The sequence below is a fragment of the uncultured Ruegeria sp. genome, from assembly GCF_947497005.1.
In the GTDB taxonomy this organism is placed as follows: domain Bacteria; phylum Pseudomonadota; class Alphaproteobacteria; order Rhodobacterales; family Rhodobacteraceae; genus Ruegeria.
On sequence record NZ_CANMFF010000018.1, the window covers coordinates 1 to 57,671 of the forward strand.

The following is a 57,671-nucleotide window of genomic DNA, read 5'->3' on the forward strand; positions in this document are numbered from 1 at the left end:
AAACCAACGACGACGAATATGAAGACCAGACCCGCAGACTCTCGTTATGAATGAGGGAGCCTCGGGGGGCAGGTCACGGAAAACGCATCTTAGTGGTTTGGGATTGCGTTCGTGTAACGGATAAACACGCCAAAACAGACGTTTGCAAGTTTCGTAACAAAATCACTTTTACGTGGGCAAAATAAAAAGCAGATGTAAGGACTCGCTGTTCTAAAGCCGGCTTTGTCCGCATATCGGACGCATGCCCACGCAGAGATCAAGTAGTGTGGGAAGGCGGCTCAGGGCTCAAACTATCGTTCTATTAGAACGGCAGCGATCGCCGACATCAGACTTTTCTTGCGCATCTTCTACTAAAAACGAGTGAGCCACGACTTCAAGACCATCTGTTTCAATGGCTGAACTGGGTGCTATCTCCGACCATTCACTTTGATCGGCATCTAGTGGCTCTGAAGATACGATGATACCGTCACATCCCACCCGGTAATATAGACTTGGAGCAAATCGATCCGAGGCGTAGCGCGCTGCGAATAACTTCTTTCCGTTGGACCAGCACGCTGCGAACCTCATGAATGGGACCGCGCCGTTTTCTCTGGACAGGGCCTCCACATGCATCACAGCGCGTCCCATCGCACCTATTGGATCAGCGTCCAGACCCTCGCCATGAGCAATGAGGAATATTGCTTCGCTTTCGGTGGCACCAAAACGATGTGTGTAATGGCCAGCAGGGATCTTGCCGTCAAGTCTCTGACGGATCTGTTCGTGACCTCCCGCTTGGCCATTGTGCATGAAACACCAGTTATCCTTGCCAAATGGGTGGCAATTGTTACGAGACGTCGCCGTCCCCGTCGATGCTCGCACATGAGCCAGAAACAACCCGGATTGGGTGTGATGTGCAAGTTGCTTCAAATTCGCATCTGACCAAGCGGGATTGGTATCTTTGTAGAAGCAGGGTTCTTGCCTTTGAGGGTACCATGCCAGCCCAAATCCATCTGCGTTAATGGGCGTTTTTCCAATAAGCGCGTTTCGGCTTTGCTCGACCAGCGACTGTTCCTGGTTCAACACCAAATCGTCAAGGTATCTCGGGGTGCCTATCCAGGCTAGAAAACGGCACATATTGGCTCCCAAAATTAATCTTCAGAGAAGATACCTATTCACAAAGGTGCAATCACTACAGTTTTTTGCCAAAAGCGGGCTAACATTCTATCGAATGATAGTTAGATTCTACTTTCTGCCAATCAATTCTCCATCAAATATTTCATCGACCAATCATAGGTTCGCCTCAAATTCACCGCACCTAATAAGCATGGTTAAGAGCGTACCAACTACGTACATACAGTTACTGAGGGACTGGGGCGTATGCTTCGTCCTCCCTACTGCTTAACCTACTAGCACTGAATGTCCGGTATGTATGGGTTGCCGCCATTGGCTATGGTTAGTACGGCCCAAAGGAGACATCCATCTTCGTCGTCAGCGCCGCAGTGCAGCTTCACCAGACCGGCCATTCGCTGCAGTTGCAGAATCCAATTGTAGACGAACCTGACATTCGACGAGTTTGTGTGGTCGATTTTCAAGTATGCGTGTCAGCTAGGGAAGCATCATCCGCGACAGGCGTCCAGAAAGAGGGAAGAAGCAGGCCTGCAATGAGTGGTAAATGTCGGGCTTCCCATCAAAGATGGATGTCACGACATTCCCATTCTCATCTACCGCTGGAAACCAACCGCCATACTTATGATCCACGAACGTATCACTGGCATAGGTCCAGAGTTTCCTGTACCAAATCTCGTCTTCCGGCATTTTGTCCAGAGTAATCAGCGCGGCGACTGCTCCAATTGCTTCGGTGATCGGCCACCAAAACCGGGAGCCGTTGGCAGCCTGGCCATCAAAGTCCAGCGTGTAGGCCAATCCGCCACTGGGTAACCAGGCATCATTCAATGCCTGTTCAATCAAGCGGCGCGCTGTTTCGGGCGCATTGGATACCGGCCGACCCGACAAGTCCCAATGCTGAAGCTGAAGTCGGCCGAGTTCAAACGAATGACCAGGAGTCGTTCCGGCAGGCCTGAACATCGGGTTACCCGCATAGTCATGATCAATCTGCCATTCAGACGTGTAATGCTCAGGCAACCGCCAGTTTTCCCCAGTTGCGATCTTGTTGATGAAGAAGTCCAGAATGCGACCGGCGCGGGAGAGGTATATTTCATCTCCGAACGCCTCATAGGCAGACAGCATCGCTTCAACACCATGCATATTCGCATTCATTCCGCGATATGTGGAAAAAGGTGTCCAATCCCTATTCCACTCGTCGCAGAACAATCCCGCGTCTTCATCCCAGAAATGTTGATCCAAGACCTCGCGGGCATCGGCCATCAGGCGGTCTGCATCCGGGTGACCCGCCAACTTCGCGCTTGCAGAGGCAAGAAGAACAAAGACATGTCCGTAGGCGAGCTTGCGATCATCCTTGATCTGTTCACCCTCCAGCGCCCAGAGGTACCCGCCATGTTCCCGATCTTTGTGGTGGCTTTCGAGATATGCCATGCCGTGATCAATGATCCGTTCAGCGCCCTGAAAACCTGACAGATGGCCCAATGCATAAGAATGAATCAGACGGGTCGTCGTGTGCAATTCCTGCAGCTGGCCGGGCTGTGGAGTGCCATCGTGACCAAGGATAAAGAACCCGGGCCCGTTTCGGCAACTCGCGCTGAAGAACTCAAGCTGCCGCATCGCCTGATCCATCAACCAGTTACGGTGATTGGAGGTTTCAAGCCAAAACCCCGGTTCGGATTGCGCGCCGAGAGGCAGAGGTTGGTCTTTGATCATCTTTTTTATCCGGCGAGGGGTGTAATGTAGCGTGCGCCGCGGCCCGGCATCAACGCTCGCGCCGCATGCAGAATTGCGTTCGCGTCAATTCCATGCAGATGATAGGTGTCTTCCACTGTTGCAGCCTGTCCAAAATGCTCCACACCCAGAGATTTAGTGCGGTGCCCGTGCACGCCACCAAGCCAGCTGAGACCCGCCGGATGGCCATCGGCAACGGTCACCAACCCAGCGTCACGCGGCACATTGGCGAACAGTTTCTCGACATGTGAAAGCGCCGCGCTGTCACCACGTTGTCGGGCGCGCTCGGCAGCCTGCCATCCTGCATTCAACCGATCTGCGGATGTCACAGCCAATACGGCAACGTCCCGAACGTCATCAGATAGTAGTCCCGCGGCCTGAATTGCCTCGGGCGCAACAACACCTGTGTAGGCCAGCACCACCGCACTTGTTGCTGTTGGGGGTCTCATCCAGTACCCGCCCGCAATCACGCCTTGCACAAGGTCACCGGTCATTTCGCGCCCGATTTGTTCGTGCGGTACTGTGGATAGGCGCAGATACACAGATCCACCCTTTTCGTCGCGGAGCCAGTTTTGTTCAGCCTGTGGTACTGCGCCATCCCGTTGCATATATTCGAACCCCCAACGCATGATCACGTTCAGTTCGTCCGCAAAAGCAGGCTCGAATGTTGCAAGCCCATCCTGTGCCATACCGATCAAAGGAGTCGAAATGGATTGGTGTGCGCCACCCTCGTGGCTAAGCGATACGCCAGAGGGGGTCGCAGCCAACATGAAACGCGCATCCTGATAGCAGGCATAGTTCAGGGCATCGAGCCCGCGGCAAATAAACGGGTCATAGACTGTTCCGACTGGAAACAACCGCTCGCCAAACAATGAATGAGACAGCCCAAGTGCGCCCAGAAACGTGAACAGGTTGTTTTCAGCGATTCCAAGTTCGATGTGCCGCCCGTCCGAATGTCTGCGCCACTTTTGCGTCGAAGGGATTTCCTGATCGCGAAACAGATCGCTTTGCTCAGCTTTTGCAAACAGGCCCGTCTTGTTGATCCAAGGACCGAGGTTGGTCGAGACCGAAACATCGGGTGAGGTGGTGACAATCCGCTCGGCAAGGGCCGGAGCTTCACTGGCGATGGCCGACAAAATCTGCCCGAACGCTTCCTGAGTGGAGGCTACGTCCTTGACCCTTGGCCGGGCAACTTCATCAACCTTGATCGGGGTAGCTATATGGCGGCGACGCCCCTTGGCATTGAATGGGACATTGTTCAGAAACGCCCGAACGTCTTCTTGGTCAACACCGATGCCAGCAAAGCGTTCCCATTCATGGCCCGCATCTATCCCCAAATCATCGCGCAGACTTTCAATCTGCGCAGCCGTCATGATCCCGGCGTGATTGTCCTTGTGTCCCGCCAGTGGCAACCCATAACCTTTAACCGTGTAGCAGATGAAACAAACCGGGCGGTCGTGATCGATAGCCTTCATCGTCTCGGACATCAGCGCAGTATCATGCCCCGCCAAATTGCCCATCAATTGCGCAAGCGCGTCATCATCATGATCCGCCACCAGCGCCAACGCCTCGTTGGTGCCGGCGAAGTCCTGCTCCAGCTGTGCCCGCAATGCGGCACCACCTTTGAACGTCAAAGCCGAATAAAGAGCGTTTTCACAGCGATCGATCCAATCGCGCAAATACGCACCCCCAGGACGCTTGAAAGCGGCTTGCATGAGCGAGCCGTATTTCAGTTCAATCACCTCCCACCCGCAGGCGAGGAATATGTCCCGGAACCTTGCGTTCAGACCTTCGGTGACCACGCCATCAAGCGACTGTCGGTTATAGTCTATGACCCACCAGCAATTGCGCAGGTCGTGTTTGGCGCCTTCGAGAAGCGCCTCATAGATATTGCCTTCGTCCAGCTCAGCATCGCCAACCAACGCAATCATTCGGCCTTTGGGCTGGTTGAGCCATCCGTGACCGGCCAGGTAGTCCTGCGTCAGGCTGGCAAAAGCCGTCATCGCAACACCCATCCCAACGGACCCAGTCGAGAAATCGACATCATCCAAGTCTTTGGTGCGAGATGGATAGGGCTGTGCCCCTCCAAAGCCGCGGAAACCCTGCAACTGCTGCAGGCTCTGGTTTCCAAGAACATACTGGATCGCATGAAAGACCGGGCTCGCGTGTGGTTTGACAGCGACGCGGTCCTCGGGACGAAGAACATCAAAATAAAGCGCGTTCAGGATCGCATTCATCGAGGCCGAAGACGCCTGATGGCCACCCACCTTGATCCTGCCTTTGGCGCGGATGTTGTTGGCGTTGTGGATCATCCACGATGAAAGCCAGAGCGTCTTCTTCTCGAGCGCTGCCCGAATCTCCAATTCGTTCATCATCTCAGGCGACCCGTCGCAAAGCTGTGCCATCTTTGGCGAACAGATGCGCGTTCTCTGTCTGAATGCGCAGCCCAAGCCGTTCGCCAGGCTTTACTGGAATATTGCCATGCTTGCGCACCATCATTGATCCAATGCCCTCGACGTTGACATAGATGTTCGTGTCGGACCCCAGATGTTCAACAACATCAGCCACGGCCGAAAGATCACCGGTCCCGTTGTCCACGACATCGATATGCTCAGGCCTTACACCCAGCTCTTTCGCCTGCGCCGTACGCAGCTCATCCTGTAGTTTGATTTCAGTTCCATTCCCGGCGGTCACGCCCGTTTCAGTTCCGACGACGGGTACAACATTCATGGTGGGCGAACCAATGAACTGGGCAACAAATTTATTGGCCGGACGTTCATAGAGCTCTAAAGGGCTGCCGACCTGCTGGATATCCCCGCCGTTAAGAACAACGATCCGGTCCGCCAATGTCAGAGCCTCGACTTGATCGTGAGTCACGTAGATCATCGTTGCGCTGAGTTGTTGGTGCAGACGTGCAATCTCCAGCCGCATTTCAACACGCAGCGCAGCGTCGAGATTTGACAGAGGCTCGTCGAACAGGAAGGCCCGCGGGTCGCGGATAATGGCACGACCCATGGCGACCCGCTGGCGTTGACCACCAGATAGAGCTTTGGGCAAACGATCCGTCAGGTTGGTTAGACCCAGTGTCCGTGCCGCCTGTGCAACTTTGGACTTACGTTCTGCCACCGGGTCTTTGCGGATTTCCATCGAGAAACCCATGTTCCGCGCCACATCCATATGCGGGTAAAGCGCGTAGGATTGGAACACCATTGCAATGTCCCGATCTCTGGGGCGCACGTCGTTCATACGCTCGCCATCGATTAGAAACTCACCGCTTGATATCGGCTCAAGCCCCGCCACCATGCGCAGTAGCGTAGACTTGCCACAACCCGATGGCCCCACCAGAACAATGAACTCACCATCTTGGATTTCAAGGTCGATGTTGCGCAAGACCTCAACGGATCCATAACGTTTTGCAACGTCACGAAGTTCGATACGTGCCATGATCTGGCCTCCTATCCTTTAACTGCGCCGGACGTGAGGCCCTGCACGAGATAACGTTGAATGAAGATGAAAAAGAGACAGCTTGGGATCAGCGCCAGCACGCCGGCCGCCATCATTTGCCCCCAATCGACCGAGAATTTGGAAACAAACGTCAACAAGCCAACCGGGAAAGTCATCGCGTCGTTCTTCGAGATCAGCATCAGCGCAAACAGCAACTCTGACCAAGCTGCGGTAAAAACGAAACCAAGCGTGGCCCCGAGGCCCGGCAATGTCAGCGGGAAGACCACCTTGCACAGCGCCTGAAACCGCGAACAGCCATCCATCATCGCCGCGTCTTCCAGATCTTTGGGAATCCCATCAAAAAACGACTGCATCAGGAATGTTGCAAAAGGGATATTGAACGCGGTGTAGACAACAATCAGGCTGATCAGCGAATTCAACAGTCCCAGTTCGGCGACGATCTTGTAGATCGGTGCAATGATCATCAGCAGCGGGAACATCTGTGTGACCAGCATTATTGCGATGACGATCCGTTTGCCTTTGAACACAAATCGCGAAAAGGCATAGCCCGCCCCTGCCGCAAACAGCGTTGTAAAGAAGGCCGCCCCAAGGGATACAACCAGCGAGTTTCGAAAGTAGGCCACAAAATCAGTCTGGAAAATGACCGTCGTGAAGTTCGAGAACGTGACCTCGCTTGGAAACAGCCTTGTGCCTTCGGAATAGATCAACTCATCCGGCGTAAGCCCGATCTTGAGCAGCCAATAGAGCGGGAACAGCGCAAAGATCAGATAGAATGCGAGCGCTGCATACTTCCCTAAGACCATTGCAGGGTGGCGGTTTTGGGTGGCTGACATGGCCAACTCCTCAGATCTTGACCAGCTTCTTACGAAGCCAGAGCAGGATGACGGCATAGATCAGCAGAATGACCAACAACGCCACAGCGATGGTGGACGCGTAGCCAAAATCCAGCTTTCGGAAGGCGGTGGTGAAAATGTAGGTCGACAAGATTTGCGTTGAGTTGGCGGGGCCGCCACCAGTCATAACAAATATCAGGTCAGCGAAATTGGCGATCCAGATCGTGCGCAGCATAACCGTTATCGCAATCATCGGGGCGAGGAATGGCAACGTAATCTTGGTGAATGTCTGCCAGGGCGAAGCGCCATCGACTTCGGCAGCCTCATAGAGTTCACCGGGAATGCTCTGCAGGGCGGCCAGCAACGTTATGGCAAAGAACGGCACACCAAACCAGATATTCGCAGTGATAGGACCCCACATTGCAAGATCGGGATCGCCAAGAATGTTGTAGGGCTCTGACAGAATGCCAAGCGCGGCCAGCCAATGCGGCAACGGACCGATGACAGGGTTGAACAGCCACGCCCAAGTCAGGGCAGACAGAAATGTCGGGACGGCCCATGGTAGGAAAACGAGGGCCTGAAACAGCTTTTTGCCAAAGAACTGTGTGTTCAGAAGCATCGCAAGGCCAAGGCCGAGCAGGAACTGGAACGTAATCGACCAGAAAGTCCAGAACAGCGTGTTCTCCATTGCGATCCAAAACTTACGGTCGCTCCAGAGATCGACGTAGTTTTCGAACCCGATCCAGCCGGAGGCAAAAGGCTTCAGCAGCTCTATGGATTGGAACGAGTAGGAGATCCCGATGATCAGCGGAACCATAATCACTGCACCGATCAAGAGGATTGCCGGTGACAGATAGTAGAACGGCTCGACCATGTATTGCAGGTAAAGCGAGCGTCGTGCCCGGGTTTCCCCGGGCCTGACAGTTTTTTGAGCGCGAGCAATCACTGGTTTGCCTTCCATTTAGCGTGCTCGTCGGTGAGGAACTCTGCCCACTCATCCGCGACATCCTGCGCGCTGCGCTGCCCCAGCAAAGCTTCTTGGCTTGTTTCCAGCAGAAGCGTGCTGCCAAAGTAGCCCCACTGTTCAAGGTTGGTCGGCATTGTGGTCGGCACGTATTGTTCACCGTTCAGCTCTTCGAACCAACCTTTGAATTGCTCGGTCTGGAAATGCGGATCCTGATCGGCGCCTTTGTGGATCGGAATAACGCCAACCCGCTTGGCCCATGTCGCGTTGGCTTCTGGCGAGGACAGGGCTGCGACCAGATCAAAGGCTTCCTCTTCATGCTCGGTTGCATTGAAAATCGACCAACCCGCGAAGCCAATGGTTGGGAAGGCTTTGCCTGAAGGCCCAACCGGCATTGGAATGACCGCAAAGTCCTCTGCCGGCATCCGTTCGGCGATCGCGATCAGCGCATCGGGATCCTGGTCAAGGAATGCACAGGTGCCGGAATAAAAACCGGCCACGATTTCATTGAAGCCCCAGCTGACGCTGTCTTTAGGTGCATATCCGTTCTGATACATATCGATCATGAACTGGATGCCCTCGACCGAGCCGGGCTCGTTGATGCGGCTGACGCCGTCTTCGGTGAAGAATTCGTTGGTGCCGTTCATCGCTGCGGCGAACATGATCCAACCATTGGTGCCGCCGGGACCACCGCGCAAACAATACCCGTATTTGCCATCAAGCTCGGATACCGCAGCCGAGGCTGCCTTGAACTCTTCCATCGTGGATGGAGGAGCATCAACACCCGCTTCGGCCAGCAGTTTCTTGTTGTAGAACATTGCCCGCAGGTAGAAACCGTATGGGATCATATAAAGATCGCCCGCCTGACTGCCCATCGCGACGGTCTTGTCGGTCAGTGTTGCCCCATGGTCCCATCCGGCTACATGGTCTTTGAGGCTGACCAGTTGGTCGGATCCTGCATAGAGCGCTTGCCATGTGTCGGGCATTTCAACCACATCCGGGATGTCACCGCCCGCCACCATTGTAGCCAGTTTTTCAAATGCGCTGCCCCATGGCAGCGAGACGATCTCAACCGTGACGTCAGGATTATTGGCCTCAAACTCATTGACAATCCCCTGAAGCACCTCGGTACGCTCGGGGCTGGTGATTACCTCAACCAGTTTAAGTGTGGTTTCGGCATACGAGGCCGAGCCCATCAGCACGGCAGCAGCTGTCATTCCTGCTAATAGTTTTTTCATATTTTCCTCCAGTTGGTTTTGATTTCTGCGCAGGGGCGCATTCTAAGCGGTGCTTTTTGAGAGTGCTGATGTGAAATCGGCCCAGAGATCGTCAGCTGACTCGAGCCCAAGATTCAGGCGCACCAGATTGGGCGAGACGCCAAACTTCTGCATCGAGTTCTGTTCACCGGCCTGAGCAAGTCCGACACGCGCCGGCAGGATCAGACTTTCGAAGCCACCCCAACTCACGCCGAGGCGGAAAAAGTTCAATGCGTCGGAGAACTTTGCGATGTCGACACTGTCATCGAACTCGATCGACATAAGCCCAGACCGACCCGTCAATCCTGGAACGTCGTTTGCACCAGGTGAATTGACCTGCCGAACCTGTGAAATAGCGGACAGACGATCAACAAACATGTTGGCCGCCGCCTGATGCTGCATCATGCGCGCATGCAAAGTACGCAGGCCTCGTGTCAGCAGGAACGCTTCAAAAGGCGCCAGTTTCGCGCCGAGCAAAGGAAGGGTCAGATCACGGATGCGAGCGATATGGTCCAGGGAGGCGACCACCACGCCCGCAACCGTGTCCGAGTGCCCCGAGATGTATTTCGAGGCTGAGTGGATGACGATGTCTATGCCCAGTGTGAGGGGGCGTTGGAACACCGGACTGGCCCAGGAATTGTCGACCATCGTCAACACATTGTGACGTTTGGCGTGTTCGGCGACACGACGCAGGTCTATTGCTTCAAAGACTAACGATCCAGGGCTTTCCAGATAGGCCAGTGTCACATCAGCCAGCAACTCCGGGTCATCTACAAAACGTTCCGGCGCATGGTATTCAATATGCACGCCAAACGGGCGCAGCATACGTTCCAGAAACCGGAATGTATCCGGATAGACATGCTCGACGCAGGCGATCCGGTCTCCGGGTTTGACAAATGCCAATAGCGTTGAGGAAATGGCTGCCATCCCAGAAGCAAAACCGACCGCGGCTTCGCCTTGCTCGGCTTCAGCCACGAGCTTTTCAAACGCAGCGACAGTTGGGTTTTCCACGCGGGTGTAGATTGCAGAATCCGACCGGCCTGCCATCCTGTCTTCGAAACTTTGATAGCTATCGAAGGTAAACAGTGAGGTTTGGACGATCGGAGGTGTCACTGCCCCAGCAGAGTCGGGCAGTACCGCTGCTAGCAGGGTCGCGATGTCTCTATGATCAGACATTCTGGTTCTCCATGATCTGGAGAATTTCTGCTTCGACCATGTCCATGATTTCACCGACTATCCGCCCGGCTTCGTCGGCATTACCCGAGACAACCGCCTCAGCAAGCTTTGTGTGAATTGGGATTGTCGCCTGACCCAGATGCGGCTGACCGAACGGCGCTTCGTAAACCTCATTGAAGCCTTGCTGGATCTGACGGATCAATTGCCCGAACAGAGGATTTCCGCAAGCGTCGTGCAGTGATGAATGGAACCGGTAGTCAGCCTGACGCCAGTCTTCACCAGCGGCATGAGTGGCTATGAGCTCGGCAACACGGGCAGTAATCAACAGTCCTTGCGCCTCAGTGCAATTCAGTGCCGCCATCCTTGCCGCTTCGATTTCCAAGGGCCTGCGTACTGCGTGGGTTCGCAACAGGCTCTCTGCTTCAAGCTTCAACGTCAGAGGAAGATGAATCGCATTTGCCGACACTTCAGCCGCCAATCGAGTCCCCGCTTTTTTATTGCGCACAACGATGCCCATGTTCTGCCAACTCGTCAGGGCCTCGCGAACCTTTGCCCGACCAATTCCAAGGCGGCGTGCGATTTCTACTTCCGGCGGCAGACGGTCACCAACTTTCAAACCTTCCGCATCAATCATCTCGGAAAGCGCATCCAGAACATCCCGGCTGGTGCTGCCGTGAGGTAACTCTTTAAGCGAGTTGCCTGCCTCTTCGCTCTGTTCCTGGGGTGGCAAATTTTCTGTCACGTGTGGCCGCTCCGAATCAATGTTCTTCCAACACTACTGATAATGTCCGACAAAATATACTATAATGTCCGACATTATATGAAAGGGTCCTATCAACGGCTGCCAAAACAGTCTTGCTTGGATCAGAACTGAGGTAGAATGGCCTCAGACTGCACGCTTTTTTTGTTTTTGAAAGCTCAATCCCAAATTGGGAGAAATGGTGCGTCCAACTGTACGAAGCTCGTAGGTCGGCACCGCCAAGACCCGACATTCGCCAATTCGACGTGCGCGGCGATGCGGTTTCGCCAGTCCGAAGTTCACCGTAGCCAAAAAATCTGAGAGTGAGCGAATTCACACAAAGCGGGACAAACAAGCTGCTCGCGTTTCCAGAGGCAAAGTCGGCATGCAGCCCTATGCAGTTATCGACCATCTCGCAGCATTACGATCATGCTGCTTGTCAGAACTGCACCAAGCAACCATTGAATGCGCCGCCAACTAAAGGCGGAACAGGACAATCCTGGCCTGGGCCTGTACAGAGGAAGAAAGTGCGGATAGTTCAAGCTTTGCTCATGCTCGCAGCAAGAACAGAATGGCGACGCAGTGGAATTCGCTAATGCCGTTTGAGCCCGCGTATCGCGGCGCGCAGCAAAACACGTGAGTAGAGTTTGTGAAAACCCATCAGGGTGCGAAATACAAACCCTATTCCGCCTGCCTTTCCGGTTTGCGCGGGCTTCGGGACAATCGCAGATCCGAACCACAGCTTTGATGCCCCGCCCTGAGCCGGCTCAACCATCAGCCAGGTTCTTACCCGTCCCTTTTCCACCTTCATCAGCAACTCTTGCTGTGTACGCTGCACGGTTTTCCAGCAGGCTAGCTGGTCATTTTCCGCCAACGCCAGGGCGGCGACGTCTTTTGCGAACGATGGCTTGAAAGCAGCGAGTGCCAGCAACGCGCGCTCGATCCGGAAGACGGGTGAGTCAAACATCGCCATGATGTATTCGCTCAGCGATGGAACGAAACCCACGTGCGCCACAAATGCATCTGCGTGATAACCCGGCCTTTTTGCAAACTGATGCAATAGACTGCCTTCGGGAATGCTGTGTTCTTCAACCTGTCTCACTTGACCCACGTCCTTTTTAGATACGCTGCCACGAGACTGTCGAACGCGACACCCAGCTTTTTACCTTGCGCCGGCAGATCATTCTGCCAGAGCATCTGTGTCCCGACAAACGCTGCATACTCCAGTTCAGCCAGAACCCGCGCGCTTGCTGCCTCAATCGCGGCGGATTGCGCATGAAGGCTGGCTAGAAAGCCAATGCGCTTCTCATCTATCGCTGCAAGCTTGGTTCCGACCATCCGGTTCTGGTAGCCAAACAGGCGAATGGCGATTTCGATCCGATGATCCAGATCCATGAGCAGAATATTCAATTGCTCGGCCTGCGCCCCGGACGCGGCCATTACGTCGTCTGTGTGTGTCTTTTCCCAATAGGCGATCAGATCGGCTACAAATGCCGCGTGATCCTTGAAGTGAAAGTAGAACGCCCCTGTAGTGCGACCCTGTGCCTTGCACAGGTTTGCGAGTTTCACCCCATCCGGGCCAAGTTGGGTAAGCTGCTCCAGCCCGGCTTTCAGCCAGCCTTCTTTTGAAAACCGCACAGCCATTAGAAAAGGCTTCCCCAAAACCCAAAGATCGCAATGGGGACAAAAAGCCACCCTTGCGGCAGTTCGGTGAATGTTAGATCAGCCTTCGAAAACTGCAGCAGACCTATGCCCCAAAGGGCAAAGAGTGTGGCCATAATACTGCCCATAATGGCAAGATCATCGCTTCCGTCCCAAAGAGCGGGCCACAGGAACAGGAGGCTCATCAAACCAAGACTGATCGAGACAAGATGCCAGCAGTAATACGCCACGTATTTGGGCTGCTTTTCCAGATCGCCTGCAGCCAGCAACGGGCGCGCCACCTCAGGCCCGCCCATGAAAACGTGGATGAGGGTAATGATGGCGGACAGGCCGCCGGCTGCAAGAATGGGATATGCCATGGCAAACGCCTCTGAAATTCAACTTCGAACCTACATAACATAACTTATGTTTTGTTAGAAAGTGTAAATCTTCGTGTCAATATGGTAGGCTCAATGCGGCAGTCAGATAGCCAAACGACCAAAAAGTGTAGCATTTACAGTAAACGGCAACTCTCGCTCATCAAGTAACGGCCCATAGATGCCATTTGTCACTCTGACAATGTCGAAATGCAGCTTCTTCGAAGCAGACGCAGGAAAGCCGCATTGACTACGGAACCCGGGCGACCCACGATGCTGATATGGGTACTGCCAGAATGAGGAGTGCCAGCAACAAGAATGCGGTTGAGAGTGAGGAGGCATCCGAAATAAAGCCAATCATGGCAGGCCCCAGGAGAATTCCCGCATAACCGGTTGTTGTCACCGCAGCAATGGCGATGCCTGCTGGCATTACCTTCTGCCGACCCGCGGCGCTGAACAGTACTGGCACAAGGTTCGCTGCGCCCAGCCCGATCAGAACAAATCCAAAAAAAGCGGCTGGTACAAACGATGCGAATAAAACGGTCGTGATACCCGCCATTGTGATCAATCCGCCCAGAACGAGAGTTGCGAACCCACCGATCCTGCTGACCAGACGATCCCCGGTGAGACGGGCAGCAAGCATCGCAACTGAAAAAAGGATGTAACCGACACCGGCGTTTTCTGCGGAGGCGAGGTCTCTGTCGATGATCAGCAGCGCTCCCCAATCCAGTACCGCGCCTTCGACCAGAAAAATGATGCCTGCGAGAACCGCCAAAAGAAGAACGATGCCCCGAGGAAAGGCAGATGGTTCGGGCTCATTCCCCGCTACCCTCAGAAACCTGGGTCGGGCAGCCAACATTGCGACGAGCGCGGTTGCGGCGCCAAATGCCGCGCAGATGGTCGTCGGCACGGAAAAGGACAAGAACACCGTAATCAATCCGGCCCCAAAGAAGCCGCCGATGCTCCAGTGTGCGTGGAAGTTCGACATCAGCGGCCGTTTCTCCTGGCCTTCAACTTCTGCTCCATGGACATTCATGGCCACATCGATCGTCCCAAGGAACGCGCCAAAAACAAAGAGCCCGGCCCCCAGCGCCCAGGGTGTCCCCGCCAGTGCCAAAAGAGGCAGCATAGCGGTCAACCCAAAACCACCCAGAAGGATCAAAGGCCGCGCCCCTCGACGTGCTGCCATCACGCCGGTAGCAGGCATCGCGATAATCGAGCCGAGCCCGAAGCAGAGCAGCAATATCCCAAACTCCGCATTGTCGGCCCCGACATTCGCCTTGAAGAAGGGAAACAAAGGTGCGCAGCAGGCCATTGCAAAGCCTGCCGCAAAAAATGCAAGGCGTGTCGCCAGACGCGCTGGAGCTGTCCCTGAGAAATTCGGTGTGGTGGGAAGGGTTGCCGGATTTCCGCTGTCTGTTGTAGATGTCATGTATTCAGGACCAGTCTCGTAGTGGTGAGCCGCAAGGTGCTGGCAGCATCAGGAGCAGCATCAGAGACAATCGCGTCGATCTCTGCCAGAGCAAGCGTGTGATGGCGAGCTCGTCGCCCGATTTTCGTACTTTCTGTGACGACGATTGTACGGGCGGCCGCATTGTGCATCGCGCGTTTCATCTGCGCTTCGTCATGGTCGTCGGAACTCAGGCCAAATTCCCGATCGAGTCCGCAGGCTCCCAAAACGGCGATGTCCGCTGAGACGCCTGCAACGCGATCCAATGCGTTTTCGCCGGTTGCGATCCCGCCCTGCGGGCGCAGAGTGCCACCGAGCAAGAAGACGGCGATCCCATTGTTTTGGCAGGCAATAGCGACCCACGGCGATGGCGTGATCACCATTCGTCGGTCCTGTGCAGGCAGGTTTTCCACGAAGCCCAACACCGTGCTCCCCCCGTCCAAAAGGAGCGTTTGCGCATTACCAATTTCCCGCACAGCTGCTTTGATCATGCCCGGATTTACCGGGGCACCTTCCGCAAGCCGAGTGTGCAAGGGCGCTGCGGGTGGCGCGACCGGGATGGCTCCGCCGCGCACGCGCTGCGCCTTGCCGCTTGCCTCTAGCGCGAGAATGTCGCGACGGATCGTATCAACCGATACCCTGTATTCATGCGCTGCGTCGGCGGCCACGATTTGGTGACCATCGCTCAAACGCGCGGCAAGCTCCGCCTGTCTTGTGTCTGGTATATTCAGTTCCATGCAAATTACCGCAAAACATTGCATGAAGCTGCATAATGTGATCCTCTGATTTAGTCAACATGCTAGCTGGATAAGGTAATCGGAAATGAAACTGACGCATTTGGCAGTTTGGACTCGGGATCTGGAAGAGGCGGCTGCATTCTGGCGAGACTATTTTGATGCGGAGGTCGCTGAGCGCTACGACAGCTACAACAGGTCAGGCTTCGCCTCGCGTTTCGTACGGATCCCAGGCAACGATACGTGTATTGAGATCATGGAAGGCCCTTGGGTCACTCCACATCCCGGCGAAGCTTGCGGGTGGGCGCATATCGCGTTTTCTGTCGGCACAAATGAACGGGTCGACGCAATTGCAGATCGATTTCGCCTTGACGGGTTGCTTGTGTCCGAACCACGGCGAACGGGAGATGGCTACTACGAAGCCGTCGTTCGCTCACCTGACGGCACATTGATAGAAATCGTTGAGTAGACCGCCCTTTCGTGTGCACGGCCAAATCCTTGTGACCATTTATGAATCTGGCTCTGAGCAGCCGTGTCAGAAACGGCCCATCAGAGACATTGAATAAGTACCCCACATGCTGCGATCGCAGCCCGCTTTGCGGTCATTCGCTGCAATTGCAAAGTTACGTGCACGCCGGAGGTCGGGAGCGCAAAAAAGCTGCCCTTAGAAGAAATACTTGATGCCAAAGTAAGGCCCGTGCTGGTCGACGTCATAGGCGAACTCTCCGGAACTCAGCGTGTCGCTATAGTCGACGCTGAAGTACCGATACCCAAATGTGAGGGTGGTTTTCTTCCAGGGTTGGTAATCAAAACCAACATTCGCCCCGATTTGAAGGTCATTTCCGCCAGCGCCGAAACCGCCAAGCTCCAAAGAAACAATTCCGGTCCAGCTTTGGCTCAATCGCCACGTTCCGCGTGCGCCGATTACCGTTCGATCCAATCCTGATCGGCGCCCAATACAGGCGCATTACCGGGCCCCGGAGTCGTGATGTCTATTTCCTGACGGATGGAGTTATACCTCAGCCCGACCTGAAGATCGATGGCATAGCGTTGGTCATTGGCACCGTATGTGCCATCCGCAATGCGGTAGGCCCCCTGAACACCAAACCATTATTGACGCACGTCGACGTTGAGGTCGGAACCCAACGGGCCGGGCAGTGTGGTGTCCTGTTCGATACCCACATAGTTAGCATCGAAAATTATTCCAAAACTCCCATTCCACGCCTCATACCGACCGGCAGCAGCAAAATCGAGCACGTCCAGCACGTCGCCAAGGTCCAGATCCAGATCAGCGGATTGACCGGCCACGGTCGATGTCCCTTTGGTTCTTAGCGGAGTGAACAGATAGAACGAGACCCCATGACGCCGGCAGGCCTCGTCCTGACTTGGCGCGGGTAGTGATTGAGCGGATGCAAGACCTAGCAATATCTGGAATGTTGCCGCAAGCGTCATGGTACTGAGTGTCAGAGGATGTGGCATGGCTGTGTCCTTGAGTTATTAAAACTCATTAATTGAATCTCAGGCCGATCCCGGCGCCCTGGTCATAAGGGCGATCAGCGCCGATCCCGATCAACACATCTGCATAAAGCGCAATACCGGGACTGAGATTTTTGCCAATCTGAAGCTCTGCGGTCGCGGGCCAGGCGTCATTCTCCCAATCATAAGGCGCTTTGATATCCGCTTTGATCCAATACCCCTCACCAAATGGCTGAAGTGCAATTAGGCGCATCGCGGTTCGGCTGACATCGGTCGGTCCATTGTAAGATGCGAAATGCTGGACCAGAGGGATCAGTGTCAGCCCACTGTTTGTGTTTGCAAAGGCGAACCCTCCGAACGGAGCGATTTGATCAGACCCGGTACCGATGCCTTCATCGGGATCGCCAAAGTCAAGGATCCATTCCAGCCCGAGCGCGGATTTGACGGCCCAAGTGTCATTCAGGGTTTTTTGTGACGGGAAATAGATCAGCTTGAAGCTGGTCTTTTCAAACCCGTTGAACCTCTCCCCGGTCGCATTTGTCGAATTGTAATGGAGCTCATATTTTAATTTCAGATCAGGGCGCAGCATGTATGCGCCATCAATGAATGCATCCTGACGATCTGCCCCACCTTCCAGATCAAAATTTTGATAGCGAATGTCTGTGTTGTTGACAGCAGCCAATGGATTTGACGCGTTTTCCTCTGCTCCGGCAGCGATACCCGCCATCAGAAACGCGGACGTAAAGATTGATTGGATAATGAAGTGGCTGGCCATCATGTACCTGAAGAGTTCTCGTGCGATTGATGAGACGATGGCTTTGCCACCACCGCCCCAAGTTCGTTACTGCCAGCTAGAAAAGACTTCCCTGGTCAGTTCGCTTTCAGGACGAAGGTTCTCGATTCCTTCATAGGGAACACCCTTTCCAAGTGACAGATGCGGGTGTTTGGCAATGGTTTTCTGATGGCGCTTGACCATGTCCTGAAAAGACGCCCCGGACCATAGGGAGTACCCGATAAGGGGATGTTCCTCGCGTGGATCTCGGTAGACATTGAACACAGGAGCTGCTGCGCCCGGCTGGCCCGGGGCAGGCAGATGCATTTTGAATTCCTGTTTGACCACCGAGCGCAAGACCGGCCCTTCGTAAACGTAGACATAGTCGCGGCGCGAGTTACCTTCGCCTTCAAGCAGCAGCGCGGTCTGGTCGATCCCGTCAATTACACGGTCGCGCGGAATGCGGTCGGTTGCCCCTGCGATCCGAGCAAAGGTGGTAAACAGGTCTGAGACATGCACAATGTCACCCGCCGCGCTGCCGGGCTCGATTGCGCCGGGCCAGCGGATAAACGCATCGGTACGCACACCACCTTCAAGATGCTGCGTCTTGCCGCCGCGGTAAATCAGCTGGTTCAAGCCGGACGTCCCCTCGTAGTGATACATCAAGCCATTGTCAGCCATGATCATGACGATGGTGTTGTCTGCCTTGCCGGTTTCATCCAGCTTGGCCAGCACCTCGCCGATCCAACCGTCCAGAATCTGTAACTTGTCGGCATGGAAGCCGCCATTGCGGGAAACCGCCTCATCAGGATAGGCAAAGTTCAGCGGGTAGAGCGGCCAGTACTGCATGAAAAACGGGTCGTCCTGCGAAGCCAGCTTCTCCAACTGTTCCAATGCCTGACGCTGATAGCGCAGGTTCATTTCTTCGTATTTCGCCTGCGTCCATTCCTCGCCCGGCGCCATGTCGACTTCGCGAGCAAAGCCTCCCGCTTCACCTTCAACACCGGTTACTAGGCCGTAAGGTTTGAACCGCTCATCTAACTGGAACTGGTTAGACTGACCCGACGCATGGAAGCCAAGCATGTTGTTGGCAACCATCGCATCACGTGTCATCAAGCTGAGCTGAACTTGCTGATGCAAGGGAAAGGCCGCCCAGTCAAACCCCTGATTATGCGGGTAGGATTGTTCAATATCGCCCTGATGCCATTTCCCGACATGCACGGTGTTGTACCCTTCTTCCTTTAAGATTTCGGCAATCGTCACCTCTTCGGACGCCAAGCCTTCACCGACCAACGCAACTTTGACTTCTTCCACGCCCGCGCGCACGGGATGACGACCGGTCAACATCGCTGTACGTGTCGGTGTACAGGACGGCTCGGTATACATCCTCATCAAGGACATGCCTTCGGTGGCAAAATCGTTGATGTTGGGCGTGTCGAAACCGGTGACATAGTTCATCGTCCGGTTGCCCATCTGACCGAAGCTGACATCGTCGATCAGAATGTAAAGAATATTAGGGGACTTGCCGCCGTTGGCGTCACGGATCTCGGAAAGCTTTGCGTCGATTTCCGTATCCTGAGCATCCCATTGATCGCCAAATTGTGCGCGGAGAAACTGGAACTCTCCGTCATGAATGATGGACGCATCCTGAGCAAAGCTCGCGCCGGCCATCAGCACCATGGCTGCGGCATGTTTCAATATTAATCTCATCGATATCCCTTCCCCATTTTCGAATTACATCTTTCCTGCGCGCTTCAGCGACTGGGCGATTTCATCCCGAAGACCATCCAGGGTCTCGCGGATGTCGCATTCAAACTGGTACGATTGGCTTCCTGGCTCAGTATTCATGGAGAGATATTCATCGTTAAGAAGCTGGTAGTCCCGACAGATCTCATCGAACACGGTGTCCACGCGCCTTAAGTCCGCAATTGCGGTCTGGTGGTCGTGAAACAGGGTATCAAGATCGAGGCCTTTCAATTTCGATGACTCGTTCGATGGATCGCGGAAATACCGGAGTGTTGGACGAATTCACTTTTAACAATAGGTTTATCGGGGCATAATACGGTGTAATCATGGATGTAACTCGCTGAAATTATGAAAGTATTCAGAGAAGATACACCTCTCCTGGATGAGGGCGTTGCACCTGACGCTAAAGATGTGCGGGCCGCACTTCAGCGACTTGTCAGGTCTTCGACTTTCGCTAGTTCACGGCGATTGCAGGACTTTCTCGTCTATGTCGTCGAGGAATCTCTCAACGGCAGGGCTGGCGAAATTCGTGCCAAAACAATCGCCATGGATGTCTACGGCGGGACCATGTCCGAGATGGCGCGGCGAGAAAATGTAGTTCGGGTGGACGCCGGTCGCCTGCGTCGCAAGTTGGCCGAATACTATACCGGAGATGGTCGCGATGAAGGTACTGTATTCGATCTGCCAAAGGGCGGATATGCACCGAAGATATCGATCAGGTCGCCCGAGACGACTCAGCTCGATACACCTGCGCGTGGCACCAATGCGCACAGTTGGCCTGGCCCGTTCATTGGATTTGCGGGCGTTTTCATTTTTCTCTGTGTTGTAGCGGCATTTGCGTTGATTTCGACAAAGCGTGAGGTTCCATCCAGCTTGCCCGTCGATGGCCTGAGTCGAGATGGGCGCAGCGCCATATTTGATGCATCCCCCATGCGGCTTCAGGCTGTGAACCTGGCCAATTCAGGCCGGGATTTAATCTTTCCTGCGTTGGAGCCCGCGCGATTGAACGCGGCACTGACGATATTCAAAGGGGCAATAGACAGCGACGAAAACTATTTCGGAGGCCATGCAGGGGCCGCGCAGGTTGCAGCAACGATAGCGCTGGTGACACCTGACGCCGATCCGACTGGGGACATGCTGCGTTACGCGGACACACAGGCCAGCAGGGCGATTGAATTGGCACCCGAAACGGGGTGGAGCCAATCTGCAAAGGCCTGGGTCGAATTCACCAAGGGAAACTGGCCAGAAGCTATGGAGTTTTCGTACAGGGCACGGCGTTTGGCACCAAACGACGTACATGTGTTAGAATTTGTATCACTGATCCTTTTGTATTCAGGTGAGTTCGAAAAAGTCGTGGAGATCAGCGAAGATGCGCTGTCGAAAATCGATTTGGACAGGGGTTATGTGTTTCAGAACGCAATGGGATCTGCAAAGTTTCATTTGAAGGATTTCGAAGGAGCCGTTTCCGCCTTTGAACAGGTGACCGAAAAGGGCGGCCCCGTCGGCCCTGTGTCTGTCGCCTATCTGATGGCGGCTCATCAAATGCTGGGTAACGAAAGGGAAGCTCAGGCGCTGTCGGATAAACTCACTCAGGAGTGGCCTGACAGTCAGGTAGATATGTTATTTCAAAGACTGTTTGCCAATCCGAGGTACGGAGAAGAGCTTGGCGAAGCTATGAAAGATGCCAATTGGAGCCCAAAGGTTAACGAATGAAGTTCGTGTCTCGGCTGTCGGAGCCTTTCCAGTACGAACTGGCCACAGTGGTTATTTAACCATACATCATTCCCAGCCACGAAGTGGTATAGGCCCTTGCCCCATCGCCGCTGGATATCGAAGACGGCCCAGACTTGCCGTTCACTCACCGCGCTGGTGTCGCACTGAGGCCCGTCATTCCTGACATTCGCTGCAATTGCACAGACTGGACGAGTGTAAGTTCACACGTTGATTCCACGTGGTCGATCCGGCATTAAGAGTGGATTCCATTAACTTGAGTTCTCAGGTAATACGTAATGATGGATATCGTCGTCATTACGACCATCATCACTTCTCTTTTTGTAGTAATCGGTGTGGCGGAACCACTGGCCGCGCGAATGCGCCTGCCGTACAGCGTTATCCTCGCAGTCTTGGGAATAGTGATCGGGCTTGGCGCGACGTTCTTTCTCGACACTAACCTGACGGATGCACTAAACCCGGGGGCGCAGGCAATTATCGATCTGCCGATCCGATCAGACGTCTTCCTTTATGTTTTCCTGCCAACGTTGCTTTTTCAGGCGACACTCGGCATGAACCTGCGCAGGATGCTGGATGACTGGATGCCCATCCTGGTGATGGCCGTTGTGGCAGTGATTGTGGCGACCCTCTCCATTGGCTATGCGCTGAGTTGGGTAAGTGCGCTGCCGCTGGCCGCCTGCCTGTTGATCGGTGCGATTGTGTCGACAACGGACCCCTCGGCGGTTATCAGCATTTTTCGATCGATCTCCGCACCGCGCAGGCTGTCGCGAATAATTGAGGGCGAAAGCCTTCTTAACGATGCGGCTGCTGTTGCCCTTTTTGGGCTGTTCATGAGCTTTGTGATGCTCGGGCGCCCGGATCCTTTACTAAGTGAAGCTATAGGGCAGATTCCGCTATTGATCGCAGGCGGAGCACTCACCGGTTGGCTCATGGCGCGCCTAGCGGTTTGGATGATGGCTTTTGTAGATCGTTGGGAAATGGCGCAGATTTCCATTTCCATTGCGCTACCATATCTCGCCTATATTGTTGCAGAACAAAGCGTCGGGGCTTCTGGTGTTATCGCGGTGGTAGCCGCAGGTCTTACACTCAACCTCACAGGCCCCGGTCGTTTGTCACCGGTCGCTTGGACAAATCTGCAAGAAGTATGGGATCTCTTGGCCCACTGGGCAGGAGCGCTGATCTTTATTTTAGCAGCCTTACTGATACCGCGATTACTGGAAGAGGTGCGACCGTCTGACTTTGGCCTGCTGGCAGTGGTGGTTCTTGCTGCAACATTTGCACGCGCGGCGGTTCTGTTCGGGTTGTTGCCACTTCTCACGACAATCGGTCTGTCGCCAACCGTTGAACGCCCCTATCGCACCGCAATACTGTGGGGCGGGCTGCGTGGTGCCGTGACGCTGGCGCTGGCGCTGGCAGTTACTGAAAGTACACATGTCCCGCTCGAGACCAAGCGCCTGGTTGGAATCCTGGCCACTGGCTTTACGCTGTTTACACTGATTGTTCAGGGTACAACCTTGCGCATGGTGATCACAAAACTGGGGCTCGACAGGCTCTCTCCGCTTGATGCTGCACTTTCACGGCAGGTGGTCGCGGTCGCCTTACAATCGGTTCGCGAGGACACATCCCGCATCGCGGAAAATTACAACCTGACCCACGATACCGTCAGAAACGAAGCCAAACAGTTTAGCAAACGCCTCGACGAGGCTGTAAAGGCCGCCGAAGACAGTGCGCAGATCCTTGATCGTGACCGGGTCACACTTGGCCTGATTGCGCTGGCCGGTGCAGAGCGGGATTCCGTCTTGGCCCGGATGCGGGAACGCACCATGTCATCGGTTCTGAGTGAGAAGATTCTGTCCGATTCCGATCGACTCATTGAAGGCGCACGGACTGGCGGGCGGATCGGCTACCAGCGTGCATCAAATCGGTCCGTTGTTTACGGCAGGTCTTTTCGGATCGCCGTGTTTCTGCACAATCGGCTTCGAATTTCGTTCCCGCTCACGCGCATTACAACGGATCGGTTCGAAAGATTGCTCATGCAGCGCCTGATCTTACAGGACCTCGATGGATTCGTCCGTGGCCGCATACGCAGAATCCATGGCCGCCGGGTTGCGGAACTGCTGGATGAAGTGTTGGCTCGCCGATCCGAGGCAGTTGAGACGGCGCTTGATGGTCTGCGGCTACAATATCCAGGCTATGCCGAAAAACTGGAACGGCGGTTTATCCGGCGCACCGCGCTGCGCCTAGAAGAACGTGAATACGCGGTCATGCGAGAAGACGGTCTTGTGGGCGCAGAACTTTTTTCGGTGTTGATGCAGGAAGTAGCGGCGCGACGTGCGTTATCTGAAGGGCGTCCGGTACTGGACATTGCCCTGAAGGGACGAGATCTGATCAGGCAGTTTCCGCTATTCTCTGATCTCGACAAAGCTTCACTGCGGAAACTCAGCCGAGCGCTGCGTACCCGCTATGCCAACGCGGGTGATACCATCATTTCCAAAGACGAATTCGCCCGGAGTGTGTTCTTTATTGCTTCCGGGGCTGTGGAAGTGGAGCTCGGCAGACACACCACGCGGTTGGGTCGAGGCGAAATGTTTGGGCAATTGGCTATGCTATTGAAACGGCCCCGTCGCGTAAACGTGCGGGTATTGGCACCGTCGACGCTGCTTGTGCTCGACGAGGCAAGTTTCCGGCGCTTGTTAGGGCGAAGCAAGGCCATGCGGAATTCTGTCAAGATGAGCGCTGGCAAGCGCATGATCGACCCTGCGGTGCTGGACTTGAATGAACCCGCAGGATTCTCCAACCAACGGACCAATTCTTGAGTGATCATCAATCCGAAAAGAACCGCGACAACGGTGTTGTTTCACGGTCACCAGTCGGGTTTGGTTTTGTCGAAAGTTTTCTCCTATCAAAGGGTTGGTCACTCAAAAAAAACCGTCAATACCCTCAACATCTCGGACAATCGTCCCGGTTTCCGATCTCCCGTTTTTTAGAGCGTCAATCAAGAAGTGCAGCTGTATGAGACGGCGGGGCACGCGATCTGCGACATATCAACGGCCCATATCGGTCATTCATTGCGTCAAGCCACGCCGCATTGCAACGTCTGCACTTCGAGCATTGATGCACGGTGCAGAAATTTGAACTTAGGGCTCGAGGCTGACCTCGGTGCCGTTGCAGCAAAGCCCCTTGTCCCGCAAAAACTGACATAAGGCGGCCCAGAGCAGACCTTGAGCACTACTTTTAAATGCTGCTGATGCAACCCACATTGCGGACTTTCGCTGCAAGCGCATCGCCAAAAGGTGCCTAGGATGACTGCTGCGCGGACGAAACTGCTATTGCCAATTTCAGTCTGGCTGTAATGCCCGCAAATTTTTTTGAGGAGTTGTAGTCAGTGAACTATTCAACGTTAATATTTTTTTCCTTAGCGGCGCTTGCTTTAACGGCATCGGTGTTGTGACATTAACTGTTCCAACATTGATACGCCACACTCACTGTGGAGCAACCGAAGCTCTGAGCAATTCCTGCGAGTATTCGTGCTTGGGATTTCCCATCCGCAGAGTTTCGGAGGACATGACTTCCACAATCTCGCCGTTTCTCATGACAGCTAATTGGTCACACATATGCGCAATAACAGGAAGGTCATGGGATACCATCAGATACGTCAGCCCGTGTTTCGTGCGCAGGTCAGCGAGCAAATTCAGAACTTCGGCCTGAACGCTGACATCCAAGGCTGAAGTGGGCTCATCCAATAGCAGGATATCTGGCTCACCTGCCAAGGCCCTTGCAATGGCAACGCGCTGACGCTGACCACCAGAGAGCTGGTGCGGGTATCGAAATCGGAACCGTTGCCCAAGGCCGACATCATCCAACAGACCCGCCACACGTTTGTCGATATTGTCCAGCCCATGTAGATGCAGGGTTTCGCTGAGCACCTGATCGACTGTGTGCCGCGGATGAAGCGAAGCGTAAGGGTCCTGAAACACCATCTGCACCGTCCGGAAGAACGCGCGATAACGTTTCGCTCCGGACAGCGCCTGACCTTCGACCTCGATGGTACCGGACCATTGCGGCGCAAGCCCCGTTATTGCGCGCAGAATGGTCGACTTTCCGGATCCACTCTCTCCCACAAGACCAAAGCTCTCACCCTGCACGACACTAAGGTTGGCACCTTTGACCGCATCAACGCGGTCGTGTGCGTGGCCGAACCAGACGTCGAGGTCCCTGATTTCCAATGCCGTCATTTCAACCTCTGACACTTGGTGCGTTCGACCATGACGGGTCTCGGGCCAGGACGCTCAGATGGGTGCGCTTGTCATCAAGTCGGGGAAGTGAATTTAACAGCCCCTGGGTATAGGGATGCTGGGCCTGATGCAGCTTGTTAGCTTCGCAGACTTCGACAATCCGGCCTGAATACATGATGAGAACGCGGTCGCAGAACTCGGACACGAGGTTCAGGTCGTGACTGATGAAGATCAGCCCCATACCCCGTTCCTTGACCAGCCCGTCCATGATGTTCAAAACCTGTCTCTGGACACTGACATCCAGTGCTGAGGTCGGCTCATCCGCGATCAGTATCTTGGGATTGGGGATCAGCATCATCGCGATCATGATACGCTGTCCCATACCTCCGGAAACTTCATGAGGATAGGCGCGCATCACACGCTCGGCGTCACGGATCGATACGTTTTCCAGCATCTCGATTGCCATCTTTCGCGCATGAAACTTTTTGCCGGAATTGTGTTGAAGATAGGCCTCCATGAGTTGCTCACCAACGGTTACTACCGGGTTCAACGAAAATTTGGGGTCCTGCATCACCATAGAAATCTGCTTACCCCGGACCGCCCGCATCTCACGTTCACCTAGCTCTAGCAGATCGCGGCCTTCAAGATTGACATGACTGGCCTCTACTATGCCGGGCTTGCGGATAAGGCGCAGGATAGCCCGACCCGTCATTGACTTGCCGGAGCCGCTTTCACCGACAATACCCAACCGTTCGCGTCCCAGCGAGAACGACACGCCGCGTACAGCGTCGAATACGCCTTGACGGGTGGGAAAACGGACCCAAAGATCTTCGATGTCCAGCAAACTCATTGTCCGTCATCCTTCGGGTCCAGAGCGTCCCTCAGGCCGTCACCCAGCAGGTTGAAAGCCAGCGATACCGTAAAAATCGCGAGCCCCGGCACGGTAGCAACCCACCAGTGGTCCAGAATAAATCTGCGGCCCTCTGATATCATCGCCCCCCATTCAGGACTGGGCGGTTGTGCGCCCAGACCGAGGAAACCCAAGCCAGCCGCCGCCAGAATAATCCCAGCCATATCCAGCGTGACGCGCACGATCAGCGATGAAATGCAAAGTGGCCAAATATGACGCGTGATGATCCGCAAAGGCCCCGCACCTTGCAGGCGGATCGCGTTGATATAGTCAGTCGACCGGATGGTCAGCGTTTCGGCCCGCGACATACGTGCATAGGGAGGCCAAGCCGTAAGCGAAATTGCGAGCACCGCATTTTCGATCCCGGCGCCAAGGGCTGCAACAAATGCCAGCGCCAGAACCAGACGCGGGAAAGCTAGGAAGATGTCCGTGATGCGCATCAGGACCACATCAGCCCAACCTCCGGCATACCCTGCAACAGTCCCCACCAATAGACCCGCTACTGGGGCGATCAGAGCAACCAGAGCGACGATGTAGAGCGTGATACGCGCACCATAAATCAATCTGGACAGAATATCCCGCCCCAAACTGTCGGTGCCCAAAAGATGCCCCTCAGTTCCAATAGGCTGGAGACGGCTGGCAAGATCCTGAGAATACGGATCATGCGGGGCCAGAACAGGGGCAAATACCGCGGTGAAAACAAGGAGTACCAGAATGGTCAGACCAACCATCGCCATGGAATTCGTTCGCAGTGTTAGCCAGCCCTTATACAGACTGGACAATCTGGCGTGACGGCGAGACGTGGGTGCGTCGGCCAGCAGCCATTGTCGCAAAGTCAAATCGCTCATTTCGACCTCGGATCAAAAAAACGGTAGAGAAGATCAGAGAATATATTCAGACAGATAAAGATCAGCCCGACCACAACTGTTCCGCCCAGAACAGCATTCATGTCTGCGCTCAGCAATGCCGTTGTGATGTAACTGCCGATGCCTGGCCAACTGAAAATGATCTCGGTCAGAACGGACCCTTCAAGCAGGTTGGCATAGCTCAGCGCGATGACCGTGATGAGCTGCACACGGATATTCTTGAATGCATGACGCCAGATCACTTGCCGTTCCGTTAGGCCTTTGACCCGCGCGGTGATGACATATTCAGCCGAAAGCTGTTCCAGCATGAAGGAACGGGTCATCCGGCTAATATAGGCCAACGAGTAATAGCCGAGCAATGCCGCCGGCAAGATGATATGGGTCAATGCATTGCGGAAAACATCCCAGTCCTGAACGATAGCGCTGTCCAGCAGGATCAAACCCGTACGTGTCGGGACAATATCCTCGTAGAAAATATCCAACCGCCCGGGGCCACCAACCCAGCCAAGGATCCCGTAAAATACCAGCAAACCCATCAAGCCTAGCCAGAAGATGGGCATCGAATAGCCGACAAGTGCCACGACCCGAGCGATCTGATCGATCCAGGAGCCGCGCTTGACTGCAGCAATCACGCCCAGCGGAACGCCAAGGAAAATGCCGATCAAAACACCCAGAGTGGCCAGTTCCAACGTGGCAGGGAAAACACGGGCGATATCCTCGGATACTGGGCGCGCATTCAGCAGCGAATTGCCGAAATCTCCGTGCAAGACATCCCACAGATAGTAAAAGAACTGCACCAACAATGGCTTGTCGAGACCGAGTTGTTGGTAGACCGCATCATAAGTCGATTGCGATGCGCGTTCGCCAACGATGGCCAGCACCGGGTCGATCGGCATCACGCGACCAATGATGAAGGTTACGAACAGCAGCCCCAGCATTGTTATTGCGATGGTACCAAGAGTTTTCAGGATGCTCTTGATCCAATGGATGAGAGGCGCCGAACGGCGCCCCCCTGTTGGTCTTTCGGCCAATGCCATTTACTTGGTCACCTGCCAATATGACGCCGAAGTAATCGCCTGTCCGGTCGAGAAATCCGTAACGTTGTCACGCATTGCCGATTGTTCGATCTGCTGGAACATAATGACAAAAGGCGATGTCTCACGGAAATCTGCCTGAATTGTCTTATACATATCAGCACGTTTTACTGTATCGTTTTCCACAACAGCAGCCGACGTCTTCTCGGTCAGGCCATCTGTGTCCCAGGAATTCCGCCAGGCGAGCAAACCTGTGGCGTTGGCCTCGTCTGAATTGTCCGGATTGTATGCGAACGTACCGGCGTTGGTCTGCGGATCGGGGTAATCCGGTCCCCACGCCCCAAGATAAACGTCCAGTTCACGCGAGCGGTATCGCGCCAGAATCTGTTTGGCAGTCCCGACGGTGATATTCATCGTGATACCGACCTGCCCAAGCGCGTTTTGCATGGCCTGGGCGATTTCGATCCGCTCCTGCGCTTCACGCACACCGACCTCAATCTCTAGCCCGCTCACACCGGCCTCATCCAGCAAGGATTTGGCTTTCTCGATGTCAAAGTTGAACGGGGTATCGTCAGATGCGCCAAGATAAGTCTGCGGCAGGAAGTTCTGATGGATCGTATACTGACCCTTCAGGAAACTGTCGCGCATCCCTTCATAGTCAATGAGATACTTAAAGGCCTGCCTAACCTGAGGTTTGCTCAGTTCGGGATGCTTCTGGTTTAGCGATACATACATCAGACGGCCTTTCAGCTCGTCTGCGATTTTGACCCCATCTACCGCTGAGGCACCGGCCACATCTTCGGGGTTCAGATTGCGGGCAATGTCGATGTCCCCGCGTTCCAGCAACAGACGCTGACTGGCGCTTTCTTGAACGTGGCGCACGACCACACGCTCCATGGTCGGGGCGCCCAGATAGAAGTCGGGGTTAGATTTCAGCGTTACGCTTTCATTCGGCTTCCAGCTGACCAGACTATAGGCACCCGATCCAGCCGTGTTGGTTTTGAGCCATTCATTGCCCAAATCGCCATCTTTATCGTGCTCCATCACTGTCTTTTTATCGACGATCCCGCCAATTGTAGAGGTCAGGCAGTTCAGGACAAAGGATGTCGCATAAGGCTTGTCCGTGGTGATGGTCAACGTATCGCCATCTGCAACGATTGTTTGCTCAATGTTTTCAGGCGTGAATCCAAACTGTGTTAGGATAAACGCCGGAGTTTTGTTCAGAATGATCGCGCGGCGCAGCGAAAACTGAACGTCCTCGGCGGTCACAGGGTTACCAGAGTGAAACGTCAGCCCGTCCCGGATCTTGAATGTGATGGACTTTCCGTCCTCTGACACGTCCCAGCTTTCGGCAATATCCGGCTGATATCCGGCATCCAAATCCAGTGGGTCGAAATTCACCAGTTTCTGATAAACATTCCTACTGACATCGGACCCGGCAAATTCAAAGCTCTCGGCTGGGTCCAGTGTGGTGATGTCGTCAATGCGATTTGCGATAACCAGCATATTTGGTGGCGTTTCAGCCATCGCGGAAGTCGAAGTCACGGCCAGCGCCATTCCAAGCGCCGCTCCGGTAAGCAATCTACTAAATGCGTTCATGTTGTCCTCTCTGTCACTATGTCTTTCATCGACGGTCACGCCCCCCAGGTCTTTTCGAGAACACGTAACCAATTTTCGTGGCAGAGCTTCTTGATGAGCTCTTCACCATAACCATGGCGCTCCATGGCTTCTCGTAGTCGGGGCAGCATGGATACATTCGTCACATCCACCGGCACCATTGCCCCGTCATAGTCCGACCCGAGCCCAACCCGATCCTCACCCAGTATATCAATCAGGTGATCAATGTGCCTCAGAACCTGCGTCAAAGGCACGTCGGAAACCATCTGCCCATCTTCACGCAGAAATGCTGTGGCAAAATTCAGGCCAACCATTCCGTCGCTTTCAGCAATTGTGCGAAGCTGATCATCCGTCAGATTGCGCGCGTGCGGGCATATGGCATGGGCGTTGGAATGGGTTGCCACCAATGGAGCCTCAGAATACCGCGCCACATCCCAAAAGCCCTTTTCAGTAAGATGTGACAAGTCCAGCATGATGCCGAGCGCATTGCAGCGCCGAACAAGCCTGAGACCATGATCGGTCAACCCGTCGCCAGTATCCGGCCCTGATGGGAATTTCAGCGGTACTCCGTGCCCGAAGATGTTCGGTCGGCTCCAAACCGGCCCAATTGACCGCAGGCCCGCAGCGTAAAAAACGTCTAGCGCATGCAGATCGGTGTCGATCGCCTCGGCACCCTCAATGTGAAAAATGGCGGCCATACGGCCTTGCGCCATGCAATCCCGGATGTCAGCGACCGAACGAACCACCTGCAATGCGCCCAATCGCTCCAGTTCGAGCAGGATTGCGATCTGGCCCAACGCGGCAGGCAAGGCATCTTCGGCATCAATCTGATCTGGAAGCGGCAGGTCATAACTCGGCTCGACCATCTTTTTCATCTTGGCGGCCAAATCCATCGATGATGGAACCCAGATCGCAAAGAAACCTCCGCCAAAGCCTCCACTTCGGGCTTTGACCAGATCAATCGCGCCATCAAGACCTGTAAGGAAGCGACCAGCTTCTGACAAACCACCCGCCGAGGCAAGTTTCGACAATACGTCGTTATGCCCGTCAAAGATCAGCGGAGACGTTTTCACCATTGCACCACATGCTTCAGTATCATTTCGACACATGCTAGCAGACGGGATCATCATAATTGCAAAAAAGTTCAATGAGTTTTACTCATAGAGGTAGACGGAATCATGAGGCCGCAGAGAAATGGGAAAACCTCGCAATTGGCACTCGCTGCCGGAATACCAAGCATTGCGAGCACTCATGCAGGCCGGAACAACGGCGGCGGCGGCACGACAACTGGGTTTGTCGCAATCTGCGGTCAGCCGTTCGATCGGCAACCTTGAAGCGCGGCTTGGGAAAATGCTCTTCGAGCGGGACGCGGGCAGGTTACGCCCAACGCAAGAGGCGGTTAGGCTCAACATGCGGCTTGATCCTCTGTTCGATTCTTTGGACCGGATCGACGGCCCGGCCGAAGCTGTCCAAGAAACACTGCGTCTGGTCGCACCACCCAGTTATGCGCATCGATATATCGTTTCCCTCATCGCAAGTTTTTTACGGGGGAACCCAGGGTTCTTCATCAATCTGGAAGTGACAACTTCGGACCTGGTCACGCTAGGTGTCTTGGAAAATCGATTTGATCTGGCAGTGACCGGCATTGAACAAAGCCGTGCAGGTATCAAACTCATTCCTTTTCGGGTATCTCCTGCAGTTTGTGTTATGCGCCCAGAACATCCACTGGCAACGCGCGACACACTCACACCGTCTGATCTTCATGAACAGGATCTGATCGCCTTGACATATCGTCATGGAAGGCGGGGACAACTTGATCGGTTGTTGCACCAGGTTAGAGCCGAACCCAGAATTGTAGCAGAAGTTTCAACCTCTTTCGCCGCTGCTGACATGGCGCGAGAAGGTTTGGGCTTGGCGGTGATCAACCCATTTCCGGTGTACATGTATCGATCCCCCGAACTGGCATTTGTCCCGTTTGAATCTCCCATGCGATATCGAGGTCATTTTGTGGTTTCAGACCAAAGGCCCGTTCCAAGGATCGCCCGCGCCTTTATGCGGCATCTCCGGCTGAACACACCTCCTGATCCCTTTTCAGATCGTAGCTAGGAAGCGTACAGACCCACCCAAATCTGTTTTTTGCTTCCACAGTCGCCACTACGGTGCAGATCAACCATCCAGCGAAGCATTCGGGTTAGTTGGATGGAGGAAACGCGGATTCTCTTGTCCTCGTCCCGAGCGTTACGATGCAACTACTTCAAGCAGTTCAATACGATTTCCAAACGGATCGCTGATATAAATTCTCTTGATGTCGGGTAAGTCGATGTCAGTTCGAACGTCAATACCTGCAGCCCTTAGATGAGCAACAGTGTTCTCCAGTGAACTTACTCTAAAGCCCGGGTGGGCTTTCAGTGCAGGTACAAATGGTTCTTCCACTCCCAGATGAAAACGCACATTCTGGCATTGAAACCAAACTCCTCCGCGACCGCGCAACGCATTGGGTTTTTCAACTTCAGAAAAACCCAATACGCCACAATAGAATTTGCGAGCGTCACCTTCTCTGCCTTTTGGCATAGCAATTTGGATGTGATGCAGTTCTTCAATCATCTTGCCCGGCCCAGAGACTAAATCAATCCAACTGATGTGGTATGTCATTGCATACGTTAGTGCATTCCCAATCACAATTAGGTCGTTATGAACGGCCCACAGCCGACATCCAACGGCGCTAGGCATACCGCATTGCAAAACGCCAAAGCAGATGTTGCCAAGACGGCAGGTCTATTTAGCTGACCTAATCCTGTCACTAAGCACGTTTTCTAAGCAAGTTCTGACCGTCGCGGCCCACTCTCTCTCAAAATTCTTGACCAAATGATAAAATTACGTGTTACTTGATGTCAATTGCCACGGGGAGGACATCATGAAAACATCACTATTTCTAAACCGCCGCCAATTTCTGATGACGAGCGCAGCGTCGTCGCTTTTGCTTGGGGCTGGTCGTGTTGCTGCCGCAGAACCGATCAAAACCGCCGGGATCTATACCGTGCCCGTCGAGCAGCAATGGGTCAGCCGCATCCACAACGCCGCGCTGACTGCGCAGGATCGCGGGGATATTTCCTATAGCTTCTCAGAGAACGTCAGCAACACAGACTACGCCCGGGTGATCCGCGAATATGCCGAGGCGGGCAACAAGCTGATAATTGGCGAGGTGTTTGGCGCCGAACAAGAAGCGCGGGAAGTCGCCGCGGAATATCCCGACGTTGCCTTCCTGATGGGCTCAAGCTTCAAAGAAGACCCGGCGCTGCCTAATTTTGCGGTTTTTGACAACTATATTCAGGACGCCTCTTACTTGTCCGGTATCATTGCCGGCTCCATGACCGAAACGGGCAATATCGGCATGGTTGGCGGCTTTCCAATCCCGGAAGTGAATCGCCTGATGCATGCCTTCATGGCCGGTGCACGTGAGATGAACCCAGACATCACCTTCCAGGTCAGCTTTATCGGCAGTTGGTTTGATCCGCCAAAAGCCAAGGAAACGGCCTTTGCAATGATCGAAAACGGCGCGGATATCTTGTATGCTGAACGTTTCGGCGTTTCCGACGCCGCCAAGGAAAAGGGCATTCTTGCAATTGGCAACGTGATCGACACACAGCCGGAATATCCAGACACCGTGGTCGCCTCTGCGATCTGGCACTTTGAACCAACCCTGGACAAGGCCATTGCCGAAATACAGGCCGGTAGCTTTGCAGCCGCTGACTATGGGATTTATTCCTTTATGAACCGGGGCGGAACCTCCCTAGCACCCTTAGGCACATTCGACGGCAAGGTACCTGCCCAGGCGCTTGACCTTGTCAAGCAACGCGAGGCCGACATCAAATCGGGCGCATTCACTGTGCCCATCAACGACGACGAACCGACGTCGTCATAACCGCGCATGGGCACCTCTGTTGTTGAGGCGCTGACCCTCGACGCCATCACCAAGCGCTTTGGCGCGCTAACTGCAAATGATGCGGTCAGCCTTTCGTTGAACGAAGGCGAAGTTGTTGCCTTGCTCGGTGAAAACGGAGCAGGCAAGACAACGCTGATGAACATCCTATTTGGCCAATATACGGCTGACAGCGGAACCGTTCGGGTGTTCGGAAAAACGCTGCCACCGGGAAACTCTCGCGCCGCGCTGGATGCGGGTGTGGGGATGGTGCACCAGCACTTCGCCCTGGCAGACAACCTGACTGTGCTGGAAAACATTACGCTTGGGGTCAGTTCACTACTAAGCCCAAGCGCGGGACAATCAGCGGCCCGCGACCGGATCAAGGCGCTGTCTCAAAAGTATCACCTGTCGGTGTCGCCGGATGCCCGTGTCGGGGCGCTGACGGTGGGTGAACGGCAAAGGGTCGAGATACTCAAAGCGCTTTACCGCGACGTGCGCATTCTTATCCTTGATGAGCCGACCGCGGTTCTGACCCCGCAGGAAACGGATGATTTGTTCGCGACCCTCCGGCTGGCCATCGCGGATGGTTTGTCGGTCATATTCATTTCGCACAAACTGCACGAGGTTATGGCGATATCGGACCGAGTTGTCGTGTTGCGGCATGGCAAGATAACGGGCGGCGTTCGCACCGCCGATACTGACAAACACGCGCTGGCGACCCTGATGATGGGCACGGAGGCAACACCACCTGAGGTATCCCAATCGACGCCTGGGCCTGTATTATTGAAACTGGATCACGTCGCAACGCCGGATGTCGGCAACGCCCCGGGGCTCAAGTCGGTGTCCCTATCTTTGCATGCCGGACAAATCATCGGACTGGCTGGCGTTTCCGGCAATGGCCAAGCCGCGATCGCAGATGTGGTTGGCGGGTTGGTAAAACCCGCCAAGGGGCGGATTGAGATCGGAGGATCTGAGATCGACCGCTGGACTCCGCGCGAAGCGGTAAAAAGTGGCATCGCTCGCATCCCCGAAGACCGGCACAAAACCGGGACGATTGCGGATTTTGATCTGACCGAAAACGCAATTCTTGAGCGCTACGGCTCAACAGGGTTCAGTAAGGCTGGTTGGCTGAACTGGCGCGGTTCACGGGCCTTTGCCGAGGCCATCATCAATAAATACGATGTGCGGTGTCCGGGCGCGGACACGCCGATCCGGCTTTTGTCCGGTGGAAACATGCAAAAGCTGATCCTCGGGCGGGTGCTTGAGGCCGCGCCGCAGGTTATTCTGGCTAATCAACCCGTGCGCGGACTGGATATCGGCGCAGTCAATTATGTGCACGGCCAGTTGCTGGAAGCCCGCGCCAGAGGGGCCGCGATCCTGCTGATCTCGGAAGATCTGGATGAGGTCATGGCCTTGTCCGATGTCATCCATGTGATTGCTGACGGACGGCTCTCACCCGGATTTGGCCGAGGTCGAATGACACCCGCGGAACTGGGCCTATGGATGGCCGGACAAGGGTTTGAAATCGAGAACGCGCATGCGTCTTGAACCGATAAACAACCCCAGCTTTGCGCGCAAGCTGGTCCCCCCTGCACTGGCCTTGTCTGCGACAATTCTGATCGCATCGCTGTTGGCAATGGTTGCGGGCGCAAATCCTTTTTCGGTTCTGGGCCTGATCATAAAAGGCGCGTTTGGATCGAAATTCGCGCTTCTTGAAACGCTCAACCGGGCAACACCGCTGATCTTTACCGGGCTTGCCGTTGCAGTGGCCTTTCGGGCTAAGTTCTGGAACATCGGGGCCGAGGCGCAGCTTTATGCCGGGGCATTGATCACGGTTCTTTTGGGGACCGGAGCCTTGGCATGGCCAAGTGGCGTGATCCTTCCTGTAATCGCCCTTATTGCCGTGTTTGCGGGTGCAGTGCTGCTGCTGGTGCCTGCGCTTCTGAAAACCCGGTTTGGGGTGGATGAAGTGGTGACGACCCTGCTTTTCAACTTTATCTTCCTGCTGTTCATTTCAATGTTGCTGGAGGGACCGTTGAAAGATCCGATGGGGATGGGCTGGCCAAAATCGGCCCGGCTGATCCCCGAGGCCAGCCTGCCACGGATCGTCGACGGGCTGCGTCTGCACTGGGGTTTCGCCCTGGCAATCATATCGGCGCTTTGCGTCTGGGTGATCCAGACCCGCAGTACCTTAGGCTATGAGATGCGAGCAGTGGGCCTAAACAAGCAGGCCGCAGGTTTCGCGGGCATTCCGGTGAATTTGGTATTGGTCAAAACCGCGCTGCTGTCTGGTGGGCTTGCCGCCTTGGGAGGCTTTTCCGAGGTCGCCGGGCTGAAGGGGAGCTTGACCCTCGATCTGTCACCCGGATTTGGTTACACCGGCATCATCGTGGCGATGCTCGCCCTGCTCAATCCGCTGGGCGTGGTGATCGCGGCCCTGTTTGTGGCAGGCATTTTTGTCGGTGCCGACAGTATGAGCCGGGCCGCAGGCGTACCAACCTACCTAGCCGATATCATGCTGGCCGTCGCCCTTTTGCTGATGGTTCTGGCGATCATGCTGACGCGGTTTCACGTGGTGAGGGACTAGCGTCATGGACATCATTGACATCCTCTTCACCGCCAGTTTCTGGGCCGCAGCGATCCGCATCGCCAGCCCACTGATTTTTGCTACCTTGGGCGAATTGATCTGTGAACGCGCCGGCGTCCTGAATCTTGGCATCGAGGGCATCATGGTTTCCGGTGCATTTGCGGGCTGGATGGCAGTCTATTCGGGCACCGGGCTTTGGGTTGGTGTCGGCGTTGCAATGGGTGTCGGGATGTTGTTTGGGCTGTTGCACAGCACCCTGACAGTGCCCTTTGGACTGTCCCAGCATGTCGTCGGACTGGGCGTAACACTTCTGGCCACCTCGTCAACCTATTATGCCTATCGGCTGGCGTTGCCAGAGGTCACCAGCCCACCCAAGATCGTTGCCTTTCAGCCCTATGAAATACCGCTGCTGTCCGACATTCCACTGCTTGGACCCGCAGTATTCTCGCAAACGCCGCTGACCTATCTGGCCTTTGTGCTTGTCGCGGTTGTCGGGTTGGTTCTCTACCGAACGCCGCTGGGCTTGGCCGTGCGCGCCGCAGGTGAAAACCCGGCTGCGGTCGCTGCACAAGGCCTTTCGGTGACCGCCATCCGCATGGGGGCCGTTATTATAGGCAGCGGGTTGATGGCCGTCGGTGGCGCATTTTTAACGATGTCCGCCTTTGACAGTTTCTTTTTTGAGATGGTCAATGGGCGCGGCTGGATCTGCATTGCTCTGGTTGTCTTTGGGTCCTGGCGGCCCGGCAAGGCAATGCTTGGGGCAGTGCTGTTTGCCGCCTTCGATGCGCTGCAAATCCGGGTTCAGCAGACAAGTATAGGTGCGCAGGTCCCTTACCAGATATTCTTGATGATGCCCTATATCCTTTCCATTCTGGCATTGGTGGTGATGTCGCGCCGGGCCGAAGTGCCCGCGGCACTTATGGTGCCTTTCAACAAGGGGGAACGGTAGTGTTCGACTTGATTGTAAAAGGTGGCTGCCTGCCGAATGGCAGCGTAGCTGATATCGGTATCGCAGGCGATAAGATAACTGCCATAGATCAACTCGGCGCTGCCGAAGCAGGGCAGATCATTGATGCAACCGGCGATCTGGTCAGCCCGCCCTTTGTCGATCCGCATTTTCATATGGATGCGACGCTGTCTTATGGCCTGCCTCGTATCAACGCCTCGGGAACCCTGCTGGAGGGCATTGGGCTTTGGGGTGAGCTCAAACAGGTCATGACCCAGGACGAGGTGATTGATCGCGCCCTGCACTACTGTGACTGGGCGGCCAGCATGGGGTTGCTTGCGATCCGCAGCCATGTAGACACCTGCGACGACCGGTTGTTGGGGGTCGAGGCGCTGCTTGAGGTTCGAAACAAGGTCAAAGACTATATCGATCTGCAACTGGTCGCTTTCCCCCAAGATGGGTTCTACCGCGATCCCACTGCGCGCGAGAATACCGTCCGCGCGCTGGATATGGGCGTGGATGTTGTTGGCGGCATCCCGCATTTCGAACGCACGATGCAGGATGGTGCGGCGTCAGTGACTGAACTGTGCGAAATTGCCGCCGCGCGCGGCCTGCAAGTGGATATGCATTGTGACGAGACGGATGACCCGCTGTCGCGCCACATCGAAACGCTTGCGTTTGAAACCCAGCGACTTGGACTGCAGGGGCGTGTGGCGGGCTCGCATTTGACCTCTATGCACTCGATGGACAACTATTATGTTTCGAAACTGCTTCCGCTGATCGCAGAGGCTCAGATCAACGCGATCCCGAACCCTTTGATCAACATCGTTTTGCAGGGGCGGCACGATACGTTCCCCAAACGCCGTGGTCTAACGCGGGTGAAAGAGATGCTGAGCGCCGGGATCAACGTCGGCTGGGGACAGGATTGCGTGCTGGATCCGTGGTACTCACTAGGGACCGCAGACATGCTGGACGTGGCCTTCATGGGGCTACACGTAGCGCAGATGACCAGCCCCGAAGACATGCGGATCTGTTTTGACATGGTGACCGTGAATAACGCAAAGACGATGGGTTTGCAGGACTACGGGCTCCACGTCGGCGCCAAGGCCTCCCTGGTCGTGCTCGATGCTGGCACCCCAACCGAGGCCCTGCGGCTGCGCGCAGCACGTTTACACGTCGTGGCTAATGGCAAACTCATCAGTCAGTCCCCCCGCCAGGATGCAAGGCTCAACATCCAGGACCGTCCTTCTACCTCACACAGACGACATTTGAGAGGGTAGCGAAAGCCCTAGCAGCTGTATTTCTCAGGTGGTCTGAGCCGATCAGTTTTGCCGGGATTGGAGGAGTGCGTTCGCCAATGAATCTGTAAAGGGCGATATGAGCAATGTTGGGATATTTGGTGAGATAACCATTCCAGATCGCGGAAATGTCCGATACGCAATTCTATTTAATCGCGTACCGGGACATCATGGCATCGGAAACAGAGTATGCCATGGGAGGGAACTTACTTTCTAAATTGAAAGATAAACCCAATGAGGTTTAATAATAGCTGCGCTGCCAGGATCTGAGTGCTTTCCGACGGGTCATAGGCTGGTGCCACTTCGACCAGATCGATTCCGACAACGTCTCCGCGTTTGGTCAGACCCTGCAAAATCTCCAACACATCGTAGTATTGGAATCCACCATGGCTGGGCGTGCCGGTTCCCGGCGCAATCGACGGGCAGAAAGCGTCGATATCGATTGTAATGTAATAGCGGCTGCCCTCAGGAATACGATCCAGCACACCCTGAGTGCCCAGCTTACGCACCTGACGCACCGATAGGATGTCTGATCCGCGCGCCCGTGCATCTTCATAACCCTCCTTCGCGGTGGATGAAACGTTCCGAATGCCCAGCTGCGTCATGCCGGACACATAGTCCTTTTCAATCGCGCGGCGCATCGGATTGCCGTGGCCGACAGTCACGCCGTGCCGTTCATCAACGAAATCCAGATGTGCGTCGATCTGGATAACATGGATTGGACCCTTGTCAGCACAGTCTTCGGCAAAAGCGTTAATACATGGGATATTGATCGAATGGTCGCCACCGATGGTGACCGGGATCGCGCCGGCGTCCAGAATTTTCTTAACGCCATATTTTATGTTGGCGTGGCTTTCCTCGGTCTTGGTATGGATGATGTCCGCATCGCCCAGATCGACGATGCTTATATCCTCGCCCAGATATGTGGCGTCATCCTCGTGATCATATGCCCCGGCGTGACCAAAGCTGAACAAGGTGGATGCCTCGCGGACCGACCGCGGACCAAACCGCGCGCCCGGGCGGAATTGACAGCCGAAGTCGAACGGTGCCCCGAGTATCGCCACATCCGCATCAATGTTATCCCAGTTCTCAACATAAGGTTTCTTGCCGAAAGTCGAAATGCCGACGAAGGGCAAATTCAGGCGACCAGCTTCATAACCATGTCCCGACATGATTTCTCCGTTTCTTGTGGTTTAGCGATAGGCCAGTTCCGGAAGGAACAAGGCGATTTGGGGGAAGGCCACCAGCAACCCGGTTACGAGCAGCAGAATGACAAGAAATGGCGGTACACCGCGCACGACCTCGATAAAGGGGCGACGGAATACAGCAATGGCGGTGAACAGGTTGCAGCCAAAGGGCGGTGTTGCGGCACCGATGGCGACTTGCAAAGTGATCAATACACCAACCAACACCGGATCAAGACCCGCAGCTTTGATCATAGGTGCAAAGATTGGCACCAGGATCAGAATCACCACGATGGAATCTACGAACATGCAGCCAACGAAGAAGGCGATGTTGACGGCGATCAGCGTCATTAGCGGACCAGCATCTTTCAGCCCAAGACTTTCGATGATTGCTTGCGGCACCTGCGCGAAGCTGAGCGTCCAACTGAACGCCGCGCCTGCCGCGATCAGGATGAACACGACCGACGTGATGGCCCCGGTGGACAATGCAATATCGAACAGGTCACCTACCTTGATCGAGCGGAAGATCACCACCTCAAGCACGACAGCATAGAGCACACAGATCGCGGCTGCTTCGGTCGGCGAAAAGACACCGCCATAAATGCCGCCGACGATGATAGCCGGGAAACCCATGGGCCAAAGCGCCTTGCGTAGGGCGGTAAAGCGCTGCACCCAGCCTTCACGTGGTAGCACTGGAATGTCGTGCCGATAGGCATAGAACATGCAATAGGCCGAGAACAGCACCACGATCAGCAGACCTGGCAGGATACCCGCGATGAACAGTTGCGAGATCGACGTGCCCGAGACCACTCCGTAGATGATCATGCCTATGGACGGCGGGATCAGGTAAGCGAGGTCGGCGGCGTTGACAATCAGCCCAATCGAGAAACTGTCGCTATAGCCTGATTTCAGCATTCTAGGCCGCATCGCTCCGCCAATAGCCACAACGGTGGCCTGGGTCGAGCCACAGACAGCACCAAACAGTGCGCAGGCGGAGGTGACGGAAATCGCCAGCCCGCCCTTGATATGGCCCATGAAGCTCATCACCAGATCAATCAACCTGTTGGCGGAATGGCCGCGCGTGATGATATCGGCGGCCAGAATGAACATCGGCACCGCGATCAGCGCGGCAGGTTTCACGCCTCCGATCATCTGCTGGATCAGGATCTGCATGTTCATGTTGGGGAAATAGACAAGGAAACCCAGCACAGCTGCCGAGATCAGCGGCATTTTCATTGGAAAGCCCGCCAGAAGCAGGACAATCATAACAGCAAGCATCAATTCAGTCATTTGCCCTCCTCCGATGATTCTTCGAATTTCTTGATTGCGGCGGCCGTTTCAGGGTCTTCATAGCTGTCGATTTCCAGATACGAGACGTAGACCTCTTCCTCGGCGAAATTCAGATTTCGGATTGCCGTCAGCAGGTATTGGAATGACGTCAGGGCAAGACCAATCACCACCCAGACATAAGTCAGGTAAAGCGGCAGTTGCAGTGCCGGTGTGATCCGCCCGCGTGAGGCAACTTTCTGAACATATTCCAGCGCAAACCAGGCCAGTACCGCCATCACGGCTGCCGTGGTGGCCGCTATTACAACCATCAACCCCTTGCGCATTTTGATCGGCAGAGCATCGTAAATGGCCGACATGCGGATATGGATACCCTTGCGGGTGGCATATCCCAGCCCCATGAAGGTGACGATGACGATCAGGAACTCGTTCAGTTCCTCAGAAAAATAGATGGACTGGTTGAACACATACCGGCCAAAGACGTTGGCGATGGTGTTCACGGCCATCAGGATAACCCCCCAGCCCAGGATCCAGACTTCGATCCGTCCGATAACGGCGTCGATCTTTCCCAGAAAGCCGAAAGGCATGGCAGTACCGCTTTGCATGATGTCCCCCCTTTTGAATACCCTCACACGCAAGGCGCGTGAGGATGTGTTGATCGAGTGGTTTGGGTAGGATCAGTTGTCCGTCAGTTCCGCTTGCAGCGCGTCCAGCAAGTCCTGACCACGGTCGCCCACGATTTCGACATAGGCAGCAGCGGTACCGGTGCTTTGATCGCGGAAGACGTCACGCTCTTCCTCGGTCAGGACAACCAGACCGATGTCAGGCTTGGCTTCCTTGATGATGTCCAGACGCTGCTGATTGAAGTCGGTGACAACACCGTCGATGAAACCGGTCATGTCAGACATGGTGTCACGTACCAGTTGCTGACGGTCGGGGCTGAGGGTTTCGAACCAGTCCGATCCAGCTACGACGGTGGTAACAAGTTCCTGCTCACCGGCCCAGATCAGATGGCTGGTGACTTCGTAAAACTTCATTTCCTCAATGGTCGGGATCGGGTTAACCTGACCGTCGACCGCACCCAGTTGCAACGCACCGAAAACTTCGCCAAACGGCAGCGGTGTCGGGCTGGCACCCATGTTCTTGTAGGTTTCCAGCAGGATCGGCGACACCATCACGCGCATCTTGAAGTTGTCGAAATCCTCGGGCGAGCGGATCTCACGGTTGGTGGTCCAGACCTGCGGCCCTTCGGAATACATGGTCATAACCTCCAGACCACGCTTGCGAAAATCCTCGTTCAGCGGGCCATAGATGGTTTCCGAACTGCCGAGAATGTTCGAGATGGCCGCCGGATCGGATGGCAGCAAGTAGGGCAGCAGGAACACCTGGCTTTCGGGGACAATGGTACCCAGATTGCCGATCGACACATTGGTGAACTGGATGACGCCATCAGCGGCCTGTTCGACAGTTTCCGTCGGTGTACCTAACGTGCCCATCGGATAGACGGTCACGGTCACCTCGCCGTCGGTGGCGGCTTCGATTCGCGATTTGAACTCTTGCGCATAGGCATCCATTATCGAGCCTGGAATTTCCTCGATGGCGAATTTCCAGTCTTCGGCCAACGCGCCAAGCGGTGCCAGTGTCAGCAGCGCTGCGGCTGCGGTTGTCTTCATTTTGATTAAAGAAAATGTCACGCGAATGTCCTCCCATTTCGCTTTGTTTTTCGCCTCTGAGAAGGATCACATCACGAATATTTCCATAAAAAAATACCGTCTTACTTATGTTCACATGAAATATTTTTGTGTATTAGTGTTGCAGAGGATAGGCTTATGAAACTGCTTAGAAATACACTTCTCGAGACCTTTGTGGCGGTCGTAGATTGCGGCGGCTTCACGGATGCACAGTTTGCGTTGGGCATCACTCAATCCGCTATCAGCATTCGAATCCGCGATTTGGAAGCGGCGCTTGGCTATCGGGTGTGCGAACGCGGGCGCGGTGGATTTCGCCTCACGGAACGGGGTGAGATCGCCTATGGCAAAGCCAAAGACATCCTGCGCAGTGCACGGGACTTCGATGCCGAGCTGTTAGAGCTTCGAGATGTCACAACCGGCGATCTGCGGATCGGAATTGTGGACGCCGTCAATACACTTGCCGATCTGAAACTGGAACAATCGTTAAAACGGTTTTTGGACCGACCGAACGAAGTACGTTTGGAGATTATTGTCGCCTCACCAACAGAACTAACGCAGCGTCTGATCACCGGCGATTTGCATGTGGCGATAGCCCCGTTCCGCAATCAGGTCGTGGAGTTGACCTACACCGAGCTGTGTCAGGAAGAGCATCGGCTATATTGTGGTCGCGATCATCCGCTTTACAACTTGCCCAATGACCAGATCGAACTCGATCTCATTTCACAATATCAGATATGTCAAAGATCCTACAGCATGCTGGTGTCACCGGAACTCCAATCCAACGACCCAAAGGCTATCGTCGCGAATATGGAGGCGATGGCGACACTTGTCGAAACCGGTCACTATCTGGGGCCTCTGCCGGTTCACTTTGTGGAAAGCCGGGGGCAAAACGGATCACTCAGAGAGCTTGCGCCAAATCGGTTACACTGGACCTCGACATTCTTTCTCGCGACGAGGGCTACAAGCCTGCACAGACGGGCGGTCGAACTCTTTGTGGAAGATGTGCTTTGGTCTTGCAGGGCAAACAATTCGTCACAAAATGCTGAAATTTGAAAGTGGTCACTACTTGCCATCTCTTTTTTGTGGTCCGATTTGAAACGACAAGCCGCCGTTTGTTTGTACTGCATTGATCAAGAAAAGTATGTGTTCGTAGGATCTTTTCATAAATCGGCTCGATAAATCCTTGGGTCAAAACCTGGTCATTGGTACATTCCAGCCAATTGGCGGCTTTGTCTGCAACCAGTGAATTTAGAGCCCAATCCTCGCTGCAGTTTGTAAGAATGGCCGTTTCGTCTGCTGCACGGCGGCACCAATTTTCTCGCTGATGTGGCATTTTCCCTGTAACGAGCACACGCAGCGAAAAACCTAAACTTGCAGTATGGGCTCACTGCTGCCACCGGAGCTATCGTGGCATCTTTTCGATTGCCCGACCTCGCTCAGGTGTGAGCGGCCCAAAGCCGCCCTCCGAGGCCGTCACAGTGAATGTTCGGTAGCCCGTCGAGGTAGGCGGGTGAAGGCATGGAAATCCCCAAGAAGCTCATACCAGTGCCAGATTGGTCACGCGGTGGGGGTCCACAGCGTTGCGGTACTCACTGTTGTTGCTGGCTCTACCAACAGCACCTCACAGGTCCCATCCAATGCGACTGGGCAATGCTCCACCTCGTGCTGGACGATGATGAACTCGCCCTCGTTGATCACCTCATCCCGATCACGGAATTTCATCAGCAGTCGCCCTTTGTGAACAAAGAACATCTCGTCTTCCGTTTCGTGATGATGCCAGACGAACACACCTTCGAATTTCGCCAATTTGATCGCCATGTCGTTAACCTGCCCGGCGACACGCGGGCTCCAGGTGTCCGAAAAGGAGGCAAAGGCCGCATCGAGATTCTTGGGCGCGTGCGGCGACAGATGGTTGTTCACCCCGGCCACATCCCGTTGGATCGATCGCAACTGGGTTTCCAACTCCGGGCTGTCGGCAGGAAAATCCCCATCCAGCGCGGCTGTGCCGATGGTAAAACCAGCTGCGCCAGAGCGACGTACGATCTCGATCCGTTCGCGCGACCCGATGGAGCCCGCCATGATCACCGGCTTGTTCTCCGCTGCGCAGACAGCCGCCATCAACCCAGTAACATTCTCGGTCGAGCGATAAGCCAGCAAATCAAGTCCGTGAACACCCTCTCGCGCAGCCAATTCTACCGCACCGTCGACCACTTCGTCGATACTGCCCGCGAGCACGCTGGGGTGGCCCTCGATCCAGCCTGGGAACGGAAAATACTTGATGTCGGTGCCCGCCAGAACAGGCAGAACCGCATCCACGTTCGTGCCGCCCAGTAGGATATCGACACCGATCTCCACAGCGGCTTTGGCTGAGGCAATCTCGCTTTCCTTGTCCAGGGAAACCACTTCAAGATAGCTGGTGGCTCCACCGGCCTTGATCGCCGCTTTCAGCTCCTTCAGCCGCTCAAAGGGCAGGCCTACGTCCTTGAAATCCGATGTGATGCACACCGGCAGCAAGCGCTGTTTTCAGGTGCTGTTCGGCATCCTCAACCGTCTTGCCATTGCGGGTGAGCATGAAAACAAAACGAAGTCCCATCAGGCTTTTCCTCTACTTTGGGCAGATACCAGTTTGCTGGCATAACTCATGGCGGTCAGAAGGCTGGCGGCATCGGCCTTGCCAGTTCCGGCAATATCGAATGCGGTGCCATGATCGGGGCTGTTGCGAACGAAGGGTAGACCAAGGGTGATGTTCACCCCTTTCTCCAGTCCCATGTATTTGACGGGGATCAGCCCGTGATCGTGGTATTGTGCCACGACAATATCGAACTCGCCCTGGCGCGCCATCATGAACACCGTGTCGCCGGGCCAAGGTCCGGAGGCGTTGATCCCTTCCGCCTGAGCTGCCTTGATTGCAGGCGTGATGATCTCAATCTCTTCCCTGCCAAACAGCCCACCTTCCCCGGCATGCGGGTTAAGGCCTGCAACTGCCACGCGCGGCCCCGTCGTATCCCAAGGCGGTGGCGCCCTCATGGGCCAGCCGGATTGCCGCCATCTGCGCCTCGAAGTTACCGCCCTTGATCGCGTCCGAAAGCGAGCAGTGAATGGTCACGAGGACCGTGCGGATCTCGTCGTTGCCAAGCAGCATTGCCACGCGCTCCGCCCCGCCAAAATCGGCCAGCATCTCAGTGTGCCCGGGATACTTGATTCCGGCTTGGGACAGCGCCTCCTTGTGGATCGGAGCCGCGACAATACCGGACATCTGACCATCCAACGCAGAAGCGATGGCCCGCTGGATGGCATCAATGGCAGCCTGTCCGCTGTCAGCACAAATTTGTCCAAAGGGTGGAAGATCGGTCAGGTTGCCGGCGCGGAGAACCTCGATCACACCAAGGGCAAACCTGGCCTCCCGCACGCACTGCAAAGGGCGCACGGTATGGTCTGTTCCGATGGTATCGATTGCCCGTTTCATCACTTTGGGACAGCCAAACACCACGGCTCGGGCGTCAGGTTGAGCTACAAGAGCCTTCACGATGATCTCTGGGCCGATCCCGGACGGATCTCCCATGGTGATGGCCAATGGTTTGCCTTGGTTGGTCATCAGATTGCCCTCTCGGATCGGGAGCAAAGCAGATCAGCAGCGCGCAGCAGAGTGTCATCGTCGCCAAAGCCGCCGGCTTTCATACCGAGAGTTGATTTGCGTCCGTCGGACAGCGTGGCGATCCCCAACGGAAAACCTGGTTCAAGCTCACCCGCAAGGGTGAACTGCCGAACACCAATCCGGTTCAGCATCGCCTCCATTGTGTGGCCGCCGGTCGCAATCAGGACGTCACATCCTTCGACATGATCTGTCGCGTGATCTACCAGCTCCGCCAAAGCCTGCGCGGGAGAAGAAAGTCGAGCCGCTCATCATGATGTCGCGGGGCATAACCTCAGCGCGAGTCGCGCCGGACAACCAATACCTTGATGTCGTCTACAACGGACCCGACGACTTGAACCTGCTCGCGGCGTAACCCCCAAACTGACCCTAGCCATCCACGCCGCGAACGACTGCTCTCCGCCCGTCGTTCTGAAGTCTGCGCGTCTGCGGCGAATGTCCGGTACCCGCCCCAGGTTCCGGGCACGGCGGTCTTGATGCGTCTTCACCGGACTTTGAAGCCTTGTGCAGCGAAATGGCGCTTGGTCCACAGAGCCGTCATTCAGGCCTGGTGCAGCAAATGACTGTTTCGAGCCCAAACTAACGGCTTCTGCGGTGTGAACGAATGGGCGCAAACCATTACGATTCAGACATTCAAACCTTTAGCCCTGGCCGGGAGAACACCCACTGTCAAAATGATACAGCTCCATTTATTCGCCGCATTTCTGCGCGTTTGTTCAGGGCGCTCCAGGTAACCCAAGTTTTTGTACTTTTCAGCGAAGTATTGCCATACATTCATCCGAATTTTTCGACCTCTATTATCCGTTCCTATTAGTTCCATTTGTTGCGCCGACAATCCCGGTGTTCTGACGTACATCTTGCCCAACGAAATTTCTCGTCTACTCGATCGTCAGTTTCCGACTGTCGGGAGTTGTAGATGTTGTGCAAGACGCTGCCATGCCCGTTCAGCATGCTCGGACTGCGCCTCGCGGAGACGTACCAGGCGAATGATCAGAAGTTGCGAAGGTAAGACGTCGTCGATCCGCACCAACCGCCCTTGTGAAAGGTGTTCGACAATCAAGGAGTGCGGCAACCAGGCAACCCCAATATCCGTTAGCACCAGTTGCAACACCGCCAGTGTCAGGGCGGTTTCGGCGACTATTGACACGGTGGTGTCCTTGGGCAGGCGCGGATTGATCATCCGGGCGAAAACCTGCCCCAAAAAGACCTCTGACGGGTAGCTAATCGTTGGAAGAACCGCTGAATTGGCCTTGTTGCGGCCGTTCGGCGTTGCAACCGGGATCAAAAGGTCCGTTCCAAGATCCACCGTTTCAAAGGCATTAAACGGTACGGGTGTATCATCACCTGGAAGCGCATACATGATCGCAAAATCGACCTCTCTGGAGATCAAATGCATCAGACATTCATCCTGGTTGCCCGAACGCACCCGTGTCAAAACGTTACCATCCGTACTCAACGCCAGAACCACCTGCGGCGACACTGTGGTGGTCAGCGCATGCTGACAGACAAAACCCAGTGATTTCGAAGCCTGATCGCTTGCGGTCTGCATGGTTTGGCGCAATTTGTGCATTCTTGCACTGAGATCACGTAACTCGGGCTCAAGCGCCCGCACGCCGGGCAACAGGGTAACCGGTTTGCGGCGGCGATCAAACAGTGCCGCGCCTATGCTGTCTTCAATGAGCCGCACCCGGCGAGTAAAGGCCGACTGCGTCAGAAACCGTTTTTCTGCCGCACGCGCCAAGGAGCCGCCATCAAGCACAGCTAAGATATCGTCTATCCATTCAAGTCGCATGGAACACAGATATTGCATCCCACAATAACTTGCAATTCTTGCAATATATGATCGGTATTTCGCATTAGGAACCGCAATTTTAGACGGATAAGTTGAGGAAAGCCAAAATTAGGAGTCTTCTTATGCATCTCGCCCGCTTTCCCCGGCTGCATCTTGCCCATCTGCCCACACCGCTTGAGCCGATGAAACGGCTTTCCAAAGAGTTGGGTTGTGAAATCTGGATCAAACGCGACGATTGCACTGGCATGTCCACGGGCGGCAACAAGACCCGAAAGCTTGAATTCCTCATGGCCGAGGCCGAGGAACAGGGCGCCGACATGGTGATGACGCAAGGCGCGACCCAGACAAATCATGGCCGCCAGACCGCTGCTTTCGCGGCCAAGCTGGGTTTTGATTGTCATATCCTACTCGAGGACAGGACTGGCTATCAGGACGGGAACTACAACACCAACGGCAACGTCCTGCTGGATCACCTGCATGGTGCCACAACCGAGAAGTTTCCCGGTGGACACAACATGGTTGAAGAAATGCAGAACGCCGCCGAGAAGAAGCGTGCCGAAGGACGCAACGTTTACGTTATCCCTGGCGGTGGCTCAAACCCGACTGGTGCGCTTGGTTACGTAAATGCAGCCTTCGAACTTTTGTCTCAGGCTAATGAGCGGGGTCTTCGGATTGATCGGCTGGTACATGCGACAGGGTCTTCAGGCACTCAGGCCGGGCTGGTCACGGGCATGTGCGCGATGAATTCCATGGTCCCTGTTCTGGGCATAGGCACGCGGGCACCGCAAGCCAAACAGGAACAGATGGTTTATGATCTTGCCTGCAAAACAGCAGAAAAGCTGGGCTGCGCTGGCATCGTCAAGCGTGAAGACGTGATGGCCAATACCGATTATGTTGGCGAAGGCTACGGGTTGCCGACGGAAAGCGGCATTGAGGCGATCCGGATGTTCGCCGAGTTGGAAGGCATTCTGCTTGACCCCTGCTATTCGGCTAAGGGCGCAGCGGGCCTAATCGACCTTGCTCGCAAGGGAGAATTCAAGGATCAGCGGGTTGTATTCCTTCATACCGGTGGCGCGGCGGCCCTGGGCGGCTACGAATTTGCCTTCGACCACGCAAATCGCTGGGTTCATATCTAAGCCATGGGCGCGCTACGTCCTGTAGGCATACTCGGCGGCATGGGCCCCGAGGCGACAATCCTCCTCCAACGCAAGTTGGTGGAGGCCGTCCCGGCGCGAGATGACAACGACCACATTCCCCTTTTGATCGATATGAATCCGCAGGTCCCGTCGCGGATTGCCCACCTGATCGAGGGGACAGGCATTGATCCAGGGGACACTCTGGCAACTATGGCGCGTCGGCTTCAAACAGCCGGGGCCAAGGCTCTGGCGATGCCCTGTAACACTGCGCATCACTATACCGGGGCAATCACAGCAGCAGTGGACATCCCCTTGCTAAACATGGTCGAGTTGGCGGCGGATCACGCCGCACAAAAGCTTGGAGCCGGAGGCTGTGTCGGCATGCTTGCCTCACCCGCGGTACGCCACACCCGACTTTTCGATACCGCTCTTTCAGAACGCGGGCTGTCTGTTGTCTGGCCTGCGAAAGACGATGCCCTGCTGGCGGCCATCCGTACGATCAAGGCCAAGGGTCCCTGCACATGTGCCCGTGACTCGGTGTTTGCAGCTTCGAAAGATCTTGTCAGCGCCGGAGCGGACCTGCAAATCATCGCCTGCTCAGAATTTTCGCTTGTTTCCGACAGTGTCGCTGGGGATGCCAACGTCAGCGATACAGTCGACCTCTTGGTCCAGGCTATCATCGAGGCGGCAACGGTCGACAGCTCCAAAGACATTGGGTAGCGAACGAATGCCTGCTTGATTCCAACCGTTCACCGGGCGCCGAATTAGCCTGCGTCGAAGCTGCATGAGCGCGTCATGGGCTCAATGTTGAAATTCTCATCACCGCTGCCCGCCGAAACAACAGCGCGTAATATGCAGTTCCGTTAAAGCAGGTCCCACAATTTGCGTGCGGTCGCATCAAGGGCATCAGGGTTCGACAGGGCAGATATAGTTAAAGAGGTGCACCACGTATCGTCGCCAACCGGCACCAGCACTCCATCGGCAAGTTCGGTCGAAATCGCAGTTTCTGGCATCCAGGCAAATCCACTGCCTTTCAAAAGCCGCCGCTTGATCGTTTCGACCAATCCATCGACATAGATCGTCTCGGCATTCAGCATTTGCCGTTCGACTGTGTTCTCAACCACCATTCCCAAAAACGATGATCGCTCATACGCCAGATGTGGAATGGGCGGGCCGTCTGTCTTGCCAAGATCCCACCCGTTGGCCCGGGCTGTTTCAGCGGCGGCGACAGGGACAAGGCGGTCTATCAGTAGGTCTTTTCTTTCGAATGCCGCCTCATCGATCAATGGCGAGACTGAATGGTGATAGTAGCACAGCAAAACGTCGACCGCACCTTCAACAAGAAGCTCGCAGCAAGTGCTGAGGGAATCAGACACCACACGTGTGCGCAATTCGGGGATTTGCAGCTGCAGTTCTTCAATTCGCGTTGCGAGATAATTGACTGAAATTGTGTGAAGTACCGAAAACCGGATGAACCGGCTGTCCCCGCGATCCGCATCCCGTAACGATTGACGGGTCTCGGACAGTTGTGAAATCGCATCCAAGGCCACCGGCAGAAACTGTTCTCCGGCGTCGGTCAAACGCACAGGATAGGTGGCACGATTAACCAAAGGAAGTCCAACCCAGTTTTCCAAGGCTTTGATTCTTCGGCTGAAAGCCGATTGCGTGATGTTCCTCTCGTCCGACGCCCGGGTAAAATTCAGGGTTCGGGCAAGGCATTCAAAGTCACGGAGCCAATTCAAATCCATTGTGCGTCCCTGTCTGTCTGCTGTGGGTGACGAGTGTAATCATAACTATGCAATGTTGGAATAGTTTGATGAAATGTTCGAATTGGCCTGCGGAAATCGCTTTGCTCTAGACTTTCAAGCAGGAATCGAAGGCCCGGCCTTGCATCGGACCACTGTCCAACAGCCATGAGGAGGTAATTGCTTTCCGATCAAAGCCATGAGTTGGAGGCACAAAGAGATCAAAAAACTGACGTCGGAACACGGCGCATCTCAACAGAGGAGACTACCATGAGAACCAAACTGAAAACACTGGGTCTGGCGGCTGCAGTCGGCGCGTTTGCGATGCCTGCTCTCGCCGCCGAAGAGGTCAAAATCGGCGTGCCCTCCTGGACTGGCGCACAGGCGATTGCCCATCTTCTGGGTGCTGTGGTTGAAACGCGCATCGGTGGTCAGGTTGAATACGTACCGGGCAACAACGCGACGATTTTCCAGGCGATGGATCAGGGCAAGGGAGACATTGATGTGCACCCCGATGTCTGGCTGCCGAATCAGGAAAGTTTCACCAAGAAATACGTTGACGAAGCGGGTACCGTAACCTTGTCGTCGAACCCCTATGAAGGAAACCAGGGCTTCTGCGTTTCGCAGGATTTCGGCAATAAGATGAACATCACCGATATTGCTGATCTGGGCCGCCCGGACGTCGCCTCAGCGATGGATAGCGATGGCAACGGCAAGGGTGAGATTTGGATTGGCGCCCCCGGTTGGGCTTCGGCCAATGTCAACGAGGTTAAGACCCGTGACTATGGCCTTCTTGATTTCATCGATCCGATCCGTGCCGAAGAAAGCGTCAAGACCGCGCGCATCAAGGACAGTATCGCTAAAGGCGAAGGTTATGCTTTCTACTGCTATAAACCACACGCGGTTTGGTACATGTTCGACGTCCAGATGCTGACCGAGCCGACCTTTGATCCGGCCAAATACGTGATGGTTCAGCCGTCAGATGACCCTGATTGGTACAGCAAGTCCTCGGTTGCCACCAAGGACGCTCTGAAGAACGTTCAGATTGCATGGTCAAATTCGCTTGAAGATCGCTCACCTGCGATTGCGGAATTCTTTGCCAACTTTGCTCTGACTGCTGATGACGTCAGCGGTTTCGCCTATGAAATCAGCGGCAAGGGCCGTGATCCAGCAGAGGTTGCCCGTGAGTGGGTTGAAGCCAATCCCGACCGGGTCGACGCTTGGTTGGGCCTCTGATCCGGTCTCTGTTAATCATGCCGACACCGTTGATACCATTCGGTGTCGGCTTCTTTCCCTTTTCGCTTTTGCCCCTCAAACTTTGAGATGTCTCGCATGTCCTCTGAACCGGCCGATACCGTTGTCGAAATTTCGAATGTCTGGAAGATTTTCGGCGCGAACCCTCAAGTCGCGTTGCAGGCGATCCGTGACCGAGGCCTCAGCAAGGCCGAGATTCTGGCAGAGCTGGGCGCGGTGGTTGGCGTCGCCGATGTCAGCTTGTCGGTGAACCGTGGCGAAATCTTTTGCATTATGGGGCTGTCGGGCAGTGGTAAATCCACGCTGGTCCGCCATTTCAACCGCCTTTTGGAGCCTACGGCAGGTAAAATCGAAATCGAGGGCACCGATGTCATGGCCCTTGGCCCGAAAGAGCTTCAGGAATTTCGTAACCGAAAGATCGGCATGGTGTTCCAGAACTTTGCCCTGATGCCGCACCGTTCGGTTTTGGACAATGTGGCGATGCCTCTGGAAATCCGCCAGATTGCCAAGAACGAGCGTATGCGACAGGCGGCAGCCATTCTCGATATCGTTGAGCTGGGCGCTTGGGGATCAAAATTTGCTCATGAATTGTCAGGCGGCATGCAACAGCGTGTCGGCTTGGCCCGCGCCCTGGCAGCAAACCCAGATGTTCTATTGATGGACGAGCCATTTTCGGCTCTTGACCCTCTGATCCGGCGCCAGTTGCAGGACGAGTTTATTCGCCTGTCCAAAATTTTGAAAAAGACCACGATCTTCATCACCCATGATCTGGATGAAGCGGTTCGTATCGGTGACCGGATAGCAATCATGCGCGACGGCAAGATGGTACAGATCGGCACCGCTGAAGATATCGTTATGAATCCCGCAGATGACTACGTTGCCGATTTTGTCGCCGGGATTTCGCGGCTTAAAGTCGTGCATGCCCACGCCGTAATGCAACCGCTTGAACAATATACCGCCGCCAACGGACCGGTTCACAGCGATGCTCCACGGGTCGAAGAAAGCGAAACCCTTAGCAATCTGATCAACATGGCGATTGACGACCCAAAACCCATACTCGTGCAGGACGGCGACAGGGACATTGGCATCATCACACGCGCCGACTTGCTGCGCACCGTGATCGAAGGGACAGAAGTATCATGAGCGAACTCAACGATCTTGGCGTCAACCCACTTGAAGACACTGAAAGCGAAGCTGCCCTTGCTTATGCCGAGGAACGCCGCGACAACATCCGTGCCTTTGTCCGCACCAGCCCGGATTACTATATACGGAATTTTGATAAGATCGGTGCCTCGTCCCGCTTCACACCGACCTTCAACGTTATGGCTGGAATATTCGGTCCTATCTGGTTCGGCGCGCGTGGGTTGTGGAGCTGGGCGCTGCCGTTCCTGATCCTTGAAACCCTGGGCTTTGTTCAGATCGCGCGTGGTTTGTTTGGGGAACTGGCCGCCGACGCCATGCAGCGTATAGCATCCATTGAAGGCACACTTGAGCTGCGCCGCAAACAGCTTGCCGCAGCAATCGAGAGCGGCTCGGACAAGATCGACGTCTATCAGCGCACAGTCGAATCCCTTGAACAAAACATCGGTGGCATCCGGGCCGAAGCCGATGCGCTTGCCGCCCAAGGCCCTATGATCGTTCTAACCGGGATCGTGATCTTGTTGCTGGTTAAAGCAGTGCAATCCATAATGGCCAATTGGGCGCTTGAGGCGCGGTTTTCCGATTGGATGTCGGATCGTTCGATCCGGTCGGCAATGCCTATCACTCATATTGTGTTTAGCGCGGTTTTCATGTTGCTGATCGTCACCGCCGCAATGCTGCACTACAGCTTTCCGGGCCGTTTTTCCCTGCTCAGCCATTTTCCCACCGATCCGGCAATTCGCCTGACCAGCATCCAAGGGGTCGAAGACTTCATCGCTTGGTGTGTACGCAACAGCGAGGCGTTTTTCGACGGGTTGACCTTTGGCATTCGCGCGCTTCTTGACGCGCTTGAGGTCATCCTGGTTCAGACGCCGTGGATCGTGATTGCCAGCCTGATCGTGCTTTTGACATGGCTCACGGCAGGCATCCGCACGGCCATCTATTCGGGGGCTTTTCTGGCCTATATGGGGCTTTTGGGGTTTTGGGAGGGGGCGATGACAACGCTGGCCCTATTGGGTACGGCGGCCTGTCTGTCCATTGTCATAGGGATTCCCTTGGGCATGTTCGCCGCACGCCGCCCACGTTTTTACGCCTTTATCCAGCCGATCATGGATTTTATGCAGACTATGCCTGCCTTTGTCTTCATGGTCCCGGTAATCGCATTTTTTGGTGTCGGCAAACCGGCAGCGGTGGTTGTCACTATGATTTTTGGTGGCACCCCAGTAGTGCGTTTGACCGTCCTGGGCTTGCGGGGTGTGCCCGAAAGCGTGCGTGAGGCGGCAATCAGCTTTGGTGCTAATAAATGGTATCTGTTGACCAAGGTTGATCTTCCTCTGGCGTCCCCATCGATCCGCGCCGGGATCAATCAGACAATTATGCTGTCACTGGCAATGGTAGTCGTGGCTTCGTTGATCGGGGCCAAGGGATTGGGTGAAGATGTCCTGGAAGCATTGCAATATGCCAACGTCGGACAGGGTATACTCGCTGGCTTCTCGATCCTGTTCTGCGCCATGATCCTTGATCGTATCGTGCAGGGCGGGCGCAAATGACACCGGTCGTTTTTGTGCATGGCTTCATGGGCGGAAGCCGGCAATGGCAGGGGCAGGCCGATTCAGCAGTCGGGCACGAGATCATCAGCTTAGATTTGCCGGGATTTGGCGAAAATGCTTGTTGGGAAGCGCTGGACAGTATTGGCGACTATGCTGAATGGGTCCTGGGCCAACTGAGCACGCGCGGCATCGGGCGTTTTAACCTAGTCGGCCATTCGATGGGCGGGATGGTCGTGCAAGAAATGGTGGCGCGCGCGCCGGAGAGAATAGGGCGATTAGTGCTCTACGGCACCGGCGCCACAGGAATCCTTCCGGGCAGGTTCGAGACCATCGGTACATCCAAACGCCGCGCTCAATCGGACGGACCACAGGCCACCGCCAGACGGATCGCAGCGACCTGGTTTCTAACTCGGGAATATGCCGATGGCTACAAAGACTGTGCCGCCATCGCCGAGCAATGCAGATTGCCGACCATGCTAAATGGGCTAGACGCGATGGAGAACTGGAGTGGTGTCAAGCACCTGGAGAATATCGAGGCCAGAACACTGGTAGTCTGGGGTGACCGTGATCGAACCTACTCATGGAGCCAGACCGAACAATTGTGGCAATCCATTCCCAACGCCAACCTTCTGGTTATGCCGGAATGCGCCCATGCTGCGCATCTGGAAAAGCCTTGGCTCTTTAACAGTGTATTAAAGGATTTCTTTTCGATCTGATGTGGTGTCGATGTGGACGCTGTGTGCAATCAAGCTGTCATTGACGCTATCACGGCGAAAGTCTGTTTCGTCCCGCTCACCCGCTGTTAGCAATCTGGTTTTGAACGTCCGGAATGTGCGGTTTGCTACGTGCCGCACATGCAAAAGACCGAAGCTCGGTCGACGGCAGCAATGGGCTCTCCGTGACGTTTGAAGGAAAGTGACCTTTGAACTCTAGACTATTTCACAGTGAGGCCATTCCATTGGCACTTGCTACCATCTGCGCCAATTCAGTTATTCGTTTTTTTAGATCGAGAATTTCAAAGTCGACGGTATCGTTCTGACTGTAAACGATTTTTGCCGCTCCAACTTTGTCGCCAGCTTTGCAAGTCTTATTTGCTCCGAGCTTCGCGACCCTGCGCTCAAAATAGAAAGAATGATCATAGGGGCCACCAGCAGATGGTGAACCGTAGATTTGCGGGTGACGCGCCTTCAAGGCCTTTTGCAATTGCTCATGTGGGACGTAGTTCTCGATTTCGCGTCCCTTTGTAATCCAGACAATCCCCTCGCCCTTGGACAATTCATCCTTTATACGATTTGCCGCGTGTTTCAGTTTTGATCGCGGATTGTCTTTGTCGCTATCAATAACAACTGCAGTATTACGGTTAAGGTTTCGCAGACCAATAAAGTCATCGATTGCACTGTCATCGGCACTCAAATGGTTCAAAAGGTCGCCGCCATAGAACATAATTGAATAGTGCACACCTTCAATCAAACGATCATCATACGCCTTAAGCCAATGCCTAACGTAGATCCTGTCCGAAGGCCCCTCGACCCAGATAACCGCATTGGCCTGCAAAATGTCTGAAGCACGATACCCCAGATCGTCACAAATCTTGCGCTGCTTTTCCTTTGTTATCGCCGCTTCCACAAAGGTCTGCTCGCCATCATTGCGCACGTGGAAAACTGAGGCATCTGGTGTATCAATAAACGCTGCCGAATGAGTCGCAATGAAGTACTGATTTTCTGTGTTGTGCTTCAGGTACTGGATCAATTTGCGTTGAATAACAGGGTGCAGATGGATTTCGGGTTCTTCCAGGCAGATGATTTTACCCTGATGAATGGTACAGAACGCTGCGATCAAAATGACCTCATGGATTCCAGTGCCCAGTGAAGACAGCGGCAATACCTTCCCATCCATATGCACAATCAAATGCCTGCGATGGTTGGGGATTGCGTCCTTTGCGTTGTGCTATTTCTTGTTTGACGTATGAGAACATCACCATCTCATGGTGATCAGTGATGGCGATTGCTTCCAAACCACGTGCAACGCAGCGGTCAATGAACATTCGCGCCCAGTCTAGGCTCATATTATCCACTTGCTCTTGCGTTGCAGGTCCGTTCTCAGTTTCGTCTCCGAGCCCGACAGGCCGCTCGCCCTGCCAATTAGGGTCGCGCGGCGTGTGCAGCTGAAAGTCACATTTTTTCCTTGACGCAAAACTCATCTGCAAATTTCCTAACCTTTAAAATCTCTTCATGAGGACTATGACTTCTAAGTACAATTGTTGAATGTCTCCTTCAACGGACGGCACAACGAAATCAAGAATACACTCGGACTATCGCTTTGGGCCGTTCACCAAATTTGCAAATTCCGCTTACTGCACAACTCGGACATTGACGGCAGTCGCGGTAGTCATCGCTTTCTGAAGCTTGTTGCCATCAATTCTCGTAAGACTTCTGCGTTCACTCCCAATCTCGCAAAAAATCAAGGCGCCGTTGATCAACGATCCGGCGCCTTGTTTCCCTATAAATCCTTAGGTTTGCGAGTTGTGGGCGCTAATGACCTTGTTTATGGGCGCCAAAACCGCCGAAATGGGTTCGTATTGCCTGGCGGTTCACAACAACTTACTTAGGGCTTCACCCATCACATTTAGAATG

At 54.8% G+C, this 57,671-nt stretch carries 55 protein-coding genes (1 of these 55 running past the window's edge); 16 read left to right on the forward strand and 39 right to left on the reverse strand.

The genetic code is table 11. From position 1 onward, the window contains the following. Window positions 1–285: 285 nt before the first annotated feature. The 14 genes from Q0816_RS20565 to Q0816_RS20630 form a co-directional block, all read right to left on the reverse strand. Window positions 286–1,062 (reverse strand): class II glutamine amidotransferase, encoded by a 777-nt coding sequence (locus tag Q0816_RS20565; protein ID WP_298854308.1) that lies wholly within the window; start codon window positions 1,060–1,062, stop codon window positions 286–288. A gap of 522 nt (window positions 1,063–1,584) precedes the next feature. Further along, the gene (locus Q0816_RS20570; protein ID WP_298854160.1) at window positions 1,585–2,814 is read right to left on the reverse strand and encodes an AGE family epimerase/isomerase; all 1,230 of its coding nucleotides are present in this window, start codon (window positions 2,812–2,814) and stop codon (window positions 1,585–1,587) included. A 5-nt stretch (window positions 2,815–2,819) separates the two neighbouring features. Then, window positions 2,820–5,207, reverse strand: coding sequence for a transketolase (locus tag Q0816_RS20575; RefSeq protein ID WP_298854162.1), 2,388 nt, complete (start codon window positions 5,205–5,207; stop codon window positions 2,820–2,822). 1 nt (window position 5,208) lies between these two features. Continuing rightward, window positions 5,209–6,276 carry an ABC transporter ATP-binding protein gene (locus Q0816_RS20580; protein WP_298854164.1) on the reverse strand — a complete coding sequence of 356 codons (1,068 nt, stop codon included), beginning with the start codon at window positions 6,274–6,276 and terminating at the stop codon, window positions 5,209–5,211. A gap of 11 nt (window positions 6,277–6,287) precedes the next feature. After that, window positions 6,288–7,130: a carbohydrate ABC transporter permease gene (locus Q0816_RS20585; protein WP_298854166.1), complete on the reverse strand. Its 843-nt coding sequence runs from the start codon at window positions 7,128–7,130 to the stop codon at window positions 6,288–6,290. A gap of 10 nt (window positions 7,131–7,140) precedes the next feature. Further along, window positions 7,141–8,091, reverse strand: a complete 951-nt coding sequence (locus tag Q0816_RS20590; RefSeq protein WP_298854168.1) for a carbohydrate ABC transporter permease — start codon at window positions 8,089–8,091, stop codon at window positions 7,141–7,143. Next, window positions 8,073–9,332, reverse strand: coding sequence for a sugar ABC transporter substrate-binding protein (locus tag Q0816_RS20595; RefSeq protein WP_298854170.1), 1,260 nt, complete (start codon window positions 9,330–9,332; stop codon window positions 8,073–8,075). Before Q0816_RS20595 ends, Q0816_RS20590 begins: the two co-directional genes overlap by 19 nt. A gap of 42 nt (window positions 9,333–9,374) precedes the next feature. Continuing rightward, entirely contained in the window at window positions 9,375–10,526 is a 1,152-nt protein-coding gene (locus Q0816_RS20600; protein ID WP_298854172.1) for a PLP-dependent transferase, read from the reverse strand. Next, entirely contained in the window at window positions 10,519–11,268 is a 750-nt protein-coding gene (locus Q0816_RS20605; protein WP_298854174.1) for a FadR/GntR family transcriptional regulator, read from the reverse strand. The genes Q0816_RS20600 and Q0816_RS20605 overlap by 8 nt, the downstream gene beginning before the upstream one ends. A 589-nt stretch (window positions 11,269–11,857) precedes the next feature. Further along, window positions 11,858–12,367 carry a hypothetical protein gene (locus tag Q0816_RS20610; RefSeq protein WP_298854176.1) on the reverse strand — a complete coding sequence of 170 codons (510 nt, stop codon included), beginning with the start codon at window positions 12,365–12,367 and terminating at the stop codon, window positions 11,858–11,860. Further along, window positions 12,364–12,909, reverse strand: coding sequence for a TetR/AcrR family transcriptional regulator (locus Q0816_RS20615; protein ID WP_298854179.1), 546 nt, complete (start codon window positions 12,907–12,909; stop codon window positions 12,364–12,366). Before Q0816_RS20615 ends, Q0816_RS20610 begins: the two co-directional genes overlap by 4 nt. After that, complete coding sequence (locus Q0816_RS20620) at window positions 12,909–13,286, reverse strand: hypothetical protein (RefSeq protein ID WP_298854181.1); 378 nt, start codon at window positions 13,284–13,286, stop codon at window positions 12,909–12,911. Before Q0816_RS20620 ends, Q0816_RS20615 begins: the two co-directional genes overlap by 1 nt. Before the next feature lie 247 nt (window positions 13,287–13,533). Next, complete coding sequence (locus Q0816_RS20625) at window positions 13,534–14,715, reverse strand: MFS transporter (RefSeq protein WP_298854183.1); 1,182 nt, start codon at window positions 14,713–14,715, stop codon at window positions 13,534–13,536. Further along, window positions 14,712–15,470 carry a DeoR/GlpR family DNA-binding transcription regulator gene (locus Q0816_RS20630; RefSeq protein ID WP_298854184.1) on the reverse strand — a complete coding sequence of 253 codons (759 nt, stop codon included), beginning with the start codon at window positions 15,468–15,470 and terminating at the stop codon, window positions 14,712–14,714. Before Q0816_RS20630 ends, Q0816_RS20625 begins: the two co-directional genes overlap by 4 nt. Window positions 15,471–15,555: 85 nt before the next feature. On the opposite strand from Q0816_RS20630, the gene Q0816_RS20635 reads away from it, so the two are divergent. Next, window positions 15,556–15,936, forward strand: a complete 381-nt coding sequence (locus Q0816_RS20635; RefSeq protein ID WP_298854186.1) for a VOC family protein — start codon at window positions 15,556–15,558, stop codon at window positions 15,934–15,936. Between the two features lie 195 nt (window positions 15,937–16,131). On the opposite strand, the gene Q0816_RS20640 is transcribed toward Q0816_RS20635, so the two are convergent. From Q0816_RS20640 to Q0816_RS20660, 5 genes are all read right to left on the reverse strand, one after another. Then, window positions 16,132–16,407 carry a hypothetical protein gene (locus tag Q0816_RS20640; RefSeq protein ID WP_298854188.1) on the reverse strand — a complete coding sequence of 92 codons (276 nt, stop codon included), beginning with the start codon at window positions 16,405–16,407 and terminating at the stop codon, window positions 16,132–16,134. 170 nt (window positions 16,408–16,577) lie between these two features. Beyond that, window positions 16,578–16,946, reverse strand: coding sequence for a hypothetical protein (locus tag Q0816_RS20645; RefSeq protein WP_298854190.1), 369 nt, complete (start codon window positions 16,944–16,946; stop codon window positions 16,578–16,580). Between the two features lie 28 nt (window positions 16,947–16,974). Further along, the gene (locus Q0816_RS20650; protein WP_298854192.1) at window positions 16,975–17,721 is read right to left on the reverse strand and encodes a hypothetical protein; all 747 of its coding nucleotides are present in this window, start codon (window positions 17,719–17,721) and stop codon (window positions 16,975–16,977) included. Between the two features lie 63 nt (window positions 17,722–17,784). Further along, entirely contained in the window at window positions 17,785–19,413 is a 1,629-nt protein-coding gene (locus Q0816_RS20655; protein ID WP_298854194.1) for a sulfatase-like hydrolase/transferase, read from the reverse strand. Window positions 19,414–19,449: 36 nt separating this feature from the next. Then, window positions 19,450–19,692: a hypothetical protein gene (locus Q0816_RS20660; RefSeq protein ID WP_298854196.1), complete on the reverse strand. Its 243-nt coding sequence runs from the start codon at window positions 19,690–19,692 to the stop codon at window positions 19,450–19,452. A 237-nt stretch (window positions 19,693–19,929) separates the two neighbouring features. On the opposite strand from Q0816_RS20660, the gene Q0816_RS20665 reads away from it, so the two are divergent. Then, entirely contained in the window at window positions 19,930–21,174 is a 1,245-nt protein-coding gene (locus tag Q0816_RS20665; protein WP_298854198.1) for an adenylate cyclase, read from the forward strand. Window positions 21,175–21,473: 299 nt separating this feature from the next. Next, entirely contained in the window at window positions 21,474–24,008 is a 2,535-nt protein-coding gene (locus Q0816_RS20670; RefSeq protein WP_298854310.1) for a cation:proton antiporter, read from the forward strand. A gap of 666 nt (window positions 24,009–24,674) precedes the next feature. Here the strand turns inward: Q0816_RS20670 and Q0816_RS20675 are convergent. Genes Q0816_RS20675 through Q0816_RS20700 form a run of 6 tightly spaced genes read right to left on the reverse strand, consistent with a single transcriptional unit; the run spans window position 24,675 to window position 30,930 of the window. Beyond that, on the reverse strand, window positions 24,675–25,427 hold the full coding sequence (locus Q0816_RS20675) for an ABC transporter ATP-binding protein (RefSeq protein ID WP_298854199.1): 753 nt from the start codon (window positions 25,425–25,427) through the stop codon (window positions 24,675–24,677). Window position 25,428: 1 nt separating this feature from the next. Continuing rightward, entirely contained in the window at window positions 25,429–26,277 is an 849-nt protein-coding gene (locus tag Q0816_RS20680) for an ABC transporter ATP-binding protein (RefSeq protein ID WP_298854200.1), read from the reverse strand. After that, window positions 26,274–27,185: a nickel transporter permease gene (gene nikC, locus Q0816_RS20685; protein WP_298854201.1), complete on the reverse strand. Its 912-nt coding sequence runs from the start codon at window positions 27,183–27,185 to the stop codon at window positions 26,274–26,276. The genes Q0816_RS20680 and nikC overlap by 4 nt, the downstream gene beginning before the upstream one ends. Beyond that, window positions 27,182–28,240 (reverse strand): ABC transporter permease, encoded by a 1,059-nt coding sequence (locus Q0816_RS20690; protein ID WP_298854203.1) that lies wholly within the window; start codon window positions 28,238–28,240, stop codon window positions 27,182–27,184. The genes nikC and Q0816_RS20690 overlap by 4 nt, the downstream gene beginning before the upstream one ends. Then, window positions 28,241–29,836 carry an ABC transporter substrate-binding protein gene (locus Q0816_RS20695; RefSeq protein WP_298854205.1) on the reverse strand — a complete coding sequence of 532 codons (1,596 nt, stop codon included), beginning with the start codon at window positions 29,834–29,836 and terminating at the stop codon, window positions 28,241–28,243. A 35-nt stretch (window positions 29,837–29,871) separates the two neighbouring features. Further along, entirely contained in the window at window positions 29,872–30,930 is a 1,059-nt protein-coding gene (locus Q0816_RS20700) for a dipeptidase (RefSeq protein WP_298854207.1), read from the reverse strand. 118 nt (window positions 30,931–31,048) lie between these two features. Between Q0816_RS20700 and Q0816_RS20705 the strand changes: the two genes are divergently transcribed. Continuing rightward, window positions 31,049–31,960: a LysR family transcriptional regulator gene (locus Q0816_RS20705; RefSeq protein WP_298854208.1), complete on the forward strand. Its 912-nt coding sequence runs from the start codon at window positions 31,049–31,051 to the stop codon at window positions 31,958–31,960. A 132-nt stretch (window positions 31,961–32,092) separates the two neighbouring features. Here the strand turns inward: Q0816_RS20705 and Q0816_RS20710 are convergent, their stop codons facing one another. Next, on the reverse strand, window positions 32,093–32,458 hold the full coding sequence (locus Q0816_RS20710) for a VOC family protein (RefSeq protein WP_298854210.1): 366 nt from the start codon (window positions 32,456–32,458) through the stop codon (window positions 32,093–32,095). 310 nt (window positions 32,459–32,768) lie between these two features. Here Q0816_RS20710 and Q0816_RS20715 point away from each other — a divergent pair, with 310 nt between their 5' ends. From Q0816_RS20715 to Q0816_RS20735, 5 genes are read left to right on the forward strand one after another with little or no spacing between them, the layout of a single operon-like run. Further along, window positions 32,769–33,776, forward strand: a complete 1,008-nt coding sequence (locus tag Q0816_RS20715; protein WP_298854212.1) for a BMP family protein — start codon at window positions 32,769–32,771, stop codon at window positions 33,774–33,776. 6 nt (window positions 33,777–33,782) lie between these two features. Beyond that, complete coding sequence (locus Q0816_RS20720; protein WP_298854214.1) at window positions 33,783–35,324, forward strand: ABC transporter ATP-binding protein; 1,542 nt, start codon at window positions 33,783–33,785, stop codon at window positions 35,322–35,324. Next, window positions 35,314–36,363 carry an ABC transporter permease gene (locus Q0816_RS20725; RefSeq protein ID WP_298854216.1) on the forward strand — a complete coding sequence of 350 codons (1,050 nt, stop codon included), beginning with the start codon at window positions 35,314–35,316 and terminating at the stop codon, window positions 36,361–36,363. The genes Q0816_RS20720 and Q0816_RS20725 overlap by 11 nt, the downstream gene beginning before the upstream one ends. 4 nt (window positions 36,364–36,367) lie before the next feature. Beyond that, window positions 36,368–37,312 carry an ABC transporter permease gene (locus Q0816_RS20730; protein WP_298854218.1) on the forward strand — a complete coding sequence of 315 codons (945 nt, stop codon included), beginning with the start codon at window positions 36,368–36,370 and terminating at the stop codon, window positions 37,310–37,312. Further along, entirely contained in the window at window positions 37,312–38,589 is a 1,278-nt protein-coding gene (locus Q0816_RS20735) for an amidohydrolase family protein (RefSeq protein ID WP_298854220.1), read from the forward strand. The genes Q0816_RS20730 and Q0816_RS20735 overlap by 1 nt, the downstream gene beginning before the upstream one ends. A 224-nt stretch (window positions 38,590–38,813) precedes the next feature. Here the strand turns inward: Q0816_RS20735 and speB are convergent, their stop codons facing one another. The 4 genes from speB to dctP all read right to left on the reverse strand — a co-directional run bounded on the left by speB (window position 38,814) and on the right by dctP (window position 42,772). Then, on the reverse strand, window positions 38,814–39,779 hold the full coding sequence (gene speB / locus Q0816_RS20740; protein ID WP_298854221.1) for an agmatinase: 966 nt from the start codon (window positions 39,777–39,779) through the stop codon (window positions 38,814–38,816). A 21-nt stretch (window positions 39,780–39,800) separates the two neighbouring features. After that, the gene (locus tag Q0816_RS20745; protein ID WP_298854223.1) at window positions 39,801–41,081 is read right to left on the reverse strand and encodes a TRAP transporter large permease; all 1,281 of its coding nucleotides are present in this window, start codon (window positions 41,079–41,081) and stop codon (window positions 39,801–39,803) included. Further along, window positions 41,078–41,683 (reverse strand): TRAP transporter small permease, encoded by a 606-nt coding sequence (locus Q0816_RS20750; protein WP_298854225.1) that lies wholly within the window; start codon window positions 41,681–41,683, stop codon window positions 41,078–41,080. The genes Q0816_RS20745 and Q0816_RS20750 overlap by 4 nt, the downstream gene beginning before the upstream one ends. 72 nt (window positions 41,684–41,755) lie before the next feature. After that, window positions 41,756–42,772 carry a TRAP transporter substrate-binding protein DctP gene (gene dctP, locus Q0816_RS20755; protein WP_298854227.1) on the reverse strand — a complete coding sequence of 339 codons (1,017 nt, stop codon included), beginning with the start codon at window positions 42,770–42,772 and terminating at the stop codon, window positions 41,756–41,758. A gap of 135 nt (window positions 42,773–42,907) precedes the next feature. Here dctP and Q0816_RS20760 point away from each other — a divergent pair, with 135 nt between their 5' ends. Beyond that, window positions 42,908–43,822 (forward strand): LysR family transcriptional regulator, encoded by a 915-nt coding sequence (locus tag Q0816_RS20760; protein ID WP_298854229.1) that lies wholly within the window; start codon window positions 42,908–42,910, stop codon window positions 43,820–43,822. A gap of 504 nt (window positions 43,823–44,326) precedes the next feature. Here the strand turns inward: Q0816_RS20760 and Q0816_RS20765 are convergent. The 5 genes from Q0816_RS20765 to Q0816_RS20785 all read right to left on the reverse strand — a co-directional run bounded on the left by Q0816_RS20765 (window position 44,327) and on the right by Q0816_RS20785 (window position 48,213). After that, window positions 44,327–45,274, reverse strand: coding sequence for a cupin domain-containing protein (locus Q0816_RS20765; RefSeq protein ID WP_298854231.1), 948 nt, complete (start codon window positions 45,272–45,274; stop codon window positions 44,327–44,329). An 87-nt stretch (window positions 45,275–45,361) separates the two neighbouring features. Continuing rightward, the gene (locus Q0816_RS20770) at window positions 45,362–45,757 is read right to left on the reverse strand and encodes a PdxA family protein (RefSeq protein ID WP_298854233.1); all 396 of its coding nucleotides are present in this window, start codon (window positions 45,755–45,757) and stop codon (window positions 45,362–45,364) included. After that, window positions 45,738–46,364: a 4-hydroxythreonine-4-phosphate dehydrogenase PdxA gene (locus Q0816_RS20775; protein WP_298854235.1), complete on the reverse strand. Its 627-nt coding sequence runs from the start codon at window positions 46,362–46,364 to the stop codon at window positions 45,738–45,740. The genes Q0816_RS20770 and Q0816_RS20775 overlap by 20 nt, the downstream gene beginning before the upstream one ends. Further along, the gene (locus Q0816_RS20780; RefSeq protein ID WP_298854237.1) at window positions 46,364–46,639 is read right to left on the reverse strand and encodes a nucleotide-binding domain containing protein; all 276 of its coding nucleotides are present in this window, start codon (window positions 46,637–46,639) and stop codon (window positions 46,364–46,366) included. Before Q0816_RS20780 ends, Q0816_RS20775 begins: the two co-directional genes overlap by 1 nt. A 671-nt stretch (window positions 46,640–47,310) precedes the next feature. Then, window positions 47,311–48,213, reverse strand: coding sequence for a LysR family transcriptional regulator (locus tag Q0816_RS20785; RefSeq protein ID WP_298854238.1), 903 nt, complete (start codon window positions 48,211–48,213; stop codon window positions 47,311–47,313). A gap of 122 nt (window positions 48,214–48,335) precedes the next feature. On the opposite strand from Q0816_RS20785, the gene Q0816_RS20790 reads away from it, so the two are divergent. After that, entirely contained in the window at window positions 48,336–49,349 is a 1,014-nt protein-coding gene (locus tag Q0816_RS20790) for a D-cysteine desulfhydrase (protein WP_298854240.1), read from the forward strand. Window positions 49,350–49,352: 3 nt separating this feature from the next. Next, window positions 49,353–50,069, forward strand: a complete 717-nt coding sequence (locus tag Q0816_RS20795) for an amino acid racemase (protein WP_298854242.1) — start codon at window positions 49,353–49,355, stop codon at window positions 50,067–50,069. A 143-nt stretch (window positions 50,070–50,212) separates the two neighbouring features. Here the strand turns inward: Q0816_RS20795 and Q0816_RS20800 are convergent, their stop codons facing one another. Beyond that, window positions 50,213–51,097: a LysR family transcriptional regulator gene (locus Q0816_RS20800; RefSeq protein ID WP_298854244.1), complete on the reverse strand. Its 885-nt coding sequence runs from the start codon at window positions 51,095–51,097 to the stop codon at window positions 50,213–50,215. Between the two features lie 267 nt (window positions 51,098–51,364). Between Q0816_RS20800 and Q0816_RS20805 the strand changes: the two genes are divergently transcribed. The 4 genes from Q0816_RS20805 (at window position 51,365) to Q0816_RS20820 (ending at window position 55,754) form a co-directional block, all read left to right on the forward strand. Continuing rightward, window positions 51,365–52,330, forward strand: a complete 966-nt coding sequence (locus Q0816_RS20805; RefSeq protein ID WP_298854246.1) for a glycine betaine ABC transporter substrate-binding protein — start codon at window positions 51,365–51,367, stop codon at window positions 52,328–52,330. Window positions 52,331–52,426: 96 nt separating this feature from the next. Beyond that, window positions 52,427–53,491 (forward strand): glycine betaine/L-proline ABC transporter ATP-binding protein, encoded by a 1,065-nt coding sequence (locus Q0816_RS20810; RefSeq protein WP_298854248.1) that lies wholly within the window; start codon window positions 52,427–52,429, stop codon window positions 53,489–53,491. Then, a complete protein-coding gene (locus tag Q0816_RS20815) occupies window positions 53,488–55,038 on the forward strand; it encodes an ABC transporter permease subunit (protein WP_298854250.1) in 1,551 nt (516 codons plus the stop codon). Before Q0816_RS20810 ends, Q0816_RS20815 begins: the two co-directional genes overlap by 4 nt. Continuing rightward, window positions 55,035–55,754, forward strand: coding sequence for an alpha/beta hydrolase (locus Q0816_RS20820; RefSeq protein WP_298854252.1), 720 nt, complete (start codon window positions 55,035–55,037; stop codon window positions 55,752–55,754). Before Q0816_RS20815 ends, Q0816_RS20820 begins: the two co-directional genes overlap by 4 nt. A 223-nt stretch (window positions 55,755–55,977) precedes the next feature. Here the strand turns inward: Q0816_RS20820 and Q0816_RS20825 are convergent, their stop codons facing one another. The 3 genes from Q0816_RS20825 to Q0816_RS20835 form a co-directional block, all read right to left on the reverse strand. Then, complete coding sequence (locus Q0816_RS20825; RefSeq protein WP_298854254.1) at window positions 55,978–56,934, reverse strand: AAA family ATPase; 957 nt, start codon at window positions 56,932–56,934, stop codon at window positions 55,978–55,980. After that, window positions 56,885–57,238, reverse strand: a complete 354-nt coding sequence (locus Q0816_RS20830; RefSeq protein WP_298854256.1) for a hypothetical protein — start codon at window positions 57,236–57,238, stop codon at window positions 56,885–56,887. The genes Q0816_RS20825 and Q0816_RS20830 overlap by 50 nt, the downstream gene beginning before the upstream one ends. Before the next feature lie 412 nt (window positions 57,239–57,650). Further along, window positions 57,651–57,671 carry the final stretch of an adenosylcobalamin-dependent ribonucleoside-diphosphate reductase gene (locus Q0816_RS20835; protein WP_298854258.1) on the reverse strand. Its footprint extends 2,265 nt past the window's final position, so the window shows 21 of its 2,286 coding nt (coding positions 2,266–2,286); its start codon lies off the right edge, out of view; it ends in the stop codon at window positions 57,651–57,653.

What these genes read in the sequence shown, in the direction of transcription:
- Q0816_RS20570 (WP_298854160.1), bottom strand. Translation starts at nt 2,814, where the DNA reads ATGATCAAAGACCAACCTCTGCCTCTCGGCGCGCAATCCGAACCGGGG.
- Q0816_RS20575 (WP_298854162.1), bottom strand. Translation starts at nt 5,207, where the DNA reads ATGATGAACGAATTGGAGATTCGGGCAGCGCTCGAGAAGAAGACGCTC.
- Q0816_RS20580 (WP_298854164.1), bottom strand. Translation starts at nt 6,276, where the DNA reads ATGGCACGTATCGAACTTCGTGACGTTGCAAAACGTTATGGATCCGTT.
- Q0816_RS20585 (WP_298854166.1), bottom strand. Translation starts at nt 7,130, where the DNA reads ATGTCAGCCACCCAAAACCGCCACCCTGCAATGGTCTTAGGGAAGTAT.
- Q0816_RS20590 (WP_298854168.1), bottom strand. Translation starts at nt 8,091, where the DNA reads ATGGAAGGCAAACCAGTGATTGCTCGCGCTCAAAAAACTGTCAGGCCC.
- Q0816_RS20595 (WP_298854170.1), bottom strand. Translation starts at nt 9,332, where the DNA reads ATGAAAAAACTATTAGCAGGAATGACAGCTGCTGCCGTGCTGATGGGC.
- Q0816_RS20600 (WP_298854172.1), bottom strand. Translation starts at nt 10,526, where the DNA reads ATGTCTGATCATAGAGACATCGCGACCCTGCTAGCAGCGGTACTGCCC.
- Q0816_RS20615 (WP_298854179.1), bottom strand. Translation starts at nt 12,909, where the DNA reads ATGGCTGTGCGGTTTTCAAAAGAAGGCTGGCTGAAAGCCGGGCTGGAG.
- Q0816_RS20620 (WP_298854181.1), bottom strand. Translation starts at nt 13,286, where the DNA reads ATGGCATATCCCATTCTTGCAGCCGGCGGCCTGTCCGCCATCATTACC.
- Q0816_RS20625 (WP_298854183.1), bottom strand. Translation starts at nt 14,715, where the DNA reads ATGACATCTACAACAGACAGCGGAAATCCGGCAACCCTTCCCACCACA.
- Q0816_RS20630 (WP_298854184.1), bottom strand. Translation starts at nt 15,470, where the DNA reads ATGGAACTGAATATACCAGACACAAGACAGGCGGAGCTTGCCGCGCGT.
- Q0816_RS20635 (WP_298854186.1), top strand. Translation starts at nt 15,556, where the DNA reads ATGAAACTGACGCATTTGGCAGTTTGGACTCGGGATCTGGAAGAGGCG.
- Q0816_RS20645 (WP_298854190.1), bottom strand. Translation starts at nt 16,946, where the DNA reads ATGCCACATCCTCTGACACTCAGTACCATGACGCTTGCGGCAACATTC.
- Q0816_RS20650 (WP_298854192.1), bottom strand. Translation starts at nt 17,721, where the DNA reads ATGATGGCCAGCCACTTCATTATCCAATCAATCTTTACGTCCGCGTTT.
- Q0816_RS20670 (WP_298854310.1), top strand. Translation starts at nt 21,474, where the DNA reads ATGGATATCGTCGTCATTACGACCATCATCACTTCTCTTTTTGTAGTA.
- Q0816_RS20675 (WP_298854199.1), bottom strand. Translation starts at nt 25,427, where the DNA reads ATGACGGCATTGGAAATCAGGGACCTCGACGTCTGGTTCGGCCACGCA.
- Q0816_RS20680 (WP_298854200.1), bottom strand. Translation starts at nt 26,277, where the DNA reads ATGAGTTTGCTGGACATCGAAGATCTTTGGGTCCGTTTTCCCACCCGT.
- nikC (WP_298854201.1), bottom strand. Translation starts at nt 27,185, where the DNA reads ATGAGCGATTTGACTTTGCGACAATGGCTGCTGGCCGACGCACCCACG.
- Q0816_RS20690 (WP_298854203.1), bottom strand. Translation starts at nt 28,240, where the DNA reads ATGGCATTGGCCGAAAGACCAACAGGGGGGCGCCGTTCGGCGCCTCTC.
- Q0816_RS20695 (WP_298854205.1), bottom strand. Translation starts at nt 29,836, where the DNA reads ATGAACGCATTTAGTAGATTGCTTACCGGAGCGGCGCTTGGAATGGCG.
- Q0816_RS20700 (WP_298854207.1), bottom strand. Translation starts at nt 30,930, where the DNA reads ATGGTGAAAACGTCTCCGCTGATCTTTGACGGGCATAACGACGTATTG.
- Q0816_RS20705 (WP_298854208.1), top strand. Translation starts at nt 31,049, where the DNA reads ATGGGAAAACCTCGCAATTGGCACTCGCTGCCGGAATACCAAGCATTG.
- Q0816_RS20710 (WP_298854210.1), bottom strand. Translation starts at nt 32,458, where the DNA reads ATGATTGAAGAACTGCATCACATCCAAATTGCTATGCCAAAAGGCAGA.
- Q0816_RS20715 (WP_298854212.1), top strand. Translation starts at nt 32,769, where the DNA reads ATGAAAACATCACTATTTCTAAACCGCCGCCAATTTCTGATGACGAGC.
- Q0816_RS20720 (WP_298854214.1), top strand. Translation starts at nt 33,783, where the DNA reads ATGGGCACCTCTGTTGTTGAGGCGCTGACCCTCGACGCCATCACCAAG.
- Q0816_RS20725 (WP_298854216.1), top strand. Translation starts at nt 35,314, where the DNA reads ATGCGTCTTGAACCGATAAACAACCCCAGCTTTGCGCGCAAGCTGGTC.
- Q0816_RS20730 (WP_298854218.1), top strand. Translation starts at nt 36,368, where the DNA reads ATGGACATCATTGACATCCTCTTCACCGCCAGTTTCTGGGCCGCAGCG.
- speB (WP_298854221.1), bottom strand. Translation starts at nt 39,779, where the DNA reads ATGTCGGGACATGGTTATGAAGCTGGTCGCCTGAATTTGCCCTTCGTC.
- Q0816_RS20745 (WP_298854223.1), bottom strand. Translation starts at nt 41,081, where the DNA reads ATGACTGAATTGATGCTTGCTGTTATGATTGTCCTGCTTCTGGCGGGC.
- Q0816_RS20750 (WP_298854225.1), bottom strand. Translation starts at nt 41,683, where the DNA reads ATGCAAAGCGGTACTGCCATGCCTTTCGGCTTTCTGGGAAAGATCGAC.
- Q0816_RS20760 (WP_298854229.1), top strand. Translation starts at nt 42,908, where the DNA reads ATGAAACTGCTTAGAAATACACTTCTCGAGACCTTTGTGGCGGTCGTA.
- Q0816_RS20775 (WP_298854235.1), bottom strand. Translation starts at nt 46,364, where the DNA reads ATGACCAACCAAGGCAAACCATTGGCCATCACCATGGGAGATCCGTCC.
- Q0816_RS20785 (WP_298854238.1), bottom strand. Translation starts at nt 48,213, where the DNA reads ATGCGACTTGAATGGATAGACGATATCTTAGCTGTGCTTGATGGCGGC.
- Q0816_RS20790 (WP_298854240.1), top strand. Translation starts at nt 48,336, where the DNA reads ATGCATCTCGCCCGCTTTCCCCGGCTGCATCTTGCCCATCTGCCCACA.
- Q0816_RS20795 (WP_298854242.1), top strand. Translation starts at nt 49,353, where the DNA reads ATGGGCGCGCTACGTCCTGTAGGCATACTCGGCGGCATGGGCCCCGAG.
- Q0816_RS20800 (WP_298854244.1), bottom strand. Translation starts at nt 51,097, where the DNA reads ATGGATTTGAATTGGCTCCGTGACTTTGAATGCCTTGCCCGAACCCTG.
- Q0816_RS20805 (WP_298854246.1), top strand. Translation starts at nt 51,365, where the DNA reads ATGAGAACCAAACTGAAAACACTGGGTCTGGCGGCTGCAGTCGGCGCG.
- Q0816_RS20810 (WP_298854248.1), top strand. Translation starts at nt 52,427, where the DNA reads ATGTCCTCTGAACCGGCCGATACCGTTGTCGAAATTTCGAATGTCTGG.
- Q0816_RS20815 (WP_298854250.1), top strand. Translation starts at nt 53,488, where the DNA reads ATGAGCGAACTCAACGATCTTGGCGTCAACCCACTTGAAGACACTGAA.
- Q0816_RS20820 (WP_298854252.1), top strand. Translation starts at nt 55,035, where the DNA reads ATGACACCGGTCGTTTTTGTGCATGGCTTCATGGGCGGAAGCCGGCAA.
- Q0816_RS20825 (WP_298854254.1), bottom strand. Translation starts at nt 56,934, where the DNA reads ATGGATGGGAAGGTATTGCCGCTGTCTTCACTGGGCACTGGAATCCAT.
- Q0816_RS20830 (WP_298854256.1), bottom strand. Translation starts at nt 57,238, where the DNA reads ATGAGTTTTGCGTCAAGGAAAAAATGTGACTTTCAGCTGCACACGCCG.